General features: G+C 73.1%; 49 protein-coding genes, 2 pseudogenes and 1 riboswitch (2 of these 52 only partly in view). Of the genes and pseudogenes, 13 read left to right on the forward strand and 38 right to left on the reverse strand.

Annotated features, from left to right (window positions below):
• A protein-coding gene (locus AB0M97_RS00780) for an ABC transporter ATP-binding protein (RefSeq protein ID WP_365958693.1) crosses the window boundary here: on the forward strand, nt 1–1,237 show its 3' portion. 449 nt of this gene lie to the left of the window's left edge; 1,237 of the gene's 1,686 nt are visible here — the last part of the coding sequence; the start codon falls outside the window, past its left edge; it ends in the stop codon at nt 1,235–1,237.
• Nucleotides 1,234–3,225: an ATP-binding cassette domain-containing protein gene (locus AB0M97_RS00785; RefSeq protein WP_365958495.1), complete on the forward strand. Its 1,992-nt coding sequence runs from the start codon at nt 1,234–1,236 to the stop codon at nt 3,223–3,225. The genes AB0M97_RS00780 and AB0M97_RS00785 overlap by 4 nt, the downstream gene beginning before the upstream one ends.
• Before the next feature lie 84 nt (nt 3,226–3,309).
• Here AB0M97_RS00785 and AB0M97_RS00790 read toward each other — a convergent pair whose 3' ends face one another.
• From AB0M97_RS00790 to AB0M97_RS00805, 4 genes are all read right to left on the reverse strand, one after another.
• Nucleotides 3,310–3,906 (reverse strand): response regulator transcription factor, encoded by a 597-nt coding sequence (locus AB0M97_RS00790; protein ID WP_365958496.1) that lies wholly within the window; start codon nt 3,904–3,906, stop codon nt 3,310–3,312.
• Between the two features lie 565 nt (nt 3,907–4,471).
• A complete protein-coding gene (locus AB0M97_RS00795; protein ID WP_365958497.1) occupies nt 4,472–5,665 on the reverse strand; it encodes an MBL fold metallo-hydrolase in 1,194 nt (397 codons plus the stop codon).
• Nucleotides 5,666–6,132: 467 nt separating this feature from the next.
• The gene (locus AB0M97_RS00800; RefSeq protein ID WP_365958694.1) at nt 6,133–6,918 is read right to left on the reverse strand and encodes an SGNH/GDSL hydrolase family protein; all 786 of its coding nucleotides are present in this window, start codon (nt 6,916–6,918) and stop codon (nt 6,133–6,135) included.
• Between the two features lie 238 nt (nt 6,919–7,156).
• The gene (locus AB0M97_RS00805; RefSeq protein WP_365958498.1) at nt 7,157–8,140 is read right to left on the reverse strand and encodes a LysM peptidoglycan-binding domain-containing M23 family metallopeptidase; all 984 of its coding nucleotides are present in this window, start codon (nt 8,138–8,140) and stop codon (nt 7,157–7,159) included.
• Between the two features lie 4 nt (nt 8,141–8,144).
• Nucleotides 8,145–8,309: riboswitch (cyclic di-AMP (ydaO/yuaA leader) on the reverse strand.
• A gap of 465 nt (nt 8,310–8,774) precedes the next feature.
• Here AB0M97_RS00805 and AB0M97_RS00810 point away from each other — a divergent pair.
• Entirely contained in the window at nt 8,775–9,572 is a 798-nt protein-coding gene (locus AB0M97_RS00810; RefSeq protein WP_365958499.1) for a tyrosine-protein phosphatase, read from the forward strand.
• Between the two features lie 16 nt (nt 9,573–9,588).
• Here AB0M97_RS00810 and AB0M97_RS00815 read toward each other — a convergent pair whose 3' ends face one another.
• From AB0M97_RS00815 to AB0M97_RS00900, 18 genes and pseudogenes are all read right to left on the reverse strand, one after another.
• Nucleotides 9,589–9,708 (reverse strand): DUF6126 family protein, encoded by a 120-nt coding sequence (locus AB0M97_RS00815; protein WP_365958695.1) that lies wholly within the window; start codon nt 9,706–9,708, stop codon nt 9,589–9,591.
• A gap of 234 nt (nt 9,709–9,942) precedes the next feature.
• On the reverse strand, nt 9,943–11,364 hold the full coding sequence (locus AB0M97_RS00820; protein WP_365958501.1) for an aspartate aminotransferase family protein: 1,422 nt from the start codon (nt 11,362–11,364) through the stop codon (nt 9,943–9,945).
• Nucleotides 11,361–11,678, reverse strand: a pseudogene (locus AB0M97_RS00825) (1-deoxy-D-xylulose-5-phosphate synthase); the annotation flags it as partial. The gene AB0M97_RS00820 and the pseudogene AB0M97_RS00825, both read right to left, overlap by 4 nt.
• A gap of 119 nt (nt 11,679–11,797) precedes the next feature.
• Nucleotides 11,798–12,820 carry an adenosyl-hopene transferase HpnH gene (gene hpnH / locus AB0M97_RS00830; protein WP_365958502.1) on the reverse strand — a complete coding sequence of 341 codons (1,023 nt, stop codon included), beginning with the start codon at nt 12,818–12,820 and terminating at the stop codon, nt 11,798–11,800.
• A gap of 5 nt (nt 12,821–12,825) precedes the next feature.
• Nucleotides 12,826–13,467 carry a 1-hydroxy-2-methyl-2-butenyl 4-diphosphate reductase gene (locus tag AB0M97_RS00835; RefSeq protein ID WP_365958503.1) on the reverse strand — a complete coding sequence of 214 codons (642 nt, stop codon included), beginning with the start codon at nt 13,465–13,467 and terminating at the stop codon, nt 12,826–12,828.
• Nucleotides 13,467–15,506 (reverse strand): squalene--hopene cyclase, encoded by a 2,040-nt coding sequence (shc, locus tag AB0M97_RS00840; RefSeq protein WP_365958504.1) that lies wholly within the window; start codon nt 15,504–15,506, stop codon nt 13,467–13,469. The genes AB0M97_RS00835 and shc overlap by 1 nt, the downstream gene beginning before the upstream one ends.
• Nucleotides 15,507–15,625: 119 nt before the next feature.
• Nucleotides 15,626–16,690, reverse strand: coding sequence for a polyprenyl synthetase family protein (locus AB0M97_RS00845; protein ID WP_365958505.1), 1,065 nt, complete (start codon nt 16,688–16,690; stop codon nt 15,626–15,628).
• 62 nt (nt 16,691–16,752) lie between these two features.
• Nucleotides 16,753–18,177 (reverse strand): hydroxysqualene dehydroxylase HpnE, encoded by a 1,425-nt coding sequence (gene hpnE / locus AB0M97_RS00850; RefSeq protein ID WP_365958506.1) that lies wholly within the window; start codon nt 18,175–18,177, stop codon nt 16,753–16,755.
• Nucleotides 18,174–18,320 (reverse strand): DUF6380 family protein, encoded by a 147-nt coding sequence (locus AB0M97_RS00855; RefSeq protein WP_365958507.1) that lies wholly within the window; start codon nt 18,318–18,320, stop codon nt 18,174–18,176. Before AB0M97_RS00855 ends, hpnE begins: the two co-directional genes overlap by 4 nt.
• The gene (gene hpnD, locus AB0M97_RS00860; RefSeq protein ID WP_365958508.1) at nt 18,320–19,270 is read right to left on the reverse strand and encodes a presqualene diphosphate synthase HpnD; all 951 of its coding nucleotides are present in this window, start codon (nt 19,268–19,270) and stop codon (nt 18,320–18,322) included. Before hpnD ends, AB0M97_RS00855 begins: the two co-directional genes overlap by 1 nt.
• Nucleotides 19,267–20,169 carry a squalene synthase HpnC gene (hpnC, locus tag AB0M97_RS00865; protein WP_365958696.1) on the reverse strand — a complete coding sequence of 301 codons (903 nt, stop codon included), beginning with the start codon at nt 20,167–20,169 and terminating at the stop codon, nt 19,267–19,269. The genes hpnD and hpnC overlap by 4 nt, the downstream gene beginning before the upstream one ends.
• A gap of 357 nt (nt 20,170–20,526) precedes the next feature.
• Complete coding sequence (locus AB0M97_RS00870) at nt 20,527–21,315, reverse strand: ABC transporter ATP-binding protein (protein WP_365958509.1); 789 nt, start codon at nt 21,313–21,315, stop codon at nt 20,527–20,529.
• Entirely contained in the window at nt 21,308–22,243 is a 936-nt protein-coding gene (locus AB0M97_RS00875; protein ID WP_365958510.1) for an ABC transporter permease, read from the reverse strand. Before AB0M97_RS00875 ends, AB0M97_RS00870 begins: the two co-directional genes overlap by 8 nt.
• 96 nt (nt 22,244–22,339) lie before the next feature.
• Complete coding sequence (locus AB0M97_RS00880; RefSeq protein ID WP_365958697.1) at nt 22,340–23,212, reverse strand: glycosyltransferase; 873 nt, start codon at nt 23,210–23,212, stop codon at nt 22,340–22,342.
• A 5-nt stretch (nt 23,213–23,217) separates the two neighbouring features.
• Nucleotides 23,218–23,961: a CDP-alcohol phosphatidyltransferase family protein gene (locus AB0M97_RS00885; RefSeq protein ID WP_365958511.1), complete on the reverse strand. Its 744-nt coding sequence runs from the start codon at nt 23,959–23,961 to the stop codon at nt 23,218–23,220.
• Between the two features lie 13 nt (nt 23,962–23,974).
• Nucleotides 23,975–25,036, reverse strand: a complete 1,062-nt coding sequence (locus AB0M97_RS00890) for an iron-containing alcohol dehydrogenase family protein (RefSeq protein WP_365958512.1) — start codon at nt 25,034–25,036, stop codon at nt 23,975–23,977.
• Nucleotides 25,024–25,776, reverse strand: a complete 753-nt coding sequence (locus AB0M97_RS00895) for a phosphocholine cytidylyltransferase family protein (RefSeq protein WP_365958513.1) — start codon at nt 25,774–25,776, stop codon at nt 25,024–25,026. Before AB0M97_RS00895 ends, AB0M97_RS00890 begins: the two co-directional genes overlap by 13 nt.
• Nucleotides 25,773–27,587, reverse strand: a complete 1,815-nt coding sequence (locus AB0M97_RS00900) for a DUF5941 domain-containing protein (RefSeq protein ID WP_365958514.1) — start codon at nt 27,585–27,587, stop codon at nt 25,773–25,775. Before AB0M97_RS00900 ends, AB0M97_RS00895 begins: the two co-directional genes overlap by 4 nt.
• 429 nt (nt 27,588–28,016) lie before the next feature.
• On the opposite strand from AB0M97_RS00900, the gene AB0M97_RS00905 reads away from it, so the two are divergent.
• Nucleotides 28,017–28,955 carry a cation diffusion facilitator family transporter gene (locus tag AB0M97_RS00905; RefSeq protein ID WP_365958515.1) on the forward strand — a complete coding sequence of 313 codons (939 nt, stop codon included), beginning with the start codon at nt 28,017–28,019 and terminating at the stop codon, nt 28,953–28,955.
• A gap of 208 nt (nt 28,956–29,163) precedes the next feature.
• Nucleotides 29,164–29,757: an isopentenyl-diphosphate Delta-isomerase gene (idi, locus tag AB0M97_RS00910; RefSeq protein WP_365958516.1), complete on the forward strand. Its 594-nt coding sequence runs from the start codon at nt 29,164–29,166 to the stop codon at nt 29,755–29,757.
• A 6-nt stretch (nt 29,758–29,763) separates the two neighbouring features.
• Here the strand turns inward: idi and AB0M97_RS00915 are convergent, their stop codons facing one another.
• Together AB0M97_RS00915 and AB0M97_RS00920 are read right to left on the reverse strand one after the other, a co-directional pair.
• A complete protein-coding gene (locus AB0M97_RS00915) occupies nt 29,764–30,285 on the reverse strand; it encodes an ATP-binding protein (RefSeq protein WP_365958698.1) in 522 nt (173 codons plus the stop codon).
• Nucleotides 30,286–30,459: 174 nt separating this feature from the next.
• Nucleotides 30,460–31,119 carry an HdeD family acid-resistance protein gene (locus AB0M97_RS00920; RefSeq protein WP_365958517.1) on the reverse strand — a complete coding sequence of 220 codons (660 nt, stop codon included), beginning with the start codon at nt 31,117–31,119 and terminating at the stop codon, nt 30,460–30,462.
• Between the two features lie 126 nt (nt 31,120–31,245).
• On the opposite strand from AB0M97_RS00920, the gene AB0M97_RS00925 reads away from it, so the two are divergent.
• Nucleotides 31,246–31,992 carry an enoyl-CoA hydratase/isomerase family protein gene (locus AB0M97_RS00925; RefSeq protein ID WP_365958518.1) on the forward strand — a complete coding sequence of 249 codons (747 nt, stop codon included), beginning with the start codon at nt 31,246–31,248 and terminating at the stop codon, nt 31,990–31,992.
• A 29-nt stretch (nt 31,993–32,021) separates the two neighbouring features.
• Here AB0M97_RS00925 and AB0M97_RS00930 read toward each other — a convergent pair whose 3' ends face one another.
• Nucleotides 32,022–32,657: a DJ-1/PfpI family protein gene (locus AB0M97_RS00930; protein WP_365958519.1), complete on the reverse strand. Its 636-nt coding sequence runs from the start codon at nt 32,655–32,657 to the stop codon at nt 32,022–32,024.
• 24 nt (nt 32,658–32,681) lie between these two features.
• Nucleotides 32,682–33,641, reverse strand: coding sequence for a GlxA family transcriptional regulator (locus tag AB0M97_RS00935; RefSeq protein WP_365958520.1), 960 nt, complete (start codon nt 33,639–33,641; stop codon nt 32,682–32,684).
• A gap of 133 nt (nt 33,642–33,774) precedes the next feature.
• Here AB0M97_RS00935 and AB0M97_RS00940 point away from each other — a divergent pair, with 133 nt between their 5' ends.
• From AB0M97_RS00940 to AB0M97_RS00950, 3 genes are all read left to right on the forward strand, one after another.
• On the forward strand, nt 33,775–34,641 hold the full coding sequence (locus AB0M97_RS00940) for a hypothetical protein (RefSeq protein ID WP_365958521.1): 867 nt from the start codon (nt 33,775–33,777) through the stop codon (nt 34,639–34,641).
• A gap of 51 nt (nt 34,642–34,692) precedes the next feature.
• Nucleotides 34,693–34,824: an LPFR motif small protein gene (locus AB0M97_RS00945; protein ID WP_252100478.1), complete on the forward strand. Its 132-nt coding sequence runs from the start codon at nt 34,693–34,695 to the stop codon at nt 34,822–34,824.
• Between the two features lie 99 nt (nt 34,825–34,923).
• Nucleotides 34,924–37,305, forward strand: a complete 2,382-nt coding sequence (locus tag AB0M97_RS00950) for a Tex family protein (RefSeq protein ID WP_365958522.1) — start codon at nt 34,924–34,926, stop codon at nt 37,303–37,305.
• Nucleotides 37,306–37,366: 61 nt separating this feature from the next.
• On the opposite strand, the gene AB0M97_RS00955 is transcribed toward AB0M97_RS00950, so the two are convergent.
• On the reverse strand, nt 37,367–39,007 hold the full coding sequence (locus AB0M97_RS00955) for an ABC-F family ATP-binding cassette domain-containing protein (RefSeq protein WP_365958523.1): 1,641 nt from the start codon (nt 39,005–39,007) through the stop codon (nt 37,367–37,369).
• 13 nt (nt 39,008–39,020) lie between these two features.
• Nucleotides 39,021–40,091: an oxidoreductase gene (locus tag AB0M97_RS00960; protein ID WP_365958524.1), complete on the reverse strand. Its 1,071-nt coding sequence runs from the start codon at nt 40,089–40,091 to the stop codon at nt 39,021–39,023.
• A gap of 65 nt (nt 40,092–40,156) precedes the next feature.
• On the opposite strand from AB0M97_RS00960, the gene AB0M97_RS00965 reads away from it, so the two are divergent.
• On the forward strand, nt 40,157–41,110 hold the full coding sequence (locus AB0M97_RS00965) for an FAD-dependent oxidoreductase (RefSeq protein WP_365958525.1): 954 nt from the start codon (nt 40,157–40,159) through the stop codon (nt 41,108–41,110).
• Nucleotides 41,111–41,166: 56 nt separating this feature from the next.
• Here the strand turns inward: AB0M97_RS00965 and AB0M97_RS00970 are convergent, their stop codons facing one another.
• From AB0M97_RS00970 to AB0M97_RS00985, 4 genes and pseudogenes are all read right to left on the reverse strand, one after another.
• Entirely contained in the window at nt 41,167–42,891 is a 1,725-nt protein-coding gene (locus AB0M97_RS00970; protein ID WP_365958526.1) for a BCCT family transporter, read from the reverse strand.
• Between the two features lie 102 nt (nt 42,892–42,993).
• Nucleotides 42,994–44,264, reverse strand: a pseudogene (locus AB0M97_RS00975) (M14 family metallocarboxypeptidase).
• Nucleotides 44,261–46,219: a Xaa-Pro dipeptidyl-peptidase gene (locus tag AB0M97_RS00980; RefSeq protein ID WP_365958527.1), complete on the reverse strand. Its 1,959-nt coding sequence runs from the start codon at nt 46,217–46,219 to the stop codon at nt 44,261–44,263. Before AB0M97_RS00980 ends, AB0M97_RS00975 begins: the two are co-directional and overlap by 4 nt.
• Before the next feature lie 117 nt (nt 46,220–46,336).
• Entirely contained in the window at nt 46,337–47,809 is a 1,473-nt protein-coding gene (locus tag AB0M97_RS00985; protein ID WP_365958528.1) for an amino acid permease, read from the reverse strand.
• Between the two features lie 268 nt (nt 47,810–48,077).
• Between AB0M97_RS00985 and AB0M97_RS00990 the strand changes: the two genes are divergently transcribed.
• Nucleotides 48,078–48,770, forward strand: coding sequence for a MerR family transcriptional regulator (locus tag AB0M97_RS00990; protein WP_365958529.1), 693 nt, complete (start codon nt 48,078–48,080; stop codon nt 48,768–48,770).
• 135 nt (nt 48,771–48,905) lie between these two features.
• Here the strand turns inward: AB0M97_RS00990 and AB0M97_RS00995 are convergent, their stop codons facing one another.
• The 3 genes from AB0M97_RS00995 to AB0M97_RS01005 are packed head-to-tail and all read right to left on the reverse strand — an operon-like array spanning nt 48,906 to nt 53,615.
• A complete protein-coding gene (locus tag AB0M97_RS00995) occupies nt 48,906–51,083 on the reverse strand; it encodes a 3-hydroxyacyl-CoA dehydrogenase NAD-binding domain-containing protein (protein WP_365958530.1) in 2,178 nt (725 codons plus the stop codon).
• Nucleotides 51,084–51,132: 49 nt separating this feature from the next.
• A complete protein-coding gene (locus AB0M97_RS01000) occupies nt 51,133–52,347 on the reverse strand; it encodes an acetyl-CoA C-acetyltransferase (protein ID WP_365958531.1) in 1,215 nt (404 codons plus the stop codon).
• A 35-nt stretch (nt 52,348–52,382) separates the two neighbouring features.
• Nucleotides 52,383–53,615 (reverse strand): CaiB/BaiF CoA-transferase family protein, encoded by a 1,233-nt coding sequence (locus AB0M97_RS01005; RefSeq protein WP_365958532.1) that lies wholly within the window; start codon nt 53,613–53,615, stop codon nt 52,383–52,385.
• 243 nt (nt 53,616–53,858) lie between these two features.
• On the opposite strand from AB0M97_RS01005, the gene AB0M97_RS01010 reads away from it, so the two are divergent.
• Entirely contained in the window at nt 53,859–55,037 is a 1,179-nt protein-coding gene (locus tag AB0M97_RS01010) for a saccharopine dehydrogenase NADP-binding domain-containing protein (protein ID WP_365958533.1), read from the forward strand.
• Nucleotides 55,038–55,071: 34 nt separating this feature from the next.
• On the opposite strand, the gene AB0M97_RS01015 is transcribed toward AB0M97_RS01010, so the two are convergent.
• Nucleotides 55,072–55,212 carry a hypothetical protein gene (locus tag AB0M97_RS01015; RefSeq protein WP_365958534.1) on the reverse strand — a complete coding sequence of 47 codons (141 nt, stop codon included), beginning with the start codon at nt 55,210–55,212 and terminating at the stop codon, nt 55,072–55,074.
• Nucleotides 55,213–55,284: 72 nt separating this feature from the next.
• A complete protein-coding gene (locus AB0M97_RS01020) occupies nt 55,285–55,977 on the reverse strand; it encodes an endonuclease V (protein WP_365958535.1) in 693 nt (230 codons plus the stop codon).
• A gap of 206 nt (nt 55,978–56,183) precedes the next feature.
• Here AB0M97_RS01020 and AB0M97_RS01025 point away from each other — a divergent pair, with 206 nt between their 5' ends.
• Nucleotides 56,184–56,600, forward strand: a complete 417-nt coding sequence (locus AB0M97_RS01025; protein WP_365958536.1) for an SsgA family sporulation/cell division regulator — start codon at nt 56,184–56,186, stop codon at nt 56,598–56,600.
• A gap of 115 nt (nt 56,601–56,715) precedes the next feature.
• On the opposite strand, the gene AB0M97_RS01030 is transcribed toward AB0M97_RS01025, so the two are convergent.
• Nucleotides 56,716–57,245, reverse strand: the 3' portion of a protein-coding gene (locus AB0M97_RS01030) for a GPP34 family phosphoprotein (protein WP_365958537.1). 112 nt of this gene lie beyond the right edge of the window; the window shows 530 of its 642 coding nt (coding positions 113–642); the start codon falls outside the window, past its right edge — the gene reads right to left on this strand; it ends in the stop codon at nt 56,716–56,718.

A 57,245-nucleotide genomic window follows, 5' to 3' on the forward strand; every position in this document is an offset into this window, starting at 1 on the left:
GGCCTTCGCCCGCGACACGGGTGCGTCGGTGGCCGCCTACCAGCACACCCAGTCAGAGATCGCGTCCCGGCTGCTGGAGGCCCTGGACGGCACGGCGACGATCGCCGCCGCGGGGACCGGCGACCGGGAACGGGCGCGCGTACTGGCGCCGTTGACGGAACTCGCCGCGCTCGGCCGGCGCATGTGGGCGCTGCACGGCCGCGCGCTGGCCAGGAGCGGGGTGCTGGTCCCGCTGCTGACCCTGGCCGCCACCGCCGTCGGCGGACTGCGGCTGGCGTCGGGCGCCCTGACCGTGGGCGGCCTGCTCGCCGCCTGCCGGTACGCCCAGCTCACGGCCGGCGTGGGCAGCGCCGCTTCCCTGCTGGGCGCGATCGTACGGGGCCGGCAGGCACGGGAGCGGACCCTGGCCCTGGAGCGGATGCCCGCCCTGGAGTACGGGACACGGAGCCTGCCACCGGACGGCCCCGGCGACCTCGAACTGCGCGGCGTGCGGGTGGTGCGCGACGGCAGGGACGTGTTGCGCGCCGACGGAGTGCGGGTGCCGGGCGGGAGCACCGCCGCCGTGGTCGGCCGCAGCGGCGCGGGCAAGTCCGTCCTGGCGGCGGTGGCGGGGCGGCTGATCGACCCCGACGAGGGGCAGGTGCTGCTGGACGGCGTCCGCCTCGACCGGTTGACGCGGGAGGCGCTGCGCGTCGAGGTCGCCTTCGCCTTCGAGCGCCCGGTACTGGGCGAGGGCTCGGTCGCCGAGGCCGTCGCCGCCGGTCCCCGGCAGGTGTCGCGCGCCCAGGTACGGGAGGCGGCCCGGGCCGCGGGCGCCGACGGCTTCGTACGGCGCCTGCCGCACGGATACGACACCCCCCTGGCGGCGGCTCCGCTCTCGGGAGGCGAGCACCAGCGACTCGGCCTGGCGCGGGCCTTCGCACACGCGGGCCGACTTCTGATCATGGACGACGCGACATCCAGCCTGGACACCGCCACCGAGCACGAGGTGGACCGGGCGCTGCGCCGCTCGGTGCGGCCCGGCACCCGGCTGATCGTCGCGCACCGCCCCTCGGTGGCGGACCGCGCGGACCTGGTGATCTGGCTGGAGGACGGACACGTACGGGCCGTCGGACCGCATCGCGCACTGTGGCGGGAGCCCGGCTACCGGGCGGTGTTCGGCGCCACCGGTGCCGATGCGGCGGAGCCGGGCGAGCGGGCCGCGCGGCTGCCCGAACCCGAAGAGGTACGGCCGTGACGGCTGCCGGGGACGGCCGCGTCCGCGCGCCGGACGACGGGTCCGGGGCGCTGCGCCGGATCGCGCCGCCCGCCCGCCGCTTCCTCGCCCGCCGCAAGGGCGTGCTGGCCCGGCTCGCGCTCTGGTCACTGGCCGAGTCGGGCCAGGCCTTCGCGGTGGGCTACTGCGTCGCCCACGCCGTCGACCAGGGGTTCCTCTCCGGTGACACGCGCCGGGGGCTGCTGTGGCTCGGCTCCGCGCTGGTCGCCGTGCTGCTCGGCGCTCCGGTGATCCGGGGGGTGTTCGCCGAGCTGGCCGGGCTCACGGAGCCGCTGCGGGACGCCCTGGTGCGGCGGGCGGTCGACCGGTCCATGGCCCACGGTCTGTCCGGGGCCGGCGGGACGGACCGCGCGGCCGTCTCCCGGCTGACGAATCAGGTCGAGATCGCCCGCGACAGCTTCGCCGGACTCGTGCTCACCCTCCGCTCGTTCGTCTTCACCTCCGCCGGAGCGCTGCTGGGACTGTTCTCCCTGCACCCCGCCCTGCTCGTGGTGGTCCTGCCGCCGCTGCTGGGCGGTCTGGCGCTGTTCCTCGTGACGCTGCGCCCCATGGCGGCGGCCCAGCGGCGTGCCCTGGCAGCCGACGAGGCGCTGGGCGACCACGCGGCCCGCACCCGGGCGGCGCTGCGTGACCTGACGGCCTGCGGGACCGGCCCGGAGACCGCGCGGTACGGCGCGGAACTGGTCGCCGGTGCCGCCGCCGCGTCCCGTGCCCTGGCGGGCTGGACGGCGGTACGGACGGCCGCGCTCGGCGTCTCGGGCCAATTGCCCGTCCTGGCCCTGCTGTTGGCGGTGCCGTGGCTGCGCGGCCGAGGCGTGACGACGGGCGCTCTGCTGGGCGCCTTCACCTACCTCGCCCAGTCCCTCCTTCCCGCCCTGCACACCCTGATGACGGCGCTCGGCGCGGCGGGCGCCCGCCTGCTGGTCGTCCTGGACCGCATCCTGGGCCCGGCCCCACAGCCGACGGCCGGTGATCCGGTACGGCCACTGAGCGTGGCTGGGCCCGAAGCGGCCGCGGCGCGACCGAGGCCCGCGTCACCGGCCGACGATCATCCGGCCCGGGGAACGCCCGTGTCCCTGGACGACACCGACCTCCTGCGGCCGAAACCCGCGTCACCGGCCGACAGCGACCCGGCACAGCCGAAGCCCGCGTCCCCGGCCGAACCACCCCTGGCCCCAGCCGCCCCCACTCCCGCCGCGCGCCCGCGCCCCCCGGCGTACGACGGCCCGCCCCCGGCGGTCGAGTTGCGGTCCGTGACCCTCTCCTACGGCGTCCGCGCCGAGCCGGTCATCGACGCGCTCGACCTGCGTGTCGCCCCGGGCGAACACCTCGCGGTCGTCGGACCGAGCGGTATCGGCAAGTCGACGCTCACCCGGCTGATCGCGGGCAGGCTCGCGCCGAGCGGCGGTGAGGTGCGGGTGGCCGGGCGGGCGGTCACCGGGCGCGCCGCCGCCGAACTCGCCGCGGTGCGCGTACTGGTCCCCCAGGAGGCGTACGTCTTCTCCGGCACGGTCGGCGACAACCTCGCCTATCTGCGTCCGGACGCGGATCGGGCGGACCTCGACGCCGTGGTCCGGCTCCTCGGCCTGCACCCGCTCGTCGGGCGGCTCGGCGGTCTCGACGGACCGGTCCGGCCCGACGAACTGTCCCTCGCCGAGCGGCAGTTCATCGCGCTGGCGCGCGCGTATCTGTCGCCCGCGCCCCTGCTGCTGCTGGACGAGGCCACCTGCCATCTGGACCCGGCGTCCGAGGCACACGCGGAGGAGGCGCTCGCGCGGCGCCCGGGCACCCTGGTGGTGGTCGCGCACCGCCTGTCGTCGGCCGTCCGGGCCGACCGGGTGCTGTTGCTGGACGGCGTGCGGGCGGTGTGCGGCACGCACGACGAGGTGCTGGCCCGTTCCCCCCTCTACCGTGACCTCACGGGCCACTGGAACGCCACCGTGACCTGACGGGCCACCGGAACAGTGCCCCGTGGCGGAAGAGGTGACCACACCGGTGCGCACAGGGCCGCGGTCACCTCGCCGCCGCCCCGGTCAGGTCCAGCCGGCGCTCTGGACGATGCGGATCGCGTCCACGCGATTGCGGGCCCCCACCTTGCGAATCGCGGTGGCCATGTAATTGCGGACGGTCCCCCGGGACAGGTGCAGCCGGGCCGCGATCTCGGCCATCGGCGCGCCCTGGGCGGCCAGCGACAGCACGCTCAGCTCGCGGGTGGTCAGCGGCATCTCCGCGCCCTCCAACAGGGCCACGGTGAGCGTCTCGTCGAGGAAGCGCTCACCCGCGGCGACGGTGTGCACCGCCGTGATCAGCCGCTGGGCCGGGGCGTTCTTGCCGACCAGCCCGAGCGCGCCGGCCTCGAACGCCCGGTGCAGGACCCCCGGCCGGTCGGGCGTCGTCAGGACGACGAGCCGGTCCTCGCACCCCGCCTGGAAGCAGCCGTCCCGTTCGTCCCCCGGCCCCTGCAGGCAGTCCCCGTCGACGACGCACACATCCCTGGGCAGCACGTCGTGATCCGGCATGTCGGCGCGGGGAGACATCGACGTGACCTCCAACGCGTCGTCGGATCTGAGCAGTTGCACCAGTGCCGACCGAAGCAGCGCCTCGTCGTGCACCACGAGAACCCTCAACATTCTCCCCCACCCCTTGTCAGCGGCTGTTTCATCGGGCAGCCGACTGCCCTCCTTCCACGCAACCCGCCATGTGCCCTCATCCGCCCCGCAGGAACACGGCGCGCCGAGCCTGTGAAAACCCACCGGAGTCAATCCGCCGTTGACGGAGCCTTGTTCGAGGCGTAAACCCGCTGTCCGTCGGGGCGAAAACGGGCACATGGGCACCCGGCAGACGCCCGACGGACCGGAACACGCGACCGGATGACCGGCCGCCGCGCCCCCGCCACCGGGGCCGGTGCCCTGGCCACGGCGACGTACGGCCCTCGCGTCGGCCGCGAGGGGCCGGGCGGGGGTGCCGAACGGGCCGCGTGCTCCACCAGGAGCGCGGCCGGAAAGCGTCGTCGCCCAATCTGGCGCGAAATGTACTGCGCCTCTCGCGGAACGCGCCGCCCCTGTACCAACGGTGCTGCCTGACTCGCCCGAGCCCGCCGGATCGGGGGTGTCCCGGCACAGAGGGGCAGTCGGGGCGGCAGACCCCTACCGGCGCCGCCTCACCGCGGCGACCGGAGACCGCCCGTCGCCGGTGTCACCGGTCCCCGGCGAGGTCGACGTCCGTCGGGCCGGCCTCCAAAGTGGCCGGTGTGGCCGCGGGGCGGCTCCAGGGGCGTTCGAGGGGTGCCGACACGGCTCGCCACCAGGCCTCGGTGGGGAGGACGCCCGCCGGTTCGAAGGGCTCGCCGGGCCGGGGCAGCGCCACCGCCTGCCCGGCCGCCTCCCCGGCGTGCTTCGTCCACTCCCCCGGCTCCGCCCAGGGGTGCGGGGCGAGGTTGAAGGTGCCCCAGTGGATGGGCAGCAGCACACCGGCCGGGCTGCCGCCCTGGAGGTCGAGGTGGGAGCGGACGCCCTCGTCCGGGGTCATGTGGATGTCCGGCCAGAACGGGCTGTACGCGCCGATCTGGATCATCGTCGCGTCGAACGGCCCGTGCGCAGCGCCGATGTCCCTGAAGCCGTCGAAGTAACCGGTGTCGCCGCTGTGGTAGATCCGGTGCCGCTCACCGGCGACGACCCAGGACGCCCACAGCGTGTGCTGGGTGTTGGCGATGCCCCGTCCGCAGAAGTGACGGGCCGGGGTGGCCGTCAGGGTCAGCCCGCCGACCCGCGTCGACTCCTGCCAGTCCAGCTCGCGCAGCCGCTCCGCGGACACGCCCCAGCACTCCAGATGGGCGCCGACGCCCAGCGGCGCGGCGAACAGGGTGTCCGTGCCGGCCAGCGCCTTGATCGTGGGCATGTCCAGGTGGTCGTAGTGGTCGTGGGAGATCACGACGACGTCGACCGGGCCGAGCGCGGCCAGCGGCAGGGGCACGGGGTGCAGCCGCCGGGGCCCGGCGAAGGGGAACGGGGAGCAGCGCTCGCCCCACACCGGGTCGAACAGCACCCGGTGTCCGTCGATCTCCGCGAGCACGCTGGAGTGGCCGATCCACGTCAGCCGCAGGCCGGTCGGCGGTGCCTCGGCGAGGTCGGCGGCCGTCGTGGCGTGCAGTGGTACCGCGCCCTGGGGGGAGCGGTGGGGGCGGGCCTCCTTGTCGAAGTAGACCTTGGCGAACGCGCGTGCCGAGCCGGACGGGCGAGTCCGGGCGACGCCCCCGGGGTTCTGGAAGACACCGTCCTTGAAGTGCGGCGATCTGCGGATGCGCGCCATGCGCTCGCCGCTCGGGTCCGCGCCGAACGCCGCGGGCCGCAGCGCGCGGAGCCCGGAGCCCGGGAAACGGAAACCGGCCACGGTACCTCCAGGTGGAGTCGTCAGGCATCCATTATGGGCGGCCCCACTGACACCGCCGGGCCCTAGCGTCCCCATTCCGGCCCCGGGCCGTCCCCCGGACCCGCGGAATCCGCCCCGGCGGTGGTGCCCGAAAGCGCGCGTTCACGCGAGGATCCGCGCTGCGCTACGACCTCGATGCGCGGCACGTCCCGCTCTGCGGCGCCAAGGGCGGCAACGACCGCGACCCGCGTGGATCGACGGCGACCGCCGCGCAACACCCCGGCCCCGACGACCCGGGTTGAGGCGGAACAACTCACTCCGCCCCGCCCCTCACACTCCGAAGCGAACCGCACCCCGATGTCGTCCGTCTCGCGCCCCGAAGCGAACCGCACCCCGAAGCCGTCCCCCTCACGCCCCCGAAGCGAACCGCACTCCGAAGCCGTCCCCCTCACACCCCCGAAGCGAACCGTGCTCTCCCCTCGGCCCCCTCACGCCACCGCGGCAATCCGCATCCTGATGTCGTCCGGCGACAGCGCGCCCTTGGGCGTTACATGGTCCCCCGAGGACTCGCCGCGCAGCCGGCGTCCGATCCACGGCACCAGGTGCTCGCGCGCCCACTGCACGTCGTCGCGCCGGATTTCGAACGTGCCGCGCGGCGGCAGCGGCGGCCAGGGCTGTTCCGGGTCGGCGGGGACCTCCAGGCCGAGGACCTGGCCCGCGCGCAGCGCCACACGCGTGTGCCCCTCCGGGGAGAGGTGCAGCCGGTCGGCGTCCCACGCCCTGCGGTCCTGGATGCTCTTCAGCGACCACAGATCGAGCACCGGACAGCCGTACCGGTCGGCGACGGCCCGGACGTGACCGTTGTAGGTGGCGATCTTCCCGCGCAGATGCCGGAGCAGGGGCACGGTCCTGGTGTCGAAGCCGGTCGTCACCATCACGGTGCCCGCGGCGGCCGTCAGCGCGGCGACGGCCCGCTCGAACCGCTCGGCCACCTCGTCGGGGTCGCTGCCGGGCCTGAGGATGTCATTGCCCCCGGCGCAGAACGAGACCAGGTCCGGGGCGAGTTCGACCACCCGGGGAAGCTGGTCCGCGACGATCTGGTCGAGCAGTTTCCCGCGCACGGCGAGGTTGGTGTAGTGGAAGTCGCCCTCGGGCCGCCGGTCCGCGAGCAGTACCGCGAACCGGTCGGCCCAGCCGACGAACGCCCCGTCGGGGCCGGGGTCGCCCACGCCCTCGGTGAAGCTGTCCCCCACCGCCACGTACGACCCGATCACTGATCTGCTGTCATTCTTCGAATCGTCTGCCACATCCCACATGATTCACCGCCGAATGTGACTTACGCGACCGTAGGCAGGTGTTGACGGGCGGTGAGATGAACCACGTCTCAAGTGGTTGTCGAGTCCTTGGTGAGCAGGGGCCGGTGCGGGCCGGAATCCGAGTACGCCGAAGGCCGGACCCGGGGATCGGGGTCCGGCCTTCGGCAGTGCGCCGGGCGAATGGTCGCGCGAAGCGTCAGGCCCCGGAGGCCCCGTGCGAGCGCAGGTACGCCATCGGGTCCACGTCGGAGCCGTAGTCCGGCGTGGTGCGGATCTCGAAGTGCAGGTGCGGCCCGGTCGAGTTGCCGGTCGAGCCGGAGAGGCCGACCTGCTGGCCCACGGTCACGCTCTGCCCGGCGGAGACGGACAGCGAGGACAGGTGGGCGTACTGGGCGTAGTAGCCGTCGCTGAGCCTGATGACGACCTGGTTGCCGTACGCGCCGGCCCAGCCCGCGGAGACGACGGTGCCGGCGCCGACGGCCTTGAGCGACGTGCCGGTCGGGACGGCGAAGTCGACGCCGGTGTGGTAGCCGCTGGACCACATGGAACCGGCGACCTTGTAGGCGGTGCCCACACCGGAGCCGGACACGGGCAGGGTGAAACCGGAGCCGGCGGACTGCGCGGCAGCCGCCTCGGTGTTCTCCGACGACGAAGACGACTCAGAGGACGAAGAAGACGAGGACGACGACGTGGAAGTGGAGGACTCCGACGCGGAGGACTCCGACGCGGACGACTTCGAGGACGTACCGGACGAGCTGGACGGAGCCGACCCGGTCGACGGCTTGGCGGTGCCCGTCGCGGCCTTCTTGCCGAGGGAGAGCTTCTGACCGGGGAAGATCAGCGACGGGTCGCTGCCGACGGTCTCGCGGTTGTCCTCGTACAGCTTCTTCCAGCCGCCGCTGACATTCTGCTCGTCGGCGATCTTCGCAAGGTAGTCGCCGCCCTTCACGGTGTAGATCCGCGGGGCCGACTTCTTCGCGGCGCTCTTCTCGGCGGCCTTGTTCTGCGCCGCAGGAAGGGACTGGACGGCCTTTTCGGGAACCGACTGCGCGGGGGCGGCGGCGGCGCCGGTGGCCCCGAGAAGCGGAAGGGCGAGTGCGGCGCCGCCGGTTCCGGCGACGGCGATCGATCGGGTGAAACGCTGGGACTTCGAACGGCGGTGCTTACCCTTCGCGGGCATGGTGAATTCCTCTCCGGCGCCTACGAGGTGAGCTGTCGGGTTCGGGCTGGAGATGCCCGGCCGCGTCGGGACGCGGCTTCACCCCGAGCCAGTTCCGGAGACCGGAACAGGCGGTTGTACCTGTGGGTCCCCCGCTCCTGCCGTACACGGGTCAGAGTGTGCGGGCTTCCGGGCGGCGGCAGGATTAGGCGTCCGTCCGGATCGGAGGTGAACGTAAGCGAGCAGGCGTCGAAGGGACAAGCCGCGGATTGCCGGGGAACGCGTTTTTGGCGCGCGTTCGGACCTTTTACGGTCACCGAGAGTGGAGGAAGGATCTTTCGCCCTTCCGCAATCCCCTGTAAATACGCCTGGATTACGTGAACATGGCGACAGCGGATCGTCACGATTATGACGCTGCTCACGCGCCGCACCCCATCTCCCGCGCTATCGGGGCGCGTTATACCTAAACGCTCGATTCGGACTAAAGTCCCAAGGTGCGACATAGGACCCGTCAAGGAATTGGCGTCCGATTTCATCCTGTTTGCCGCCGACCGGGGGGATGCGTCCCTCTCATATCGGCTGGCAGGCGTGTCGTATCGTCAATCGTGTGCCCGTCGGTGAGCCGCGCCGACGGGGCCGAGTGGGAGGAGCCCTCGTGACGCAGCAGGTCCCGTCGACCGAGCCCGAGCTGGCCGGAGTGCGCAACTTCCGTGACGTCGGTGGACTGCCGACCGTGGACGGCCGCCGGGTGCGGCACGGCGTGCTGTTCCGCAGCGGCCACCTCGCGCACGCGACGCAGGAGGACGCCGCCTTCCTCGCCTCCCTCGGCCTGCACACGATCTTCGACTTCCGCAACGCGGCCGACCAGAAGCTCGAGGGTCCGGACGTCGAGCTGCCGGGCGTGCGGAATGTGAACCTGCCGCTGAGCGACCCGGCCGACGGCGCCGAATTCTGGAAGATGGTGCGCGACGGCGACCTGGACCAGCTGCGCGTGATCCTGGCGGACGGCAACGGCGCGGCCCGGATGATCGCCTCGTACCGGATGATCATTACGCAGCGCACCGCCGAGCACTCCCAGGTGCTGCGCTCGCTCGCCGAGGACAGTGTCCCGGCGCTGATGCACTGCGCGGCGGGCAAGGACCGCGCGGGCCTGTCCATCGCGGTGACGCTGCTGGCCCTGGGCGTCGAGCGGGACGCGATCGTCGAGGACTACCTGAAGTCGAACGCCAAGCACCGCCGGTACAAGGTGCACCGCAGCACCACGTCCGCCTCGGCCTACTCCCCCGAGGTCATGGAACTGCTCGACCCGCTGTTCGACGCGCGCGCCGAGTACCTGACGGCGGCCTTCGAGACGATCGAGCAGACCTGGGGCGGCGTGGACGCGTACCTGGCGCAGGGCCTCGGGATCACGCCCGAGGTCCAGGAGCGGCTGCGCGAACGCCTCCTCGACTGAGGCCCCGGCCCCTGGCCTACTCGGCGCCCACCTCGAAGAGCAGCCGGACGAACGCAGCGAAGACGTGCCCGACGGCGATGTAGACGATCAGCCGCACCCACAGCCACAGGGCGGCGGCGCGGGCCGCGGCCTCCAGGGTGAGGCCCGCACGGCGGCGCAGGGCGCGCAGCTGGGGCGCGACGAGCGGCCCCGCCTCGGCGGCCTCGGCGGACGGGTCGGACTCGGGCCGGCTCATACGTCCGTTCACCCGTCCCTTGGCCCCGAGCCGTGCCTCATGGGCACCTTTCCTGCCTCCGAGGCAAAGCCGAGCGACGCGAACGGTCAGACCCCGCAGCGACGCGAAGGGTGAGGCCCGGCGCGACGCCGGCCGTCAGCGGTGGGCGATCGCCTGCTTCACCAGCGTCCTGCCGAAGTCCCAGATCAGCCCGCCGCCGCTGTGCGCGTCGTCCATCACGGCCGTGAAGGCGGTCACGAACCGGTCCACCTCCCGCTCGCCGATGATCAGCGGCGGGATGAGTTTGATGACCTCCATGTGGTCGCCGGAGACCTGGGTGAGGATGCGGTGGCGCTGGAGCAGCGGCACGACCACCATCTGCGCGAACAGTCCCTTGCGGGCCGCCTGCAGCATGGCCCACCGGCTGCGCAGCTTCAGCGACTGCGGTCTGCCGAACTCGATGCCGATCATCAGGCCCCGGCCGCGGACGTCGGCGAGCAGCTCGTACCGGTCGACCAGCGCGGCCAGCCGGGATCTGAGCAGCTCCCCCGTGGTGCGCACGCCCGCCACGATCTGTTCGTTCTCCAGCACGGACAGCACCGCCAGGCCCGCCGCCATGGCCTGCGCGTTGGATCCGAAGCTCGCCGAGTGGACCAGCACGCGGTCCATCGAGGAGTAGACCTTCTTGAAGATCCAGTCTCTGCCGAGGGTGGCGCCGACCGGCACATAGCCGCCGGACAGCGCCTTCGCCACGCACACCAGGTCCGGTTCGACACCCTCCTCGTGCTGGTAGGCGTAGAAGTCCCCGGTCCGGCCGAGGCCGGTCTGCACCTCGTCGGCGATGAGGAGCGCCTTGTGCCGGTGCAGCAGTTCCTGAGCGGCGCGCAGATGGCCGGGCGGCGCCTCGTGCACGCCCTTGCCCTGGATCGGCTCGACGACCAGCGCGGCGACGTCGCCCTTGCGCAGCTCCCGTTCCAGGGCGTCGAGGTCGCCGAGGGGTACGGCGGTGTCGGGCAGCAGCGGGGCGAAGCCGTCCCGGAAGCCGGCCTCGCCGTTCACGGAGAGGGAGCCGGTGGTCAGGCCGTGGAAGGCGTGCTCGCAGTACAGGACGCGGGGCCTGCCGGTGGCGTAGCGGGCGAACTTCAGCGCGCCCTCGACGGCCTCCGTGCCGCTGTTGCCGAAGAACACCCGGTCCAGGTGCGGGCTGTGCGCGAGCAGCCGCTCGGCCAGCAGTCCGGGCAGCGGCTGGCAGTCGAAGCGGGTGAGGTCGGCGAGGTCCAGGTCGAGGACGTCGTGCAGGGCCTTGCGGACCACGGGGTGGTGGCGGCCCAGGCCCATCACCCCGAACCCGGCGAGCATGTCCAGGTAGTCGTTGCCGTCGGCGTCCCAGAAGTAGGCGCCCTCGGCACGCTCGTAGACCTTGTCGAAGCCGATGGTGTGCAGCATGCGCGGGAGCTGGTGGTTGAGGTACCTGCTGTGCAGCTCGTAGCGCTCGGCTGCGCGTTCGGCCAGCAGCGCGCCGAGGTCGAAGCCCCCGGCCTGCGGGGACGACGGCGACGCGGATTCCGCGGTTGTCATTGCGGTCGCTCCTTGGGCGGTTCTTGCTCGACGGCGGGGCTCGCGTCTTCCCTGACGGCGAGGCTCGCGCTGTTCCGGCCCGCGATCTCGACGGGCGTGAGTCCGATGCCGGCGAGCACCTCGGCACGTTCGGCGTGCGCGAGGAGCTGCTTCTGGATGCCGAACGGCCGTACGGGCACGTCGACTTCGGCGTCGCCCAGGGCCGGCGCCGCGCACACCCCGGCCGCGCGGCGGTTGTCCTCCACCGCGTGCACCAGGGACTGCCTGCTCTCGTCGGACAGCGCGCCGAGGTCCGGCTCGGGCAGCGCCTTCAGGTCGTGTGGTCCCCGGATGTTCTCCGGAATCGTCACGCTCGGGCCCCCTTCGGTCCGTGCTGTTCAGCTCAGGGTGACGGCCGGCTCCCCCGCCGCGGCGCCGTCCCGCTCCGGCCGGTTCACCCGCCGTTCGGTGCGACGGTCTCGCGCATGGCCCGCAGGGACTCCTTCAGGGAGCCCATGGTGGCGAGGACGGCGGTCGGCTCGTAGCCGCAGTGCGCCATGCAGTTGGCGCAGCGCGGGTCCTTGCCGCGGCCGTACTTGTCCCAGTCGGTCTCCTCGATCAGCTCCCGGTACGTCGGCACGTACCCGTCGCTCATCAGGTAGCAGGGTCGCTGCCAGCCGAACAGCGAGTAGTTCGGGATCGCCCAGGCCGTGCAGGGGAAGTCGACCCTGCCCTCCAGGAAGTCGAGGAACAGCGGGGAGTGGTTCAGCCGCCAGCGGCGCCGGTTGCCTCCCGAGAAGGCCTTCCTGAACAGCTCGCGCGTCTGCTCGACGCCCAGGAAGTGCTCCTGGTCGGGTGCCTTCTCGTAGGCGTAGGCGGGCGAGATCATCATCTCGTCCACCTTGAGGTCGTCGTTGAGGTAGTCGAGCACCTCGATGACCGTCTGCGGGGTGTCGGTGTTGAAGAAGGTCGAGTTGGTGGTGACCCGGAAGCCGCGCCGCTTGGCCTCCTTGATGGCCGCCACCGCCTCGTCGAAGACGCCCTCCTTCGCCACCGACTCGTCGTGCCGCTCGCGCAGCCCGTCGATGTGCACGGCGAACGCGAAATACGGCGAGGGCGTGAACCTGTCCATCTTCTTGCGCAGCAGCATGGCGTTGGTGCACAGGAAGACGTACTTCTTCTTCGCCACCAGCTGCCGCACGATCTCGTCGATCTGCGGGTGCATCAGGGGTTCGCCGCCGGCGATGGACACCATCGGCGCACCGGACTCCAGCACCGCGCCCACGGCCTGGGCGACCGGCATGCGCTGCTTGAGCACCCCGGCCGGGTGCTGGATCTTGCCGCAGCCCTCACATTTCAGATTGCAGGCGAAAAGCGGTTCCAGTTCCACGATCAGCGGAAACTTGTCCCGTCTGCGGAGCTTCTGTTCGGCCAAATAAGTAGCGACCTTGATGGACTGGCGCAGCGGCATGGCCATCTGGCTCACCTCCGGGGGAGCAGCAAAGAACGGTGCCATTCGAAAAAGGCGGGAAGCACGGAACGGAGAACGCGGAAAGCCGATATTCCACCGCGCACTGTGCCGATCCTGACGAGTTCGTGTTCCGGGGCGTCCACGACCACTCGTACGGCCGCAACCGGACGCGCTCCGGTGCGCACGGCGCTGCGCAGGGTGGCCGCCGACTCCATGTCCACCGCGATGGCGCCGGTGGCGAGCAGTTCGGCGCGTTCGGCGCCGCGGACGACGTGGGCGGAGCCGGTCAGCGGCCCGGTGTGGACGGCCCGGCCGGGCACCGCCCGCGCCAGCTCCTCGACCAGCAGGTCCGTGCCGGTGCACGGGGTGGCGCCGCGCGGGTCCCGGGTCTCCTCGGCGACGACCAGGTCGCCGGGGTGCATGCCGGGCTCCAGCCCGGCGCAGAAGCCGGTGGCGAGCACGGCGGCGCCGCCGAGCGCCGGGTCGGCGAGCACCCGGGTGACGGACCGCTCGGCCGCCGCCGGCCCCATGCCCGTGCGGAGCACGGTGACCGGCCCGCCGGCCCCGCCGCGGTCGCCCGTGCGCAGCGCGAGGTGCTCGATGCCGAGCGCGCAGGCGATCAGCAGCGGGGCCGGGGCGGGCTGCGGGCTCATCAGCTCCCCTCGGCCGCGGCGTGGGCTCTTCCGGCCGAGCCCGCCCGGTCCTTCGCGGCGAAGGGCTCGCCGTGCACGTACCGGCCGAGCGCGGTGAGCGGGAAGACGTGCCGGTAGAGGTGGTAGTTGATGGAGAAGTCCCAGGGGAAGCCGGTGCCGGTGAAGTACGGCTCGTCCCAGGTGCCGTCCTCCCGCTGGGTCGCGGCGAGCCAGGCGATGCCGCGCTCGACGGCCCGTGACTCCCGCTCCCCCGCCGCCAGCAGCGCCATCAGCGCCCAGGCGGTCTGCGAGGCGGTGGAGGCGCCGCGTCCGCTCCACTCCTTGACGTACTTGTAGGAGCGCAGGTCCTCGCCCCAGCCGCCGTCGTCGTTCTGCACGGACTCCAGCCAGGTCACGGCCCGCCGGATCGCCGGGTGCGCGGTGGGCAGGCCGGCGGCGGTCAGGGCGGGGACGACGGAGCCGGTGCCGTAGATGTAGTTGACGCCCCAGCGCCCGAACCACGGGCCGTCCGGCTCCTGTTCGGCGAGCAGCCACTCGATGCCGCGCCGGGTGCGCGGATCGTGGGTGAGCCCCTCCACGGCGAGCATCTCCACGACGTGCGCGGTGACGTCGGCGGACGGCGGGTCGATGACCTCGCCGAAGTCGCAGAACGGCAGCCGGTTCGGGAACGGGCTGGTGTTGTCGACGTCGAAGGCGGCCCACGCGCCGTTCCTCGACTGCATGCCGAGGCACCAGCGCACCCCGCGCGCGATGGCCCGCTCCACGCGCTCGGGGTCGTGGTGGGCGACGCGGCGCAGCGCGAGGACCACCTCGGCGGTGTCGTCGATGTCGGGGTAGTTGTCGTTGTGGAACTCGAACGCCCAGCCGCCCGGCGGCAGCCCGGGGCGCCGTACGGACCAGTCGCCGGGCCGTACGACCTGTTCGCCGAGCATCCAGTCGGCGGCCCTGACGAGCTGCGGGTGGTCCGCGGGCACGCCCGCGTCGGCGAGCGCGATGGTCGCGAGGCAGGTGTCCCACACCGGGGACTGGCAGGCCTCGATCATCCGGGCGCCGTCCTCGCGCCACACCGCGAACCGGTCGAGGGACTCGAGGCCGGCGCGCATCACGGGGTGCTTCAGGTCGTAGCCCAGCAGGTGCAGGGCGATGATCGAGTACACCGCGGGCGGCTGGATGCCGCCCCAGCAGCCGTCGTTCTCCTGCCGCTCGATGATCCAGCGGGCCGCGGTGTTCATGGCCGCCCTGCGCAGCCGGCGCGGCACCACGCGGCGCAGGACGTGAAGGCCCTTGTCGAGCCGCTGGAAGGCGCCGTCCCAACTGGCCGTGCGCGCCAGGGGCTTGGCGGGGTAGGGGTTGGCGGGGTCGGTGTGCAGTTCGTCGAGCGGGAAGGGAGCGGGACGCACCGGGCGCTTCGCGGAGACGATCGTCAGGGGCACTATGGTCTGCCGGGCCCAGCAGCCGAAGTCGTAGATGTTGAGCGGGACCCACGAGGGGAAGTAGATGAGCTCCGGCGGGAGTTCGGGCAGGTCCTCCCACTTCCACCAGCCGAACAGGGCGAGCCAGATCCGGGTGAACACGCGGGCCGCGGCGATGCCGCCCTGCGCGCGGACCCAGGCCGACGCCCTGGCCATGTGCGGCGCGTCGGGCGCGTCGCCGGCCAGCCGCAGCGCGACGTACGCCTCGATGGTGGTGGAGAGATCGCCGGGCCCGCCGTGGAAGGTGGCCCAGGTGCCGTCCGGGCGCTGTTCGCCGCGGACGAAGAGGGCGGCGGCGCGGGTGGTGTCCTCGTCGCGGATGCCCAGGAACTGGCGCAGGAGCAGGTCCTCGGCGTCCATCGTGACGTTCGTCTCGAGGTCGCCCTTCCACCATCCCTCGGCGTCCTGCCGGGAGAGCAGGAAGTCCGTGGCGCGCCGCATCGCACGGGTGGCGGCTTGGGATACCCCGGCCGCCTCGGGGATGCGGATGTCGATGTCGGTTTCGCTGGCCGCGGCAGCGCGGGCCGGCAGAGCGGCCCCAGTGCTTCCGTCGGTCGTCGCTGTCATGGCTTCCCCTTCGTGCAGTGCTGCAAGCGGTGCGTCTGCTGTGGGTCCGCCGTCGGCCGGTGTTCCTCTCCTCGCCACACCGGCCGGCGACTACGCGAGGGTTATTCGACCGATAGTGATCATCTCTTTCGTACGACGACGAAGTCGGCGAGCGCCGTGAACTGCTCCCGGACCCGGTCGGGCATGGCCACGGCGTCCAGCGCTTCGATGGCGACGGTGTGCTGACGACGGGCTTCGGCGGCCGTCCACTCACGGCCGCCGGCCTGTTCGATGAGGTCGGCGCGGGCCGCGAACTCCTCCTCGGAGAAGTGCGCGAACTCGCTGCTCTTGGCGTCGGCGGCGAGCATCTCGCCGAGCCGCTCGGCGGCGGCGCCCTCCGCCGCGAGCGCGGCGACCACCGGCAGGGACTTCTTGCGCTGGCGCAGGTCGCTCCAGGTCTGCTTGCCGGTGGCGACCGGGTCGCCCCAGATGCCGAGCAGGTCGTCCACGGCCTGGAAGGCGAGACCGAGGTGGTAGCCGTACTTCTCCAGCGCGTCGGCGGTGCGGTCGTCGGCGCCGCCGAGCACGGCGCCGACGGAGCTGGCGCAGGCCAGCAGGGCGCCGGTCTTGTTGCCCTCCATCTCCAGGCACTCCTCGACGCTGACCCGGTCGCGGTGCTCGTAGGAGATGTCCTGCGCCTGGCCGTCGATCAGGGCGCGGGTGGCGGATGCCAGGCGCCGGGCGGCGCGGCCGGCCTCGACGGTGGCGACCTCCAGCAGCACCTCGTTGGCCAGGGCGAACAGGGCGTCGCCGACCAGGATGGCCTGGGCGGGGCCGTGCACCTTCCACACGGTGTCGCGGTGCCGGCGCTGTTCGTCGCCGTCCATCAGGTCGTCGTGCAGCAGCGAGAAGTTGTGGACCAGCTCCACGGCGACGGCGCCGGGCACGCCCGTCTCGGGCGGCGCGCCGGTGACCTCGGCGGACAGCAACGCGAGGGCGGGGCGTACGGCCTTGCCGCCGTCCCCGTCCGCGGGCCTGCCCTGGGCGTCGATCCAGCCGAAGTGATAGGCCGCGACCGTGTCCATGGGAGGCGCCAGCCGGTCGACGGCGGCCCGCAGCACCGGTGTGGCCAGGGTCCGGCCGCGCTCCAGGAGCGCGGTCACGTCCACCGTTGTCCGTGGGGCGGCCGGGGGTGCTGTGGGCACTGTCTCTCCTCTTGTCGCGGTACCGGGGGTGCGGGGGCCCGCCGCGCCGCGCCGACGGGGCGTCACGCCGCCTCCTCGAGGGCGAACAGACGGCGGGGGCGGGGCCGTCCCAGGGCGTGCAGCGCGGCGTCCGCCGCGCCCACTCCGCTGCGGACCGCACTCTCCATGGTCGCGGGCCACCCGGTGGCGGTCCACGCTCCGGCCAGGTACAGGCCGGGTGCCTTGGTGCGGGCGCCGGGCCGCAGGCGCCCGACGCCGGGGGTGGGAGCGAAGGTGGCGGTGCGCTCCCGGGTGACGAAGAAGTCCTGCACGCGGGCGCCGCGCGCGAGCGGGAGCAGCCGCTCCAGCTCGGGCAGGTAGCGCTCCCGCAGCACCGCCACGGGAAGGTCGATCTCGTCCTGCGCGGCGGACTGGGACACCGCCAGATACTGGCCCTGCTTCAGTCCGGAGGTGTCGGTGCGGTCGAAGACCCACTGCACGGGGGTGCCGAGCGCCGCGAAGAACGGGCGGGTGAGCACCTGCCGGTCGTACACGACGTGGACGTTGAGGATCGGCGCGGTGCCGATGTCCAGCAGCCGCTCGGGGGCGTCGAGCGCGCCCGCGGGCAGCAGGTCGTACGCTTCGCGCTGCGGTACGGCGAGGACCACGGCGTCCGCCTCGACGCTCCCGCCGGGCACCTGGACGTGCCAGCCGCCGTCCCCGCCGGCACGGACGGAGGTGACGCGGGTGCGGATTTCGGTGCGTACGCCCGCGGAGTCGAGCGCCCGGCGGGCCAGCCGGTCGTGCAGTTCGCCCAGCGGGACGCGCGCCCAGCCGATGTCGGCGGCGCCCGGGTCGGACAGCAGGCCGGTCTTGAACACCATCGCGGCGAGCCCCAGCGAGGCGTCGCCCGCGACCGCGTTGAGGGTGGCGACCCCCACCAGGTCCCACAGGGCCTCGACGGCGCGCGGCGACTGGCCGTGCGCGGCGAGCCAGCTGCCGAAGTCCTGCTCGTCGAGGGCGGGATCGGCGAGGTCGAGACGCTTGAGCGCGAGCGCGGCGCGGCCCACGCGGGCGCGGTCGGCGAGCGACAGGTGCGGGTAGGTGGTGAGGCTGCGCCCCAGGTGGAGCGGGACGGGCAGCGCGTCGCGGCGCAGCCTGCCGAGCCGCCGTCCCTCGCGCCCGGTGGCGTCGAGGACGGGCACGTCGAGGCGGTCCTGGAGCGGGGCGAGGGCCGCCGCGCCGATCCGGTCGAGGAACCAGCGGTAGGCGGTGCAGCAGCGCAGGTAGACGTGCTGGCCGTTGTCGACGGTCAGCTCTCCGCGTCGGAAGGAGAAGGCGAGCCCGCCCAGGCGCGGCCTGCCCTCCAGCAGGGTGACGCGCATGCCCGCGTCGGCGAGCGCGAGCGCGGCGGTGACGCCGGCGAGCCCGCCGCCGGCCACGACGGCGTGGCCCCCGGCGCGGGCCGGGGGCTGGGCGTGCGGCCCGTGAGGCCGGGTGCCGGTCATCGTGCAGCCTCCCCTGCGCGGCGGCCGTGTGCGAGCGGTGCACGACCGACCGTCTCAGTCAGGGACGCGGACCGCCACCGGAGGGTTGCCCGCCGCTCGGGGCCGGTGGGATCCGCGGTGACCGGCTGCTCCGCTGCGCGCATCAGGCGCGCCTCCTGACGGTCTGCCGGGACACGTGCCGGGCGTCCAGCCCGGACAGCCCGCGCACGGCGACGTACGCCTTCTCGCGTCCGGGCAGCGACACCCGGCCGCGCAGCACGGCCTCCGGGTCGCGCTCGATGCGGTCCAGCAGCCGGCGGTAGATGCCGGCCATGGCGGCGACGCAGGCGCCGCTGCGCCGGTCGAGCATGGGCAGCAGCCGGTAGCCCTCGGCGAAGAGGGCGCGGGCCCGCCGCACCTCGAAGTGGACGAGGCCCGCGAAGTCGGAGTCCTCCGGCGGCGTCGCACCGCTGAACCCGTTCGCGCAGCCGAACTTGGCGAGGTCGTCGGCGGGCAGGTAGGTGCGCCCGCCCGCGGCGTCCTCCCGCACGTCCCGGAGGATGTTGGTGAGCTGCAGGGCGAGGCCGAGCGTGTCGGCGTACTCGGGGGCGCGCTCGGCGCCGCGCGCGCCGCGTTCGGTGCCGAACACGCCGAGCGAGAGGCGCCCGATGGCGCCGGCCACGCAGCGGCAGTAGGCCTTCAGGTCGTCCCAGGTCTCGTAGGTCTCGCCGCGGACGTCCATCAGGACGCCGTCGATGAGTTCGTCCAGGCCGCCGAGCGGGATCGGGAAGTGCTCGGCCGCGTGGGTGAGGGCGACCGCGACCGGGTCGGTGTCGTCCTCGTCGATCCTGCCGTCGCGGACCCGGGTGAGCAGTGCCCGGGTGTCCTCGAGCCGGGCGATCTTGACGTCGTCGCCGAGCGCGCCGTCACCGATGTCGTCCACCCGGCGGGAGAACGCGTACAGCGCGGACATCGCGCGGCGCTTGGGCGCCGGCAGGAGCCGGATGCCGTAGGCGAAGTTGCGGGCCTGCTGTCCGGTGACGGCCTCGCAGTAGCTGTAGGCGGCGAGTACCGGTGCGGACAGGGGCGGTGGTGCCTGCACGGTCCGGATCACCCCTCTCCTCGCAGGGTCAGGCCCACCTCGCGCAGCAACCGGAGCTTGCCGGACTTGGGCGGGCCGGGAAGTACGTCGTACTCGGCGGCGGCGATCGCGTCCAGGGCCGCCCGGCCTCCCGCCACGAATCCGGCGAGCAGCAGCCGGAGCCTGCCGTGGACGCTGCTCACCAGGGGCATGCCGTCGTCCAGGAGGGCGCGGGCGCGTGCTGCCTCGTGGGCGACCAGGGCGCGCACCGACGCGCCCGCGGTTCTCGCGGCGAGGTCGGCCTCCTGGACGTGGAAGCGCTTCATGTCCGCGGCGGGCAGGTAGACGCGGTCGCGGCGGAGGTCCTCGGCGACGTCCTGGAGGTGCTCCACGATCTGCAGGGCGGTGCAGATCGCGTCGGAGCGGCGGATCCGCTCGGGGGTCGCGGTGCCGGTGACGGCGAGGACGAGGCGGCCGACGGGGTTGGCCGACAGTTCGCAGTAGGCGAGGAGGTCGTCGTAGGTCTCGTAGCGCCCGACGAGCTGGTCCTGGCGGTTGGCGGCGATCAGGCCGAGGAACGGCTCGGGCGTCAGCGAGCAGCGGCGGACCGTCGGCTGAAGGCGGCGCAGCAGCGGGTGACGGGGCGTCGACGCGAACACCCGGTGCAGGTCGGCCTCGAAGGCGTCGAGCAGCAGCAGCCGGTCCCCGGCCCGCTCGGGGTCCACGCCGAGCAGGCGGGCGTCGGCGCCGCCGGGGTCGAGGTCGCCGTCGCCGATGTCGTCCACGAGGCGGGCGAATCCGTAGACCGCCATGAGGTCGGTGCGCCAGGCCCGGGGCAGGAAGAAGGGGGCGACGGGGAAGTTCTCACCCGCGGCCTTGTCGAGCGTGCCGCGCTCCGGGTCGGGGACGCGCGCCGTACCGGTCACCGTCACCGCCAAGGGCCCTGGGCACGGACGGCGCATGCGCCCCGGAGCTGGGGAGTTTCCGTAACCATTGCCGTCACATCTCCCGTTCTACACTGCCGACCTGATGCACACTATTTCGGACACGCCGCCCAGATCCCCACACGGCACCCTTAAGGGCGGTTTCGGGCGCTTTCACCCCACTTGCCGCGTTTGGGGGACCGGTACAGCTTACGTTGTACAGCGCACAAGGGCCCGCGGGGGTGTCCGGCGCATCACAACAACACACCGATTGGCCCCAAGCTTCCTCGGGGCGACCGGAGTTGACGCTTCCTTTGCAGACGCGGGGCCCCGCCGGAAGGTTCCGTCAGGGCCCCCGTGGACCGGTTACTTGCCGGTGAACTTCTCGTACTCCTTGAGGACCTCGTCCGTCGGGCCGTCCATGCGCAGTTCACCGCGCTCCAGCCACAGGACGCGGTTGCAGGTGTCGCGGATCGACTTGTTGTTGTGGCTGACGAGAAACACCGTGCCGGCTTCCTTGCGCAGCTCGCGGATGCGGTCCTCGGAGCGCTTCTGGAACTTGCGGTCACCGGTGGCCAGCGCCTCGTCGATCATCAGGACGTCGTGGTCCTTCGCGGCGGCGATGGAGAAGCGGAGCCGGGCCGCCATGCCGGAGGAGTAGGTGCGCATCGGCAGCGTGATGAAGTCGCCCTTCTCATTGATGCCCGAGAAGTCGACGATCTCCTGGTAGCGCTCCTTGATCTCCTCGCGGGTCATGCCCATGGCGAGCCCGCCCAATATGACGTTGCGCTCGCCGGTCAGGTCGTTCATCAGGGCCGCGTTCACACCGAGCAGCGAGGGCTGGCCGTCGGTGTAGACCTTGCCCTCCTCGGCGGGCAGCAGGCCGGCGATGGCGCGCAGCAGCGTCGACTTGCCGGAGCCGTTGGAGCCGATCAGGCCGATGGCCTCGCCCCGGTAGGCGACGAAGGAGACGCCCCGCACCGCGTGCACCGTGCGCACGCCCCGCGCCGAGTCGTCGGAGCCGCGCCGCAGCATGCGGCTGAGGGCGGCGGTGGCGCTGCCCCTGCCGGACCTCGCGCCGTTGACGCGGTAGACGATGTGCAGGTCGTCCGTGATGACGGTCGGGACCCGCGCCTCGGTGTGCTGGTCAGCCACGGCCGTACCTCTCCTCCGCCTTCCAGAAGTACACGAAGCCGAAGACGCCGGCCAGCAGCGCCCAGCCCGCCGCGAACGCCCACACGTGCGGCGGCAGGTACGAGGAGCCGTAGCCGTCGATCATCGCGAAGCGGACCAGGTCCATGTAGATCGCGGCCGGGTTCCACTGCAGGACGTCGGAGACCCAGCCCGGCACGTCCTTGTCGGCGAGCATCGCCGGGATGCTGAACATGACGCCCGAGGCGTACATCCAGGTGCGCAGCACGAACGGCATCAGCTGGGCCAGGTCGGGCGTCTTGCTGCCCATCCGCGCGAACAGCAGCGCGAGCCCGGTGTTGAAGACGAACTGCAGCAGCAGCGCGGGGACCACCAGCAGCCACGACAGGTCGGGGAAGCTGCCGAACGCCATCATGATCACGACGAGCACGATCATCGAGAAGAGCAGCTGCTGGAGCTGCTGCAGCGCGAACGAGATGGGCAGCGAGGCCCGCGGGAAGTGCAGGGCCCGCACCAGCCCCAGGTTGCCGGAGATGGCGCGCACGCCCGCGAGGACCGAGCTCTGCGTGAAGGTGAACACGAACACGCCCGTCACCAGGAACGGGACGTAGACGTCGTGCGGGATGCCCCTGCGGGCGCCCAGCAGCAGACCGAAGATGAAGAAGTACACGGCCGCGTTCAGCAGCGGCGTCGCCACCTGCCAGAGCTGGCCGAGCCTGGCCTGGCTGTACTGGGCGGTCAGCTTCGCCTGGGAGAACGCGAGGATGAAGTGCCGCCGCCCCCAGAGCTGGCGGACGTATTCGCGCAGGGACGGCCGGGCGCCGCTCACGGTCAGCCCGTACTTCGCGGCGAGCTGCGCCGCCGGAAGTCCCTCGTCGGGCGACGAGGGCGCGCTCACCGCGATGTCGCCGTCGTGCGTTGTCTCACTCACTAGTGGAAACTTTCGTCTTCGAGATGCGCAGCCTGTGCGGGCCCGGCATGGCTCCGGGACCTCGGTGCGGCCCGGATGCCCTCAGGAACGAGCTTGTCAGATCACCGGAGGCCGGCCCAGTCGGGTCAGCCGCCACACCGTACGCCACTTCATGGGACGGCGGGGTCCGCAGGGGGTCGACCAGCCTTCCCGGAATCCGCCGAACCAGGCCCTCAGGGCCGGGCGCGACGGCCGGCGCAGCAGGGTGAGCAGCAGCCACGCGCCGAGGTAGACCGGGACGAGGAGGGCGGGGAGGTTCCGCCGGGCCAGCCACACGCGGTTGCGGGCGACCATGCGGTGATAGACCGCGTGCCGGGAGGGCGCGGTCGTCGGGTGGTACAGCACCATGTCGGACCGGTAGTCGATCATCCAGCCCGCGTCGAGGGCCCGCCATGCCAGATCGGTTTCCTCGTGCGCGTAGAAAAATGCGTCCGGCAGGGCACCGACCTCGGCGAACACCCGGGTGCGGACCGCGTTGGCGCCGCCGAGGAAGGTGGTCACGCGCGAGGAGCGCATCGGGTCGGAGGCGCGCAGCCGCGGCACGTGGCGGCGCTGGGTGACGCCGGTGTCCGGGTCGGCGATGCGGAAGCTGATGATGCCGAGTCCGGGGTCGGCGGCGAACGCCTCGCGGCACAGCTCGGCGGTGTCGGTCCTGGCGAGCAGGCCGTCGTCGTCCAGGAAGAGCAGGATGTCGACGTCCCGGCCGGCGGGGCCGAAGGCCTCGATGCCGACGTTGCGGCCGCCGGGGATGCCGAGGTTCTCCGGCAGTTCGACCGTGCGGACGTGCTCGGGGACGTCGGGCACCGGGGAGCCGTTGCCGACCACGACGACCTCGACCGGGTCGCCGTCCTGCTTGGCGACCGAGTCGAGCAGGGCACGGAGTTCGTCGGGGCGGTTGCCCATGGTGATGATGACCGCGCCGACCTTCATGGCGCTCACTTCAGCCTGCTCGACGCGAGGATGGAGATCAGGTGCAGCAGGGTCTGCAGCAGCGCGATGCCGGCCAGTACGGCGACGCCGAGCCGGGTGAAGTACAGGTCGCCGCGGGCCTGGTCGGCGATGGCCAGGACCAGGATCAGCAGGGACGCCTCGATGCCGAGGATCAGCCGGTGGAACTTGAGCGCGGCGGCGGCCCGGCGGGCCAGCGCCATGCCGGAGGAGCGCATCTCGGCGGCGGCCTCCTTGACCGGCGGAAGGCCGCCCTGGTGCCGGGCGACGCCGACGAGGTCGGTCTCGGCCTTGATCAGGATCGCGCCGAGGGCGGCCAGGGTGCCGAGGAACGCCCACAGCCAGTCGATGCGGCCGGTCCCCCACACGTCGGCGGCGCGCAGGCCGAAGCCGACCAGGACCGCGGCGTCGGTGAGGTAGGCGCCGACCCGGTCGAGATAGACGCCGTTGAGGGAGTACTGCTTCTTCCAGCGCGCGACCTCGCCGTCGACGCAGTCCAGCAGCAGGTACAGCTGGACGCAGATCACGCCGAGGACGGCGCCCGCGATCCCCGGCACCAGCAGGGCCGGGGCCGCGAGCACGCCGAAGACGGTCATCAGGTACGTGAGCTGGTTGGGCGTGACCCTGGTGTTCACCAGGTAGCGGTCGACCCGCAGGGACACCTCGCGCATGTAGAGGCGCCCCATCCAGTGCTCACCGCTGCGCCGGTCCTTCACCCCCGCGGGGTGCACGACCGGACGGAGTTCAGCTACCGATGGCCTTGACATAGTCGGCGTAGATGTCCTTGATCTGGTCGGTTTTCAGGTCGAGGTGTTCGAGGATGGTGAAGCGGCCGGGCCGGGTCTGCGGGGCGAACTCCACGACCTCGACGAACTCGTCCCTCGTGAAGCCGATCTCGTCCGGCAGCACGGGCAGCCCGTGCCGGCGCAGTACCTCGGCCATGTACGCCGACTCCTCGTGCGCCCCCCGCAGGTACATCGCGAAGGCCGCGCCCAGTCCGCACTGCTCGCCGTGGGCGGCGGCGCGCTGCGGGTACAGCAGGTCGAAGGCGTGGTTGATCTCGTGGCAGGCCCCGGAGGACGGGCGGGAGTCGCCCGACACGGACATGGCGATGCCGCTGAGCACCAGCGCCTCGGCCAGCACCTGGAGGAAGTCGTTGTCCCCGATGCCGCCGGGGTGCCGCAGCACCGCCTCGCCGGCCTGGCGGGCCATGGCGGCGGCGAGGCCGTCGATCTTCTCGCCGTTGACGCGGTGGGCCAGCTCCCAGTCCGCGATGGCGGAGATGTTGGAGACGGCGTCGCCGATGCCGGCGCGCACGTAGCGGACCGGGGCCTCGCGGATGACGTCGAGGTCGATGACGACCGCGATCGGGTTCGGCACGCCGTACGAGCCGCGGCCCGCGTCGTTGTCGAGGGTGGCGACCGGGGAGCACAGGCCGTCGTGCGCGAGGTTCGTCGGCACGGCGACCAGTGGCAGGCCCACGCGGGCCGCGGCGAACTTGGCGCAGTCGATGATCTTGCCGCCGCCGAGGCCGACGACCGCGTCGTAGTGACCGGCCCGCATGGCGCCGGCCAGCCGGATCGCGTCGTCCAGGGTGCCGCCGCCGACCTCGTACCAGGTGGCGCCGGGCAGCAGCGGGGCGATCCGCTCGCGCAGCCGGGCGCCCGAGCCGCCGCTGACGGCCACGGCGAGCTTGCCGGAGTGCGAGACGCGTTCGTCGGCCAGCACGCAGCCGAGGTCGTCCAGGGCGCCCGGGCGGACGTCGACCACGACCGGGGCGGGGATGAGCCGGGTCAGTAGAGGCACGCGATGTCCCGTCCCTTGGCGAGGTCGTCGTGGTTGTCGATCTCGACCCACTGGACGTCGCCGATCGGCGCCACGTCGATGCGGAAGCCGCGGTTGACCAGCTCCTGGTAGCCGTGCTCGTAGAACTGCTGGGGGTCGGTCTCCCAGACCGTCTTCAGCGCGTCGGCGAGCTCGGGGGCCGCGTCGCCCTCGATGAGGGTGACGCCGATGTACTCCCCGGTGGCCTCGGCCGGGTCCATCAGCTTGGTGATCTTCGTCATGCCCTTCGCGGGGTCGACGACGACCTTCATCTCCTCGTCGGCCAGCGGCTTCACCGTGTCCAGGGCGAGGATGATCCTCTTGCCGTCGCCGCGGGCGGCGAGCAGCGTCTTCTCCACGGAGACCGGGTGGACGGTGTCGCCGTTGGCGAGGATCACGCCGTCCTTGAGGGCGTCACGGCCGCACCACAGGGAGTAGGCGTTGTTCCACTCCTCGGCCTTGTCGTTGTCGATGAGGGTGAGTGCGAGGCCGTACTTCCGCTCCAGGGCCTCCTTGCGGGCGTACACCGCTTCCTTGCGGTAGCCGACGATGATCGCGGCCTCGGTCAGGCCGATCTCGGCGAAGTTGCCGAGGGTCAGGTCCAGGACCGTCGGTTCGCCCTCTATGCCCGCGGGCCCGACCGGCACCAGCGCCTTGGGAAGGCTGTCGGTGTAGGGGCGCAGACGCCGTCCGGCGCCGGCTGCCAGCACGAGGCCGATCATGCGGGTTCTCCTTCGTCGTGTACGGCGGGTGCGCCCCCGAGATGCGAGGCGACCCAGAAGCGGATGCTCTCGACGAGCACCACCAGGGCCACGGCCACGGCGAGCACCGTGAGCGCGACCGTGAACTGCGGGGCCGTGAGCACGGCCGCCAGGACGGCGACGGCCAGTGTGCGGCCCTCGTGCCCCCCGATGACCCGCACCAGCAGGCGCGGAGGTGCCCCCGCGTCGCCGCGGATGCGGTACACCGTGTCGTAGTGATGGTAGGCGACAGCCGCCACCAGCCCGAAAGCCGCAGGAAGGGCTCCGTTCACCTCCGCCTTCGCGGCGAGCGCGAGCACGGTGCCGTACTCGGCGGCGCGCAGGACGGGCGGGACGAGCCAGTCGAGGGCGCCCTTGAGCGGGCGGGCGACGGCCAGCCCCGAGGCGACGGCGTGGACCAGGGCCCCGACGACCGGCCACGGGCCGCCGAAGCCGGTGAACAGGGCCGTGGCGACCACCGCGAGGGCGCCGACCAGGGCCCACATCGGGGCCGCGGGGCCGGGCAGCCGGGCGGCGGCGCCGCGCAGCGCGCCCGCGACGGCCTCGCCGAGCGGCCCGGTGTCCGCGAGGTCGGCCAGTGCCCGCGCGGCGCGATCGGTCCGGCGGGCCCGGCGGGTCACGGACCGCAGCAGGCGGCCCGCCGTGGTGTACGTCGCCGCGAAGGCGCAGCCGGCGAGCAGCACCCAGAAGGTGACGCGCGGGGTGGTGACCGCGGTGAGGACGGCGATCAGCGCCCAGCGCTCGCCGATGGGCAGCACGATCATGCGGCGCACCCAGACCGTCCAGCCGACGCTGTCGAGTCTGCCGGAGAGGGCGGCCGTGGGGCTGGTGTTGGCGGTGGCGTCGTGGTTGGCCTCGTTGAAGGCGAAGTCCACGACGTGCCGGCAGGTCTGCAGGACCATGGCGCCGAGCGCGAGCGCCCACACGTCGTCGCCGCCGCGGGCAGCGCCGAGGGCGAGGCCCGCGTAGTAGGCGTACTCCTTGGCGCGGTCGAAGGTGGCGTCGAGCCAGGCGCCGAGCGTCGAGTACTGCAGGGAGTAGCGGGCGAGCTGTCCGTCGGTGCAGTCCAGGACGAACGAGGCGATGAGCAGCACGCCGGCCGCGACGAACCCGCCGCGGGTGCCGGTCGCCGCGCAGGCCGCCGCGATCAGCGCGGTGAGCAGCGAGGCGGTGGTGACCTGGTTGGGGGTCAGCCCGCGGCGCGCGCACCAACGGGCGAGGTAGCGGGAGTACGGGCTGACGCAGAAGGTGGTGAAGAAGCCGTCCCGGGCCTTGACGGCCGACTTCAGGCGTACGGCCTCCTCGTCGACGGCGGCGACGGCCTGCCGGGTCTCCGCGCGGGCCTGCGGGTCGGCCGGGACGGCGGCGACGAGGCTGCCGAGCTCGGGACGGTGCACGGCGGCGCCGTCCGCCTCGAGCGCGGCGGCGACGCGGTCGGCGAGGCTGCCGACGAGGGTGGTGCCGCCGTCCGCGGAGTTCTCCCGGGCCATCGCGCGGGTCAGCTCCAGGCGGCCGGCCGGCTGCGCGGTGACGGCGCCGGGGATCGCGGCGAGCGGGAAGCGGGGGTCGGTCAGGCCGAGGCGCAGCGCGTGCGGGTGGCCTATGAAGCGGGCGTCGACCACGGCGACGCGTTCGTCCCCGGGCACCTGGGCGAGCAGGGTCTCGGCGGTCGCGGCGTCGGCGGCGGTCCGGACGTCGAAGCCGAGGGACCGCAGGTCGGTCTCGACGGACGACCCGGGTACCGGCTGACCGGTGAGGATGGCGGTCGGCAACCGTTGCTCACTCCCTGGATGCGGCACGTCCGCGCCGGTGGTGTGCGTGATGGGGGACGCCCGTGCCGGTGGCTCCCGGGCGGCATGTCGGCAGAGGTTATCGGATGGCCGGAAGCCCGTGTTCACCGCCCGTTAACGGTCCGGTCGGCACGGTCTGCTCGCCTCCGCGGCGATCATCATCGGGGATGCGGCGCCCGGCCCACAAACCACGGGTCCCAGACCCGGGCATCGGGGACATTGCGCAGCGGTGGGGTGGCGAACGGCCCGGCACCCGCGCCGTCGCCGGCCGACGGCCGTCCGCAGCGATCTGACCTGCGTACCGTTTCCCCAGGTCAGGGCACATGACAACGGTGTTCAGTGCCGCGTTGCCGGATGCCGCCCGGCCGTTGTTCACTGTGATCCCTGGCCGACTACAGGAGGGCTGCCGCCATGGGGGCTGGGCACGATCACGGGCACGCGCACGGGGCGCCGGCGGGTGCCACGGCCGCCGCGGCGTACCGCGGCAGGCTGCGCGTCGCGCTGGCGATCACGCTCGGCGTCATGGTGGTGGAGATCGTCGGCGGTGTGCTGGCCGACTCGCTCGCCCTCGTCGCGGACGCGGCCCACATGGCGACGGACGCCGTGGGCCTGGGCATGGCGCTGCTGGCGGTGCACTTCGCGAACCGGCCGCCGGCCGGCAACCGCACCTTCGGGTACGCGCGTGCCGAGATCCTCGCCGCGCTCGCCAACTGCCTGCTGCTGCTCGGCGTCGGTGGTTACGTCCTGTACGAGGCGATCGAGCGGTTCGTCACGCCGGCCGGCACCGAGGGCGGGCTGACCGTGGTGTTCGGCCTGATCGGCCTGGCGGCGAACTCGGTGTCGCTGGCGCTGCTGATGCGGGGTCAGAAGGAGAGCCTGAACGTGCGCGGCGCCTTCCTGGAGGTGGCGGCGGACGCGCTGGGTTCGGTCGCGGTGGTCGTCTCGGCACTGGTGATCCTCACCACGGGCTGGCAGGCCGCCGACCCGATCGCCTCGCTGGTGATCGGGCTGATGATCGTGCCGCGCGCCTGGAAGCTGCTGCGGGAGACCGTGGACGTGCTGCTGGAGGCGGCGCCGAAGGGTGTCGACATGGCGGAGGTGCGGGCCCACATCCTGGCGCTGGACGGCGTGGAGGACGTCCACGACCTGCACGCCTGGACGATCACCTCGGGGATGCCGGTGCTGTCCGCGCACGTGGTGGTGCGCGGGGACGTCCTGACCGCGCTGGGCCACGAGAAGATGCTGCACGAGCTGCAGGGCTGCCTGGGCGACCACTTCGACGTGGAGCACTGCACCTTCCAGCTGGAGCCCGGCGGGCACGCGGAGCATGAGGCGCGGCTCTGCCACTGAGGGGTGCGGCCCCCGGCGCCTCCAGGGGGCGCGTCCGGCTCGCGTGCGGGCCGGTCCTCCCGCGCCTCCGGGTGCGTACGCATTCCCGCCGGGCGGCCCGGGCATGATCGCCGACTGGCGCGCGGGACTCGCGGGCGCCGTGAGGAAGTGCCGGGAGTGCGGGAGGCGTACGGCACACTGGGCGCGACGACCGATGTGAAGGATGGGTATGCCGACCACACCTGCCACCGCGACGCACAGCGCGTCGGACGGCACCGCTGACGCGATTCTGCTGGAACTGGTCGACGAGAACGGTGTGACGACCGGCACCGCGGAGAAGCTCGACGCGCATCGGGCACCGGGCCTGCTGCACCGCGCGTTCTCGGTGTTCCTGTTCGACGAGCGCGGCCGGCTTCTGCTCCAGCAGCGGGCGCGGGGCAAGTACCACTCCCCCGGCGTGTGGTCGAACACCTGCTGCGGTCACCCCTACCCGGGCGAGGCCCCCTTCGCGGCGGCGGCGCGGCGCACCTTCGAGGAGCTGGGCGTCACCCCGTCGCTGCTCGCGGAGGCCGGCACGGTCCGCTACAACCACCCGGACCCGGCCTCGGGCCTGGTGGAGCAGGAGTACAACCACCTGTTCGTCGGTCTGGTGCAGGCTCCGCCGCACCCGGACCCGCGGGAGATCGGCGACACCGCCTTCGTCACCCCGGCCGAGCTGACGGAGCGGCACGCGAAGGACACGTTCTCCGCGTGGTTCATGACGGTGCTGGACGCGGCCCGCCCCGCGATCAGGGAGCTGACCGGCCCGTCCACCGGCTGGTGAGCCCCGCTACGGCAGCTGCTCGGGCTTGAGCGGCAGGGCGGCCCAGATCACCTTGCCGCCGCTCGCCGTGTGCTCGACGTCGCAGACCCCGCCCGCCTCCCTGGTGATCTCCCGCACCAGCAGCAGCCCGCGTCCGCCCGTGCGGCCGTGGTCGGCCTCCAGGGCCGTCGGACGGTAGGGGTGGTTGTCCTCCACGGACACCCTGATCCACTCCGCGCCGACGGCGACCTCCACGGCGAGCGTCGGCGACAGCAGCGCCGCGTGCCTGACGGCGTTCGTGACCAGCTCCGAGACGATCAGCAGCAGCCCCTGCACCACCTCGTCCGCGACGGGCACGCCCTGCCGCTGGAGCAGGTCGCGCACGGCGTGCCGGGCCTGCGGGACCGAGGCGTCGACGGCCGGAGCGGTGAACCGCCAGACCCCTTCGTACGGCAGTGGTCCGGGAGGTCTGCGGTCGGCGGGTCTTCCCTCGACGGGTACGCCTGTGCCCTCTGGGCGTGGACCGGGCCCGCGCCCGTGGTTCTCCATCGTCCGGTCGCCACCCTCGCGCTCGATTGTCACCACATGTCGAGTGTTGGGAACGACTCGCTCCACCCCCTAGAGCTGACCAGAAGTCAGCAACTATCGAATACTTCCGACCGCCTCTGCCCGACCGGGCCGGGCCGATGACTGATCCCGTCCCGGTTGTGCTGTGTTGGCGAACTATTCGGGTTGTACGGGTTTGGCGGTGGACCCCCCTGTTTCGTCCCGTACCCCGGCGCCTCCCTCATGGGCGTTCTCCTCGTCGGCCAGCCGGCCGGAGACCATGCCCACGATCCGGCGCCCGCCGAAGCCGGTGGCGATCAGGCCGAGGCCGTCGAAGAGCAGGGCGAGGGAGAAGAACGTGCCGATGACGTACTGGCTGCTGCTCGGCCAGGCGATCAGCACCAGGATGCCCAGCAGCAGGCCGAAGGCGCCCTGCACGAGCGTCCAGCCGAACTGCGGGCCGCGCACCACCAGGCTGCCGACCAGCCGGAACACGCCGCCGGTGAGGAACAGCAGCGCCGCGAACATGGTCAGCGCCTCGACCGCCGCCTCCGGCCTGCGGATGATCACCACGCCGGCCGCGAGGTTGAGGGCGGCGACCACGACGCCGAGCCAGAAGAAGTTGCTGCCGCGCGCCTGCACCGCGTGCAGCAGGCCGACGGCCCCGCCGATCAGCAGCAGCCAGCCGAACAGCAGCATCGACGTCAAGGTGGCGACGCCGGTGTAGACGAGGCCGACGAGGCCCGCGAGGACCAGGATCACCCCGAGTGCGGCGAGCCAGCCGAAGTCCCGGCTGAGCTTCGCCGCCTCGCCCGTGGGCTTGGTGGACCGCACCATCTGCGCCTCCTCGGTTCCGTCCCCCGTCGACCCCCTACGGCCTTTAGTCCCCTTTGCCCGGGGAGGCGTAACCCACGCTCCCCCTCCTTGACCGGCCGTTCGGGCAGGCCGGATAGCATCCGGCGCATGGAGCCGCAGGTGCAGCACAGCGTCACCGACTCGGTCGCCACGGTCGTCATCGCGCACCCGGCGAAGCGGAACGCCATGACGGCCGCGATGTGGCGGGCGCTGCCGCCGCTGCTCGACATGCTCGCGGCCGACCCGGCGGTCAGGGCGCTGGTGCTCACGGGCGAGGGCGGCACGTTCTGCGCGGGCGCCGACATCTCCACGCTGCGCGGCTCGCCGCGGGAGGCGCAGGGGCTCGCCGTGCGGGCCGAGGAGGCGCTCGCCGCGTTCCCGAAGCCGACGCTGGCCGCGATCCGCGGGCACTGCGTGGGCGGCGGGGCCCAGCTGGCGGCGGCCTGCGATCTGCGGTTCGCCGCGGAAGGCGCGCTGTTCGGGGTGACGCCGGCCAAGCTGGGGATCGTGTACCCGGCGTCCTCCACCCGGCGTCTGGTGTCCCTGGTGGGCCCGGCGACGGCGAAGTACCTGCTGTTCTCGGGCGAGTTGATCGGCGCGGAGCGGGCACTGCGCACGGGCCTGGTGGACGAGGTGCTGCCGGACGGGGGACTCGACGCCCGGGTGGGCGACTTCACCCGGATCCTGGCCTCGCGCTCCCAGCTGACGCAGTCCGCGGCGAAGGAGTTCGCGGACGGCCGCACCGACCGGGACGCCCACTGGGCGGAGCAGGCGCGCGCCGGCAAGGACACCGCGGAGGGGGTCGCCGCGTTCCTGGAGCGCAGGCAGCCGGAGTTCACGTGGACGGTTTCCTGACGGCCGCGCGGCCCGGCTGCCGGAGGCGGCTAGTCGAGCATGAGCCCCGGGTTCGCGCGGAACATTTCCACCAGGTGCGCGGGCGCCTTCCCCGGTGAGCCGGCGTCGTGCGGCGGCTGCGGGTCGTACTCGACGGCCAGCTGGACGGCCTTGGCGTAGTCGTCGCCCGCCATGCGGCCCAGCAGGGCGAGCCCCATGTCGATGCCGGAGGAGACGCCCGCCGCGGTGACGTACTTGCCGTCGAAGACGACCCGCTCCCCCGTGGCCTCGGCACCGAACGGGCCCAGCTGCCCGGTGACCAGCCAGTGGGAGGTGGCGCGGCGGCCCCGCAGCAGCCCGGCGGCGGCCAGCAGCAGCGAGCCGGTGCACACGGAAGCCGTCCAGGTGCTGGTGGCGTCCGCGGCGCGCAGCCAGTCCAGCAGCACCTCGTTCTCCATCTGGACCTGCTGGCCCGGACCGCCCGGGACCACGACGACGTCGGGGCGCGGCACCTCGGCGAGGCTCTTGTCGGCGGTGAGGGCGAGACTCCCCATGTCGGTGCGGACCGGGCCGGGCCGCTCGGCGACGAAGACGGTCTCGGCGTCCATCAGGCGGCCGAGGGTCTCGTAGGGGCCGACGGCGTCGAGGGCGGTGAAGCGGTCGTAGAGGACGACGGCGATCTGCACGGCGTTTCCTTTCGCGGGGGCGGGTCAGTGCGTGGACGCGGGGCGGAAGCGCCGCCGGTACTCGGCGGGGGCCGTCCCGAGGGTGCGGACGAAGGCGCGGCGCATGGCCTCCGGGGTGCCGTAGCCGGCCGCGCGGGAGATCTCCTCGACGCCGTCGGCGGTGTCCTCCAGCAGGCGGCGGGCATGTTCGAGCCTGACCCGGTCGACGTAGCGGCCGGGGGTCATGCCGGTCTCGGCCTGGAAGGCGCGGGCGAAGTGGCGCGGCGAGAGCCGGGCGCGGGCGGCGAGCGCCTCGACGCCCAGGTCGGCGTCCGGGTGCTCGGTGATCCACTGCTGGACCTCGCGCAGCGGCTCGCGCTGTGCCGTCTGGGCGGCGAGCTGGGCGCTGAACTGGGCCTGGTTGCCCGGCCGGCGCAGGAAGACCACCAGGTGCCGGGCGATGGTGAGGGCGGCCTCGCGGCCGAGGTCCTCCTCGACGAGGGCGAGCGCCAGGTCGATGCCCGCGGTGACGCCGGCGGAGGTGGAGATCCGGCCGTCGCGCACGTACACGGGGTCGGGGTCGACGTCGATCTCCGGGTGGTCGCGGGCGAGCTTGTCGCAGTAGGCCCAGTGGGTCGTCGCCCGGCGCCCGTCCAGCAGCCCGGCGCGGGCCAGCAGGATCGCCCCGGTGCAGACCGACACCAGGCGCGTCGCGCGCGGGCCGTGCTCGCGCAGCCAGTCCGTCAGGCGCGGATTCGGGCTGCGGGTGCCCCGGCCGCCGGGGACGACGAGGGTGTGCGGGTCGTCCGCCTCCGCGAGGGCCTGGTCAGGTACGAGGGTCAGGTCGGCCGAGGTGCGCACGGGGCCGCCGTCCAGGGACGCCGTACGGATGCGGTAGGTGCCCGGGACGCCCTTCTCGGCGCCCGCGAAGACCTCGAGCGGGCCGGTGACGTCGAGGCTCTGCACGTCGTCGAAGAGGAGGAAGAGAACGGTTCGCTGGGCCATGGCACCGATTGTTTGCGGGTTCGCGGATGCCCGCAATGACGAGTTCCCCACCCTTTCTGCCATCGTGGGCGGAGCCCGATTCCCGGTCGGCCAACCCTTCTCCCACGTACCAACCAGTCGGTAACGTGCGGTCATGACCTCCTCTCTGCCGCCCCGCGCGGGACGCCGCTGCCACAACGTCCTCAACCCGCTGCACTCCGCCCACTACTTCTCGCCCGACCTCGACACGGAACTCTCCGCGATCGGCGTGAGCGACCCGCGTGCCGCGTACCTCGCGGTGCGGGCGGCGGCGATGGGGGCCGTGGGCGCCGGGACGGTGACGGCGGCGTTCCACAGCTTCAGCCACGAACTCGTCGCCCGGCACGTGCCCGGGGTGTGGCGCATCGCGTCCCCCGAGGCCGTGCTCGCCGCACGCACGCGTGCCGTCGACGCGACGCTGCGCCGGCTGCTCGGCGACGAGGTACTCGGCTCCAAGGACGTGGCGGAGGCCGCCGAACTCGCCCTGCGGGCCACCGAGGCGTGCGAGCGGCCCGCGCGCCCGCTGTACGCCGCGCACGCCGACCTGCCGGTGCCCGACGAACCGCACCTCGCCCTGTGGCACGCGGCGACGCTGCTGCGCGAGCACCGCGGCGACGGCCACCTCGCGGTACTGCTCGACGCCGGACTCGACCCGCTGGAGGCACTGGTCAGCCACACCGCCACCGGCAAGGGCATGGCGCCCAAGTGGGCGCTGGGCACGCGCGGCTGGCGCCGCGAGGACTGGACGGCCGCCTGCGACCGGCTGCGCGGGCGCGGGCTGCTGACCGCCGACGGCGAGCTGACCGAGGCGGGCACCGCGCTGCGCCGGGACATCGAGGAGCGGACCGACCGGCTCGACCGGGCGCCCTACGAGCACCTGGGCGCCGCGGGCGTGGCGCGGCTGACGGAACTCGCGGCCGGGCTGGCGACGACGGCGCTCGCCGCGGGCGCCTTCCCGGAAGGCATGTTCGGCAAGGGGTGAGGTACCCGGTCCCTCCCGGCCGCGGCGGCCGGGAGAGGAAAGGGGAAACTCGTGTTCCGAGCCATAGCGGACGTCCTGCGTCAGATCGGCGGCGCCATCGCCACCGTCGTGACCCTGCCCTTCCGGGCCCTGGCCCGGCTGTTCGGCGGCGCCTCCTCCTCGACGCGCAGCCGCAGGGCCTGACGCCCGCGCCCGCCTCGCCGGGTGCCGCCCTGATCCCCGGTTGTCGGTGCCGCCTGCCACAATTGCCGCGCAACCTCAGTGAGAAGGCGGTACGGGATCGTGACGACACCCGCGTCCATGGCGGCAGGGTCCATCGAAGGCAGGATCGCCGAGGAACTCGGCGTACGGGAGCGGCAGGTCAAGGCCGCCGTCGGGCTGCTCGACGGCGGTTCGACGGTGCCCTTCATCGCCCGCTACCGCAAGGAAGCGACCGAGATGCTCGACGACGCGCAGCTGCGCGCGATCGAGGAGCGGCTGCGTTACCTGCGGGAGCTGGAGGAGCGCCGGACGGCGATCCTGGAGTCGGTGCGCGAGCAGGGCAAGCTCACCGAGGAGCTCGAGGCCCGCATCCGGGGCGCGGAGACCAAAGCGCGCCTGGAGGACATCTACCTGCCGTTCAAGCCCAAGCGGCGGACCAAGGCGCAGATCGCCCGCGAGGCCGGACTGGAACCGCTCGCCGAGGGCCTGCTGGCCGACCCGACGGTCGACCCGCAGGCCGCGGCGGCGGCGTTCGTCGACGCGGACAAGGGCGTCGCGGACGCCCAGGCCGCGCTCGACGGGGCCCGCGCGATCCTCACGGAGAAGTTCTCCGAGGACGCCGACCTGATCGGTGAGCTGCGCGAGCGGATGTGGGTGCGCGGGCGGCTGGCCTCCAGGGTGCGGGAGGGCAAGGAGGAGGCGGGCGCGAAGTTCGCCGACTACTTCGACTTCGCCGAGCCGTTCACCGACCTGCCCTCGCACCGGATCCTGGCCATGCTGCGCGGCGAGAAGGAAGAGGTCCTCGACCTCGTCCTGGAGCCCGAGGAGCCGGTCGACGGCCCGTCCTCGTACGAGGGGATGATCGCGCACCGCTTCGGGATCGCCGACCGCGGCCGGCCGGCCGACAAGTGGCTCACGGACACGGTCCGCTGGGCCTGGCGCACCCGTATTTTGGTGCACCTCGGCATCGACCTGCGGATGCGGTTGCGCACCGCCGCCGAGGACGAGGCGGTGAACGTGTTCGCGGCGAACCTGCGCGACCTGCTGCTCGCCGCCCCGGCCGGTACGCGCGCGACGCTCGGCCTGGACCCGGGCTTCCGTACGGGCGTGAAGGTCGCCGTGGTCGACGCGACCGGCAAGGTCGTGGCGACGGACGTGATCCACCCGCACGTGCCCGCCAACAAGTGGGACGAGGCGATCGCCCGGCTGGCCCGCCTCGCCAAGGACCACGCGGTCGAGCTGATCGCCATCGGCAACGGCACCGCGTCCCGCGAGACGGACAGACTCGCCGGCGAACTCATCGCCAGGCACCCGGAGTTGAACCTCACCAAGGTGATGGTGTCCGAGGCCGGCGCGTCGGTGTACTCGGCGTCCGCGTTCGCCTCGCAGGAACTGCCCGACCTGGACGTGTCGCTGCGCGGCGCCGTGTCGATCGCCCGGCGCCTGCAGGACCCGCTGGCCGAGCTGGTGAAGATCGACCCGAAGTCCATCGGCGTCGGCCAGTACCAGCACGACCTGTCCGAGGTGAAGCTGTCGCGTTCGCTGGACGCGGTGGTGGAGGACTGTGTGAACGGCGTCGGCGTGGACGTCAACACGGCGTCGGCGCCGCTGCTCGCACGCGTCTCCGGCATCACCTCCGGCCTCGCCGAGAACATCGTGGCGCACCGCGACGCCAACGGCCCGTTCAGGTCCCGCTCCGAGCTGAAGAAGGTGCCCCGGCTCGGCCCCAAGGCGTACGAGCAGTGCGCGGGCTTCCTCCGCATCCGCGGCGGCAGCGACCCGCTGGACGCGTCCAGCGTGCACCCCGAGGCGTACCCGGTGGTGCGGCGCATGGTGAAGACCAGCGGGCAGGGGGTCGCCGCGCTCATCGGCAACACCGCGGCCCTGCGCTCGCTGCGCCCGCAGGAGTTCGTGGACGACACGTTCGGTCTGCCGACGGTCACCGACATCCTCAAGGAGCTGGAGAAGCCGGGCCGCGATCCGCGTCCGGCGTTCAGGACGGCCACCTTCAAGGAGGGCGTCGAGAAGATCTCCGACCTGTCCGCCGGGATGATCCTGGAGGGCGTCGTGACGAACGTGGCGGCCTTCGGCGCGTTCGTGGACGTCGGTGTCCACCAGGACGGTCTGGTGCACGTCTCCGCGATGTCGAAGACGTTCGTGAAGGACCCCCGGGACGTCGTGAAGCCCGGTGACATCGTCAAGGTGAAGGTCCTCGACGTGGACATCCCGCGCAAGCGGATCTCGCTGACGCTGCGCCTGGACGACGAGGCCGCGCCGCAGGAGCGGCAGGGCGGCGGGAGCGGGCGCCCGCAGCAGCGGGGCGGCAGGCCGCCGCAGCAGCGTCAGGCCCGCGGTGGCGGTGGGGGCGGCGGTGCGCGTCAGGCGCCGCCGCCCGCCAACAGCGCGATGGCGGACGCGCTGCGCCGGGCGGGCCTGCTGGACCGGGGCAACGGCAAGCGCTGACCGGCCGGGCCCGGACCCCCTCGGCATCGCCGCGGGGGTCCGGACCCGTCGCGCACGGGGATCAGCGCTCGGTCACCTTGCCGTCCGTGACCTCCAGGCGGCGGCTCACGTGGACCGCGTCGAGCATGCGGCGGTCGTGGGTGACCAGCAGCAGCGTGCCCTCGTACGCGTCCAGGGCCGACTCCAGCTGCTCGATGGCGGGCAGGTCGAGGTGGTTCGTGGGCTCATCCAGGACCAGCAGGTTGACGCCGCGGCCCTGGAGGAGGGCGAGGGCGGCGCGGGTGCGTTCGCCGGGTGAGAGGGTCGCCGCGGGCCGCAGGACGTGGTCCGTCTTCAGGCCGAACTTGGCGAGCAGCGTACGGACCTCCACCGGTTCGGTGTCCGGGACGGCCGCCCGGAACGTGTCGAGCAGCGACTCGGTGCCGTGGAACAGCTTGCGGGCCTGGTCGACCTCGCCGACCAGGACTCCGGAGCCGAGCGCGGCGTGCCCGGCGTCCAGCGGTACACGGCCGAGCAGCGCGGCCAGCAGGGTCGACTTGCCGGCGCCGTTCGCCCCGGTGACGGCCACCCGGTCCGCCCAGTCGATCTGCAGGGTCACCGGGCCGAGGGTGAACGGGCCGCGCCGCACCTCGGCGTCGCGCAGGGTGGCCACGACGGCGCCGGAGCGGGGGGCCGCCAGGATCTCCATGCGCAGCTCCCACTCCTTGCGGGGTTCCTCCACCACGTCGAGGCGTTCGATCATGCGCTGGGTCTGGCGGGCCTTCGCGGCCTGCTTCTCGCTGGCCTCGCTGCGGAACTTGCGGCCGATCTTGTCGTTGTCGTTGCCCGCCTTGCGGCGGGCGTTCTTCACGCCCTTGTCCATCCAGGAGCGCTGCATCTGTGCCCGGTCCTGGAGCGCCGACTTCTTGTCGGCGTACTCCTCGAACTCCTCCCGGGCGTGCCGGCGGGCCACCTCCCGCTCCTCCAGGTAGGCCTCGTAGCCGCCGCCGTAGAGCGTGATCTGCTGCTGGGCGAGGTCGAGTTCGAGGACCTTGGTGGTGGTGCGGGCGAGGAACTCGCGGTCGTGGCTGACGACGACGGTGCCCGCGCGCAGGCCGCTGACGAAGCGCTCCAGGCGTTCCAGGCCGTCCAGGTCGAGATCGTTGGTGGGTTCGTCCAGCAGGAAGACGTCGTAGCGGGACAGCAGCAGGGACGCGAGGGAGGCGCGGGCGGCCTGGCCACCGGACAGGGACGTCATCGGCTGGTCCAGGTCGACGGCCAGGCCGAGGGAGCCGGCGACCTCCTCGGCGCGTTCGTCGAGGTCGGCGCCGCCGAGCGCGAGCCAGCGCTCCAAGGCGTCGGCGTAGGCGTCATCGGCGCCGGGTGCCCCGTCGACCAGGGCCTGTGTGGCCTCGTCCATGGTGTGCTGGGCCTCGGCGACGCCGGTGCGGCGGGCCAGGAACGCCCGGACGGTCTCGCCGGGCCTGCGCTCCGGCTCCTGCGGCAGGTGCCCGACGCTCGCGGCGGGCGGGGAGAGACGCAGCTCGCCCTGTTCGGGTGCGATGAGCCCGGCGAGCATCCTGAGCAGGGTGGACTTGCCCGCGCCGTTGGCCCCGACGAGTCCGATGACGTCGCCGGGTGCGACGACGAGGTCGAGGCCGGTGAACAGGGAGCGGTCGCCGTGGCCGGCGGCGAGGTTCTTCGCGACGAGGGTGGCAGTCATTAGGGAGCAGATCCTAGCCGCCGGAACGCGCGCCCCGCCTCCCCGTTCTCCCGCCCCGCCTTCCCGGCGTCGCCGCCTCCACCAGCACGGTTCCCGTCGCGCGCGCCACGACGAAGGCCTCCCCCTTCACCGCCTTCGGGTCCAGGGGGACGGTGTGCCGGCCGGTCTGCAGGACGTCGTCGAAGACCTCGTGGGTGTGGCTGCGGTACAGGCGGTCGAGGCGGTACGCGGTGAGCGTGACCCGGCAGGGCGCGGCGACCTCGACGGCCGCCTCGCCGCCGGTGACGGCCAGCCCGGTCAGACGGCGCCCCTCGGCCGGGCCGGCGGTCAGCGCCTGCTCGATCTGGTCGACCAGCAGCGGCACGATCGGGGCGAGTCCGTCGACGTACGCCACGTCGGCCCCGGCCTCTTCGAAGGCGCGGTACACGGCGGCGCGGTCCTGCTCGCCGATCGCGCGCCCGAAGGCGACGGCGCCGTAGGACCGCAGGTTCCCGTCCGGGATGCCGGTCGCGTCGTGGGCGATGTCGGCGTCGAGGTCGATGGTGCGCAGCGCGGCGGCGAGTCGGCGCAGGACGGAGGCGCGGGCGCCGATCAGCAGCACGCGGCGCCGGGGCGGGACGGTGGTGCCCTCCAGCAGGGCGGTGAGCGCCGCACGGTACTCGGCGCCGCGGAAGCGGAACGGGCCTGTGCCGTGATGGCCGTCGCGCTCCGGGTCGGCCCGCTCGGAGGTCTGCCAGGCGATGTCGCGCCACATGTAGTCGTCGCCGTCGGCCTCGATGACGGCGGTGGCGGCGCCGCACTCCAGGCCAGGGCACTCGGGGCAGCCGTAGAGGATGTGGCGGCCGTCCGGCAGCGGCGGGTCCTCCTCCAGCAGCAAGCTGCGCACCACGGCGGTGAGGCCGTCGGGCGGCAGGTCGGAGGTGAACGGGGAGACGGCGTCGAGGTCGCGGAACCGAAGCAGCAGCGGACGTCCGTCGACGACGAAGTCCATGAAGTCCCGGTGGACCTGGCACTCGCCGCCCGCGCGGATCCCGCCGGCCCGCGTCGCCGGCGCCACGGCGAAGGTGGCGTACGCGTCTGACATGCGGTGAGTATCCCGGGCCCGGGCCGATGGGCGCACGGCAGGGGCCGTTCCGCTACCGTCCCCGCGTGGCGTACGAACAGCATGGCGATGTCGTCGTGGTCGGCGGCGGGGTGATCGGGCTGACGACGGCCGTGGCCCTCGCCGAGCGCGGCAGGCGGGTACGGGTGTGGACGCGGGAGCCGGCCGAGCGGACCACCTCGGCGGTCGCGGGCGCCCTGTGGTGGCCCTACCGGATCGAGCCGCTCGCGCGGGCCCGCGCGTGGGCGCTGGGTTCCCTGGACGTGTACGAGGACCTGGCGGCGGATCCGGAAGCGACCGGCGTACGGATGGCCGAGGGGGTGCTCGGCGAGACCGGCTTGGAGGAGGTCGGCGCGTGGGCGGCGGCGCGGCTGCCGGGGCTGCGGGCCGCGACGGCCGAGGAGTACGGCGGGGCGGGGCTGTGGGCACGGCTGCCGCTTGTCGACATGTCGGTTCATCTCCGCTGGCTGCATGAACGGTTGAGCGCGGCGGGCGGGGTCGTGGAGGAGCGCGCGGTGGCGGACCTCGCGGAGGCCGACGCGCCGGTCGTGGTCAACTGCACCGGGCTCGGCGCCCGGGAGCTGGTGCCGGACCCGTCCGTACGTCCGGTGCGCGGGCAGCTGGTCGTGGTGGAGAACCCCGGCATCCGCACCTGGCTGGTGTCCACCGGCCCGGACGGCGCGATGGCGTACTTCTTCCCGCAGCCGGGCCGGCTGGTGCTGGGCGGCACGGCCGAGGAGGACGCCTGGTCCCGGGAGCCCGACCCGGCGGTGGCCGAGGCGATCGTGCGGCGGTGTGCCGCGCTGCGGCCCGAGATCGCGGGCGCGCGGGTGCTGGAGCACCGGGTGGGGCTCCGCCCGGCCCGGGACGCGGTCCGGCTGGAACGCGCCGCGCTGCCGGACGGGCGGGTGCTGGTGCACAACTACGGCCACGGCGGCGCGGGCGTCACCGTGGCCTGGGGCTGTGCGCGGGAGGCGGCGGAGCTGGCCGCCCCCCGCTGAACGGCAGTGGGCGGCACCGACCACTGCCCGCTGAACGGCGTCGGCGCGCCGGGCGGTCAGTGCTTGCCGATCGGGTCGCCCTCCACGTCCGTGCCGGGGCCGGGGCCGACCCGGATCTGGAACTCGCCGTCGTACTTCCTGTGGCCCTCGACGACCGCCATCTCGACGGCCTCCTCCGCCATCTCGCCGCGCACGACGAGGGGGTCGGCGCGCAGGTCCCGCATGAGCGCGACGCACATCAGGAGCATCACGACGACGAACGGCGCCGCCGCGAGGATGGTCAGGTTCTGCAGGCCCTGCAGCGCGTCGCCCTGGCCGCTGCCGACCAGCAGCATGATCGCCGCCACGGCACCGGTGACGACGCCCCAGAACACCACGACGACACGGCCCGGTTCGAGCGCGCCCTTCTGCGACAGGCTGCCCATCACGATGGACGCGGCGTCGGCGCCCGAGACGAAGAAGATGCCGACCAGGACCATCACCAGCAGGCTGGTGACGGTGGCCGCGGGGTAGTCGCGCAGCACGGCGAACAGCTGCCCCTCGGGGGTGGCCTCCTCACCGAGCCCGCCCTGCTCCTGGAGCCTCATCGCCGAGCCGCCGAACACCGCGAACCACACCAGGCTGACCGTGCTCGGCACGAGGATGACACCGCCGATGAACTGCCGAATCGTACGGCCCCGGCTGATGCGGGCGATGAACATGCCGACGAAGGGCGTCCAGGAGATCCACCACGCCCAGTAGAAGACCGTCCAGCCGCTCAGCCAGTCGGCGACCCCCTCGCCGCCGCTGGCCTCGGTGCGCCCGGCGAGGTCCGGCAGGTCGCCGAGGTAGGCGAAGACGGACGACGGCAGCAGGTCGAGGACGAGGACGGTCGGACCCGCCACGAACACGAACAGGGCGAGGACCAGCGCCAGCACCATGTTGGTGTTGGACAGCCACTGGATGCCCTTCTCCACGCCGGACACCGCGGACGCCACGAACGCCAGGGTCAGCACCGCGATGATGGTGACGAGCAGCCCGGTGCCGACCTTGTCCAGCCAGTTCAGCTCCTGCACGCCGGAGCCGATCTGGAGGGTGCCGAGGCCCAGTGAGGCCGCCGAGCCGAAGACGGTGGCGACGATCGCGAGGATGTCGACGACCCGGCCGCCGACGCCGCCCGCGTGCCGCTCGCCGATGAGCGGGGTGAACACGGCGCTGATGGTCTGGCGGCGCCGCCTGCGGAAGGTGCTGTAGGCGATGGCGAGACCGACCACCGCGTAGATCGCCCACGGGTGCAGCGTCCAGTGGAACAGGGTGGTGGCCATGGCCACCTCCATGCGGTCACCGGAGTCGGCCGGGTCGGTGCCCGGCGGCGGGGTCGTGTAGTGCGACAGCGGTTCGCTCACGCCGTAGAACATCAGGCCGATGCCCATGCCGGCGCTGAACATCATCGCCACCCACGAGACGGTGCGGAACTCGGGCTTCTCGCCCTCGGCGCCGAGGTGGATACGGCCGTAGCGGCTCGCCGCGAGCCACAGGGCGAAGACGACGAACCCGGAGGCGGCCAGCATGAACGCCCAGCCGCCGTTGTGCATCAGGCCGCCGAGCATGCGGCTGGAGACGTCCTGGAGGGAGTCGGTCGCCACGGCGCCCCAGGTCACGAACGCGAGGGTGAGCACGGCGGTGACGCCGAACACGACCCGGTCGGTCCGTGGCCGGTCCCGGCCGGGCAGGCCCGCTTCCGATCCGGGCAGCGAGCCTCCCGCATGTCGTTCCTTGTCGCTTGCCTGGTCGTGCGTCACAGGCGGCACCTTTCACCGAGTCGGCAGGACGGGGGGTGGCGGAAGCAAATCCGCCGGGTCCCTCGCAACGCTGCTACCACATGCGGCGCCGTTCTCACCTCCTCAGCAGTTCGTGTCCGGTTCACCCTCCGTCAAGCGGTACGCCGCCCGCCCGTCCAGCAGCAGGGGGACGAGCGCGCGCAGCTGCTGGCGCAGGGGCACGCGGGCGCCGTCGCCGTCCGGCGTGACGCGCACGCCGTGGAGTGCCAGCTCGTCGCCGAATTCCGCGTACTGGGCGGCGTCCAGGCGGTAGCGCAGGGCGGGTCCTGGATCATCTCGGCGGGTTCGGCGGGGTCGTTGTCGGCGCCGCCGAGGTACACCGGCCCGGTGTCGGCGAGGCCCGCCGCCCGGGCCGCGCGGGTGGCGGCCTCGACCCGGCCGCGCCGGTCGTTCGCAAACCCGAACAGGCCGTCCAGGGCGGCGAGCTGGGAGGTGACGCGGCGCCGGTTGTTGAGCGCCTCGTCGGCCTTCTCGGCGTCGGTGAGGGCGTCGACGCGGCTCTCGATGAGCAGGCCCACCGCATGCTTGATGCCGGACATGTTGCGCAATATGCGTTCCTGTCCGTCCCCGGCGACCTGCCGGATCGGGTCGCCCGTGGCGGGGTCGGTCCAGATGCCGTAGGTGCCGGTCGAGTGGCCGGCGGCCCCGGCCGCGGGGCGCACGTACGCCCCGGACAGGGTGGTGGCCTCGTCGTGGACGTCCGGGTCCGTGTTGAGGTTGCGCGGCCACAGGTCGAAGAGGTCCTTGTCGTAGTACGGCGGTGTGGCGCCGTACTCGTGCAGGTCGTAGACGATGTCGGGTCTGTGGTCGCGGACGAGGGCGGCCAGCGTCCGGCCCTCGGCGGTCCTCAGGGCGACGTGGTCGCGGTTGACGTCCACGCCGTCGCTGTTGCCGCGCGTGCCGGCGGCCCGGCCGTCGGGGTTGGCGGTGGGGACGACGAGCACGGTGGTGCGGTCCAGGAAGCGGCGGGTCGCCGTGTCCCGCGCGAACGCCAGGTCGCGGACGGTGGTCAGGCACGCCTCGCGGCCGGAGGGCTCGTCGCCGTGCTGGCTGCACACGAGCAGCACGGTGTTCGGCGTGGGACCGCTGCCGATTCGGACGAGCTGGAGCGGGCGGCCCTGCTTGGTCGTGCCGACGCGGTCGACGGACACGCGGGGGCTCGCCCGGTCGACGGCCGCGAGGAAGTGCCACTCCTCGGCCTGGGTCGTCCAGCGGGCGCCGTCCGTCTGCTCGAAGTCGGTGCGCGGCGGGGTGTCGTGCGCGGAAGCGGGCGTCGCCACCAGGGACGCGGCGACCGCCGCGGTGATCAGGGTCAGGGCGCGGAAACGGTTCACCGGGCTGCCTCCGGGACGCGGTGGGTGGTGCGGGGCTCCCCCACGCCGTGCAGGGCGGTGGGCGTGGGTACGGCGGCGGTCTGTCCGGCGGTGGCGCGGGCGAAGGCCGCCGTACCTCCGGTGAACGGGACGTGTGCCGAGGTACGGGACAGGTCCACGGTCAGCGTCGGGGTGTCGGCGGGCGGGTCGATGAGGCCCTGGTCCGTGCCGGCGACGATCAGCGCGAGGCGGTGGCCCTTGGGGACGACGTGGTCGGTGGCGGCCAGGTCGAGGGTGATCGTGCAGGCGCGGCCCGGGGTGAGCGGGGCGCCCAGGCCGGAAGCGTGGTTGCCGAGGTCGGCCCAGCCGCGGCTGACGACGGTGTGGGCCACGTCGGCGGTCCGCGCCCGGGTCTCCTTGAAGCAGGCGCTGTCGCCGGTGGTGCTCGCGCCCCAGCAGGTGCGGTCGGTGAGCGTGGTGATGCCCTCGCCGGGGGCGGTGTAGTCGCGGATGGTGTCGGGGCCGAGGTCCACGAGGACGGCCGACAGGTGGGCCGTGGGCGTCGTCGGGGTGACGGTGACGGTGAGCCGGGAGGAGCCCGCGATGCGCAGGTCGCGGGCGAGCGGCACGGTGGTAAAGCCGGCCTTGTCGGGCGTGGGCCGGTCGATGTGCGTGGCCCAGTCGCTCTCGCCGCGCCCCGGGTCTTCGGTGAAGGTCTCGGTGCCGGTGGAGCGGGTGAGGCCGAGGGTGCCGACGCCGGGGTGGTCACCCGCCGCGGGGCGCAGGGTCACGGCGTCGGTGCCGCGCGGCGGCCACACCGGGGAGGTGACCCACTGGTCGGGGCGGCGTTCGATGTCGGCCATCGGTTCGCGGTCGATGCCGTTGTCGTAGCCGAGGAGTTCGTGGTCGAACCAGCGGTGCAGGGTGTCGACCCAGGCGGCGCGGCGGAAGTCGAACGGGTCGACGTGGCCGGTCTGGGAGAGCCAGATCTTGCGCTCGACGCCGTGCCGGGCGAGGGCGTCCCACCACTGGCCGACGTGCTGCATACGGACGTTGAGGTCCTGCATGCCGTGGACGAGGAACACGCTGGCCCTCACCTTGCTCGCGGCCCGCACGTAGTCGCGTTCGGTCCACAGCGGGGTCCAGTCGCCGGTGCGGGGCGCGCCCTCCACGAGTTCGCGCTGCACGGCGGCGCACCGGGCGCGCGCGTCGGGGCTGTTGACGTAGTGGGACAGCCAGTCGGGGCCGGAGTCGTACAGCGGGGCGCCCTTGGCGAAGTAGTAGTCGTACCAGGAGGAGATCGCGCCGATCGGGACGACGGTCTCCAGGCCCTCGACGCCGGTCGCGGCGACGCCGTTGGCGATCGTGCCGTCCCAGCTCTTGCCGATCATGCCGGTGCGGCCGTTGCTCCAGGTGGCCTTGGCGCGTTCGGTGCCGGTGCGGGTCGTGTACGCCTTGGCGCGGCCGTTCAGCCAGTCGACGACGGCCTTCGCGGACTGGATGTCGGACCGGCCGCCGACGTCGACGCAGCCGTCGGAGCGGTTGGTGCCGGCCAGGTCGACGCCGACGAAGGCGTAGCCGCGCGGCACGAAGTAGTTGTCGTAGTACAGCGGCATCTGCACGACACGGCCGTCCGCGTCGTACGTCTTCTTCTGGCTCTCGTTGCCGCGCCCGCAGCAGGAGTAGTACGGGCTGGCGTCCATGACGACGGGAATCCTGCGGCCCTGCCGGGCGGGCTCCCGGGGGCGGACGACGTCGACGGCGACCCGGTCGCGGCGTCCGTCGCCGTCCCCGTCGAGGCCGGTGTCCACCCAGACGGACTCGCGGACGGCGTTGTCGTACGAGTACACGGGGCGGCTCTCCCGCGCGGTGCCGGGGTCGGCGGCGGCGGGGGTGGTCGGGGCGGTGGCCAGCAGGGCGGCCGTGGCCGCCGTCGCGAGCGGTCTCCAGGTCGTGAAGCGCGTGCGTATCGGCATGCGCGGACGGTACATCGGCCAACTGGCGTGCAGAAGGGGGCCGTTCGGGGCGGGTGTGCCCGCGGCGGCCCACCCGGGGCGGGCGCGGGCGGCGGGGCCCGCGCCCTTGAGGGTGCGTCAGGTGGACTTCGTCAGCTCCGTCAGTTCGCGGTCCGCGTTCCGGTTCACCCGGCGGCGCACCCCGTACCAGCCCGCCACCAGCATCGCCGCGATCACGGGGACGAGGAGCAGGGTCTTGCGGCCGACCCCGGGGTCGTTCCCCATCAGGCCGAGGACCGCCACGAGGAAGGCGATCGTGGTGATTTCCGTGACCGGGCTGCCGGGGAGGCGGAAGGCGGGGCGGGTGAGGGTGCCCGCCCTGGCGCGGCGGACGAAGACCAGGTGGCAGATCATGATGATCACCCAGGTGCTGATGATGCCGAGGGAGGCGACGTTCAGCACGATCTCGAAGGCCTGGCTCGGCACGAGGTAGTTGAGGCCGACGCCGAGCACGCACACCGCGCAGGTGAGCAGGATGCCGCCGTAGGGGACCTGGCTGCGGTTCATCACGGCGGTGAACTTCGGGGCCGAGCCCGCCGCGGCCATGGAGCGCAGGATGCGGCCGGTGGAGTACAAACCGGAGTTGAGCGAGGACATCGCGGCCGTGAGGACCACCAGGTTCATGATGTCGCCGGCCGCCGGAACGCCGATCTTGGACAGGACCGTCACGAAGGGACTCTGGTCCGCCGAGTAGGCCGAACCCGGCAGCAGCAGTGCGAGGAGGACGACCGAGCCCACGTAGAAGAGGCCCACGCGCCACATGATCGAGTTCACCGCGCGCGGGACGACCTTCTCCGGCTCGGCCGTCTCGCCCGCCGCCACGCCGACCAGCTCCAGCGCGGCGTACGCGAAGATCACGCCCTGCATGACGAGGACGACCGGCAGCACGCCGTGCGGGAAGACACCGCCGTTGTCGGTGATCACGCTCGGGCCGGGTGTCCCGCCGCCCACCCCGTGCCGTGTCGCCAGCAGGAAGACGCCGATCAGCATGAAGGCGACGAGCGTGGCCACCTTGATGATCGCGAACCAGAACTCCAGCTCGCCGAAGATCTTCACCGAGATCAGGTTCACGGCGAGGACGACCGCGAGGGCGGCCAGCGCCAGCGCCCACTGCGGGATGTCGGTGAACAGGCTCCAGTAGTGCGTGTAGAGCGCGATGGCGGTGATGTCGGCGATACCGGTCGTCGACCAGTTCAGGAAGTACATCCAGCCGGCGACGTACGCGCCCTTCTCGCCGAGGAACTCGCGCGCGTACGACACGAAGGAGCCGGAGGACGGCCGGTACAGGACCAGCTCGCCCAGGGCGCGGACGACGAAGAACGCGAAGACGCCGCACACGAGGTACGCCAGCGCGAGCGCCGGGCCCGCGGAATGGAGGCGTCCTCCGGCGCCGAGGAAGAGTCCGGTGCCGATCGCGCCGCCGATGGCGATCATGTTGACGTGGCGGGCCTTGAGGTCCTTGCTGTAACCGGCGTCGCCCGCGTCCGCGGGCGTCCGGGCCGCCTTGGTGCGGGGCTCGGCCTGTGCCGTGTGCACGGCGTCCTTGCTCACGGGTGGTTCCACTCTCTGGTGCCGCCCGGGCGGGTCGCGCCCGGGTGTCCGGATGTGCCATGGTCGGCGCTCCGTGGTGCGGGCACAGACCACGGGGCCACCTTCCCCGAGGAACGCCCTGGCAGGCGGTGGGGTACGTCACAGAGCGGGACATCTCACAGGGTCTGCCACGGGGGTGGCTCGCACGGCATGTCACGGGGGCGGCGGGGGCGGGGCGGAGGCCGCCGGAGGGTTTCACACTTCTGGTGAGACAGTGATACTGCTGCGCATGACGACCGACACCGAGCAGCCGACCCTCACGATCGACGAGCTGGCCGCACGGTCCGGCGTCACGGTCCGCACGGTCCGCTTCTACGGCACCCGGGGCCTGCTGCCGCCGCCGGCACTCGGGCCGCGCCGCGTGGGCCGCTACGGCCGGGAGCACCTGGCCCGCCTCGCGCTCATCGAGGAGCTGCAGCGGCAGGGCATGACGCTGGCCGGCATCGAACGCTATCTGGAGCAGTTGCCCGCGGACCTGAGCGCCGACGACCTCGCCATCCACCGGGCCGTGGTGGCCTCCTGGGCGCCCGACTCCGTGGCGCTCGTGTCCCTGGAGGAGCTGCGGCGGCGGGCCGGGCGGGCGCTGGACGACGGTGACGTGGAGCGGCTGGTGGCGATGGACGTCGTCACGCGCGAGGGCAAGGACTTCCGCGTGGACTCCGGGCTGCTGCGGCTCGGCGTGCAACTGCTGGACGTGCCGCTGTCGCAGGAGGCGATCCGCGCCGCGCGGACCGTCCTCACCGAGCACGCGCGTGCCGCCGCGCACGAGTTGTCGCAGTTGCTGCGCGGCGAGACGTCGGAGCGGGACGCCGAGGACGTGCGGTCGCTGTCGGCGCACATGCAGCCCATCGTGGTGCAGGCGCTGCTGACGGCGTTCCAGCGGTCGCTGCGGGAGGAGCTGCGGGCGTGGGTGGACCGGTGACGGGCCGCGCCGGGTGACGATCCGGATGGAGGTGGCCGGCCGCACGTGGAACCCGGTCGTCCCGCTGGTACGGCCGCACGACCGGTGGGTCCGGCGCTGAGCCCGGCCCTCCGGTCGTGCGGTGCGCGAGAGAGGTCAGGCGGCGTCCGTGAAGGTCTCGCCCTTCTCCGCCTTCTCCACCAGCAGCGCGGGCGGCGTGAACCGCTCGCCGTAGCGTTCGGCGAGTTCACGCGCGCGTGCCACGAAACCCGGCAGTCCGCCCGCGTAGCCGTTGATGTACTGCAGGACGCCGCCGGTCCAGCCGGGGAAGCCGATGCCGAAGACGGAGCCGATGTTGGCGTCGGCGACGGACGTCAGCACGCCCTCCTCCAGCAGCCGTACGGTGTCCAGCGCCTCGGAGAACAGCATGCGTTCCTGCATGTCCTCGAACGGGATCCGGTACCCCGGCCTGGTGAAGTGCTCACGCAGGCCGGGCCACAGGTTCGTGCGCCTGCCGCTGTCGTCGTAGTCGTAGAACCCGGCGCCGCCGCTGCGGCCGGTGCGGCCGAACTCGTCGACCATGCGGTCCACGACCGCCTCCGCGGGGTGTGCCGACCAGGTGCCGCCCGCCTCCTCGACGGCCCGCCGGGACTCGGCGCGGATCTTGCGGGGCAGGGTGAGCGTCAGTTCGTCCATGAGGGAGAGCACCTTGGCGGGGTAGCCGGCCTGCGCGGCGGCCTGCTCCACGGACGCGGGCTCGATGCCCTCGCCGACCATGGCGACGCCCTCGTTGATGAAGTGCCCGATGACGCGGGAGGTGAAGAAGCCGCGCGAGTCGTTGACGACGATCGGCGTCTTGTTGATCTGCCGGACCAGGTCGAAGGCGCGGGCGAGGGCCTCGTCGCCGGTGCGTTCGCCCTTGACGATCTCCACCAGCGGCATCTTGTCGACCGGTGAGAAGAAGTGCAGCCCGATGAAGTCGCCCTGCCGCTCGACGCCCTCGGCGAGGACCGTGATGGGCAGCGTGGAGGTGTTGGAGCACAGCAGCGCGTCGGGGGCGACGACGTGCTGGATCTCCTGGAACACCTTGTGCTTGAGGGCGGTGTCCTCGAAGACGGCCTCGATGACCGCGTCGCAGCCGGCGAGGTCCTGCGGGTCGGCGGTGGGCGTGATGCGGGCGAGCAGCGCGTCGGCCTTCTCCTGCGTGGTGCGGCCCTTGGCGACGGCCTTGGCGCACAGCTTCTCCGAGTAGCCCTTGCCCTTGGCGGCGGCCTGCGCGGAGACGTCCTTGAGGACGACGTCGATGCCGGCGCGGGCACACGAGTAGGCGATGCCGGCGCCCATCATGCCCGCGCCGAGGACGGCGACCCTGGTGACCGTGCGGGGCTCGATGCCCTGGGGGCGGTTGGCGCCCGAGTTGACGGCCTGGAGGTCGAAGAAGAACGCCTGGATCATGTTCTTCGCGGTCTGCCCGGCGGCGAGTTCCACGAAGTAGCGGGCCTCGACGACCTGGGCGGTCTCGAAGTCGACCTGGGCGCCCTCGACGGCGGCGGCCATGATGTTGCGCGGCGCCGGGTAGGGCGCGCCGTTCGTCTGCTTGCGCAGGTTAGCCGGGAACGCGGGCAGGTTGGCGGCGAACTTGGGGTGCGACGGCGTACCGCCCGGGATGCGGTAGCCGGGCCGGTCCCAGGGCTGCTGCGACTCGGGGTGGGCGTCGATGAACGCGCGGGCCTTGGCGAGGAGTTCCTCGCGCGTCTCGGCGATGTCGTCCACCAGGCCGTTGTCGAGGGCGCGGCGCGGGCTGTACTGGGTGCCCTGCAGGAGCACCTTCAGCAGGGCGTCGGTGATGCCGAGCATGCGCACGGTGCGGACGACGCCGCCGCCTCCGGGCAGCAGGCCGAGGGTGACCTCGGGGCAGCCGATCTTGGAGCCGGGCGCGTCGAGGGCGATCCGGTGGTGGCAGGCGAGGGCGATCTCGTAGCCGCCGCCGAGGGCCGCGCCGTTGAGGGCGGCGACGACGGGCTTGCCGAGGGTTTCGATGCGGCGCAGGTTGCGCTTGATGGCCATGCCGCCGTCGAAGAGGTCCTGGGCGGTGTCCGGGGTGACGCGGATCAGGTCGCGCAGGTCGCCGCCGGCGAAGAAGGTCTTCTTGGCCGAGGTGACGATGATGCCCCGGATGCTGTCCTGTTCGGCCTCCAGCCGGTCGGTGATCGCGGCGAGCGACTCCCGGAACGCCCGGTTCATGGTGTTCGCCGACTGGTGGGGGTCGTCGAGGACGAGGGTGACGACGCCGGTGTCGTCCTGTTCCCAGCGGATCGTGGTGCTCTCGGTCATGACAGGGGGTCTCCGTAAGAGTCTCGGAAGTCTCGTGGTCCGCGGGGGGTCAGACGCGCTCGACGACGGTGGCGATGCCCATGCCACCGCCGACGCACAGCGTGGCCAGGCCGTACCGCTTGTCCTGGCGCTCCAGTTCGTCCACGAGCGTGCCGAGGATCATGGCGCCGGTCGCGCCGAGCGGGTGACCGAGGGCGATGGCGCCGCCGTTGACGTTGACCTTGTCCAGGGACAGGCCCATGTCCTTCACGAAACGCAGCACGACCGCGGCGAACGCCTCGTTGATCTCGACCAGGTCGATGTCGTCGATGGTCAGGCCGGCCTTGGCGAGCGCCTTGCGGGTGGCGGGCGCGGGTCCGGTGAGCATGATGGTGGGCTCCGAGCCGGAGACGGCGGCGGAGACGATCCGGGCGCGCGGGGTCAGGCCGTTGCGCTCGCCGGCCTCCTTGGAGCCGATGGCGACGAGGGCGGCGCCGTCCACGATGCCGGAGGAGTTGCCCGCGTGGTGGACGTGGTCGATCTTCTCCACCCAGTGGTACGTCTGCAGCGCGACGGCATCGAAGCCGCCGAGTTCGCCGATGTCGGCGAAGGACGGCTTGAGCTTGGCCAGGGAGCCGGCGGTGGTGCCGGGCCGCATGTGCTCGTCGTGGTCGAGGACGACGAGGCCGCTGCGGTCCCTCACCGGGACGACGGACCGCTCGAAGCGGTTCTCCTTCCAGGCGGTGGCCGCGCGCTCCTGGGACAGGGCCGCGTACTCGTCCACGTCGCGCCGGGAGAAGCCCTCGATGGTGGCGATGAGGTCGGCGCCGATGCCCTGCGGCACGAAGTTGGTGGCGAGGTTCGTCATCGGATCGTTGAACCAGGCGCCGCCGTCCGAGGCCATCGGCACCCGCGACATCGACTCGACGCCGCCCGCGAGGACGAGGTCCTCCCAGCCCGAACGGACCTTGGCGGCGGCCATGTTGACGGCTTCCAGGCCCGACGCGCAGAAGCGGTTCTCCTGCACGCCGGCGACCGTGTCGGGCAGTCCGGCGGCGATCGCGGCGATGCGGGCGATGTCGGAGCCCTGGTCGCCGACCGGGCCGACGACACCGAGGACGACGTCGTCGATCGCGGCCGGGTCCAGGTCCGGGAAGCGGGCGCGGATCTCGTGCATGAGGCCGACGACCAGGTCGACGGGCTTCGTGCCGTGCAGGGCGCCGTTCGCCTTGCCGCGACCGCGCGGGGTGCGGATCGCGTCGTACACGTACGCTTCGGTGCTCACAGGTACGCCTTTCCAGGAGGGTTCGGCCGAGCGGGTCAGGGGCGGTCCGGGCCGGTGACCGGGGTGTGCGGGGTGTCCTTGGTGGTGCCGGTCTCCGTGGTGGTCCGGGTGTCCGTGGTGCCGGGGACGTGCGGGGCGTCGTCGGGCAGGAGGGCGGGCACGTCCCACTCGCGGGCCACGTCCGCCGCGCCGTCGCCGGGCCGGGCCGGGCCGGTGCGGACGGCGGTGGGGGTCGCGGAGAAGCGGGGCGCGGGGGCGGGCTGGGTGATGCCGCCGTGCTCGGTGAAGGTGCCGCGGGCCGCCAGGTGCGGGTGGTGCGGGGCCTCGGACAGCGCCAGCACCGGCGCCACGCACGCGTCGGAGCCCTCGAACACGGCCGTCCACTCGTCGCGGGTACGGCTCTTGAAGCGGGCCGCGACCGCCTCGCGCAGTTCGCCCCAGCGGGCGGCGTCCGCGCGGTCCGGGACGGTGTCGGGCAGGCCGAGCAGCTCGGTGAACTCGCCGTAGAACCGCTCCTCCAGGGCGCCGACCGCCATGTACTGCCCGTCGGCCGTCTCGTACGTGCCGTAGAAGGGCGCGCCGCCGTCGAGGAGGTTCGCGGCGCGGCGGTCCTGCCAGGCTCCCGCGGCGAGCATGCCGTGGATCATCGTGGACAGGTGGGCGGTGCCGTCCACGACGGCGGCGTCCACGACCTGCCCGGTGCCGCTCGCGCGCGCGTGGTGGAGGGCGGCGAGGACGCCGACGACGAGGTAGAGGGCGCCGCCCGCGTAGTCCCCGAGCAGGTTGGCCGGGGCGGGCGGCGGGGTGCCCGGGGCGCCGGTCATGCCGAGGGCGCCGGTCAGCGCGATGTACCCGATGTCGTGCCCGGCGCGCTGCGCGAGGGGGCCGTGCTGCCCCCAGCCGGTCATCCGGCCGTAGACCAGCGCCGGGTTGCGGGCGTGGCAGTCGGCGGGGCCGACACCGAGGCGTTCGGCGACGCCGGGGCGGTAGCCCTCGATGAGGATGTCGGCGCGTGCGGCGAGGTCGAGGACGCGGGCCGGACCGTCGGGCGTCTTCAGGTCCAGGACGACCGAGCGCTTGTTGCGGTTGGTGACGTCGTGATCCGGGTCGAGGGCGAGTGAGGGCCCGCCGGGGCGGTCCACGCGGACGACGTCGGCGCCGAGGTCGCCGAGCAGCATCGCGGCGAACGGGCCCGGGCCGATACCGGCCAGCTCGACCACGCGCACGCCGGTGAGCGGGCCGTGCGCGGGAGGTGGTGCCGCTGTCATCGGGCCCCCAGCTGGACTGTGACACAAGTGATGTAACACCGGCGATGCTATGGACGTCCGTCGGTTGGCACAAGAGGTGGGCAAGCAAGCGCTTAGCCTACCGGTGCGGGGTGCTGCTGCGGGCGTCCCGGGGGCGGTGCCCCCAGACCTCCCATCGGCGCTTCGCGCCTCGTCCTCAAGGGCCGGACGGGCGGGATGTACCCTCGGCCACCGACAACGGCGTCGTGTGGAGCGAGGGGTGTCATGAGCAGGCTGGACAGGGCGGGCCGTCCGTACGACATCGTCCTCTTCGGGGCCAGTGGCTTCGTCGGGACGCTCACCGCGGACTACCTCGCCGCGCACGCGCCCGAGGGACTGCGCTGGGCGATCGCCGGACGCAGCGAGGACAAGCTGCGGCGGTTGCGGGAGCGGCTGCCGGGCGACGCGCAGCCCGGGGTGCTGCGCGCCGACGTGTCGGACCCGGCCTCGCTGCGCCGGCTCGCGGAGCACGCGCGCGTCGTGGCGACGACCGTGGGCCCCTATGTGACGTACGGCGAGGAACTCGTCGCCGCCTGCGCGGACACCGGCACCGACTATCTGGATCTGACGGGCGAGCCGGAGTTCGTGGACCTGATGTACGTCCGGCACGACGCACGCGCGCGTGAGACCGGGGCGCGGCTGGTGCACGCCTGCGGGTTCGACGCCGTGCCGCACGACCTGGGCGTGTACTTCACGGTGCGGCAGCTGCCGCAGGGCGTGCCGCTGAGCGTGGGGGGGTTCGTGACCGTCGACGCGACCCTCTCGGGCGGGACGTTCGCCTCCGCCCTCAACCAGTTCGCGCGCGTGCGCGGCATGCGGAACGCGGCGCTGGAACGGCGCCGGCACGAGCCCCGGCTGGTGGGGCGGCGGGCGGTGGCCCCGACGGGTGTGCCGCACTTCGCCAAGGCGGTCGGAGCGTGGGCGCTGCCGCTGCCGACGATCGACCCGCAGATCGTGCGGCGCTCCGCGAAGGCCCTGGACCGCTACGGCCCCGACTTCTGCTACCGGCACTACGCGGCGGTGCGGCGCCTGCCCGTCGCGGTGGGCGGCGCGGCAGCCGTGGGCGGGCTGCTGGCGGCGGCCCAACTGCCGCCCGCCCGGCGCTGGCTGTCGGACCGGCTCAGGCCCGGCGAGGGCCCGGGGCCGGAGAAGCGCGCCAGGAGCTGGTTCTCCGTGCGCTTCGTCGGCGAGGGCGGCGGCCGGCGGGTGTACACGGAGGTCGCGGGCGGTGACCCGGGCTATGGGGAGACCGCGAAGATGTTCGCCGAGTCGGCGCTGTCCCTGGCCTTCGACGACCTGCCGGAGACTGCGGGTCAGGTCACCACGGCGGTGGCGATGGGCGACGCGCTGACCGACCGGCTGCGCGCGGCCGGGATCCGCTTCCGGGTGGTCGCCGAGCGGTGACGGCCGCCGCCGCACCGGCCACGCCCCGGCGCCGCTACCACGCCGCGACGGTGTGGATCATCCCGGCGATCCAGGCGAGTCCGGCCAGTACGGCGCACACGAGCGCGACGGTCACGGCGCGCCCGACCGGCTGGCTGGAACGGGCGGCAGGCTCGGTGGCTCGGTGCGTTGTCATGGCGTCAGCCTGCCGGGGATGCCGGTGCCCGCGGATCCGTACGGGTACTCAGGGGGCGTACCGGGGACGTACTCAGATACCGGTCGCCTGCCGCAGCGCCGCGCGGCACAGGGCGTCCGCCCTGCGGGTGGTCTCCGGGAGCCGGTAGGCCGGGGTGAGGGCCAGGGTGTGGGCGCAGGCGTTGGACAGGCTCGTGCGGTGGCCGACGGAGACGAAGACCGGCTTGACGCCGTCCTGGGTGCGCAGCGCGCTGCCGACCTCCTCGGTGCCCGCGAGCAGCGCGGACCGGCTGCCGCGCGGCGTGTCCGGCTCGTCGTAGGTGAAGGTGAAGGGGTTCTTGGCGACGCCGATGGTGGGCAGGCCGGTCAGGACGCCGAGGTGGCCGGCGAGGCCGAAGCGGCGCGGGTGGGCGAGCCCGTAGCCGTCGCAGACGACCAGGCCGGGCGGGCAGGGCAGGGCGTCGAGGGCGGCCAGCAAGGTGGGGATCTCCCGGAACGCGAGCAGGCCGGGCACGTACGGGAAGGAGATCCGGCCGACGGCGGTGGCCTCGCCGACGACCTCCAGCGTCGCCGCGTCCAGCACGACGGCCGCGGCGGCGACGACGTCCCGTCCGTCGTCGTAGGCCACGTCGACGCCGGTGACGTGGCCCGTGCCGGGCGGCGGGCCCGGCTCGTCGAGCACCACGCGCCCGCGCAGTCGGTCCTGCACGGCGCGGGCCTGTTCCTCGGTCGCGGGCCAGCCCGCGGGAATGCGTACGGTCGTCATGGTGACGCCGAGCGTACGGGCCGGGTGCCGCCGGGGCGCAACTGCCGTACGGGGCAGGCGGGAACGGAGTGCCGGGTGTCACGCATGAAGGCGGTGACAGAGGTCACTCGCCCCCCGTGTGCACGGAGTGGAGCATTCCGTCGTCTCATCCAGTGCACGGCCCGTCCGCCCCGGGAGTCCTGCCAGCCGTCACAAGGAGCAAGGCGTTGTCCATCGTCATCGAGCAGCTCGTCCAGGCCCGCCTCGTGGCCGCCGCGCCCCGCGTGCCGAGCATCCCCGCCACGCTGCACTACGACCGGCGCGACCCGTTCGCCGTCCGCATGACGTTCCCGGCCCCGGCCACCCTGGAGGGCGTCGAGGTCTGCTGGACCTTCGCCCGTGAGCTGCTCGCCGACGGGATGTCCGCGCCCGAGGGCCACGGCGACGTCCGGGTGCGTCCCTACGGGGACGACCACACGGTGCTGGAGTTCCACGCCCCCGAGGGCACCGCCGTCGTGCACGTCCGCTCGGACGACGTACGCCGGTTCCTGGACGCGACGGGCGAGGCCGTACCGGCCGGCACGGAGCACCGCCACCTCGACCTGGACCAGGACCTGGCGGAGCTGATGCGCGACGCCTGCTGAGGGCGTTCCTCTCACTGCCTTCGCTCAGCGGACCGGCGCTTGCCCGTACCGCCGCTCAGCGGACCGGTGGTTCTCCGTGTCACCGCTCAGCGGAACAGCGGCTCTCCGCCTCCGCTCAGCGGACCGACGGCACCGGCTGCGACGACAGTGCCGCGCACAGTTCGGGCAGCACGTACCCCAGGCCGGGTGCCTGTGCCGCGCGCCCGGTCAGCTCCTGGACGCGCCGTTCCAGGCGGGCGCGGTCCCCGTCCGGCACCAGCGTGCCCGGCTCGGCGGCCACGGCGAGGGCGACGAGTGCCGCGTCGGCCTCGGAGACCTCCCCGGCCGGCAGCGGGCCGTCGAGCACACGCGTGACCTGCTCGCGCAGCGCGGCCACGTTGGCGGCCCGGGCGGGCGCGTACTCCACGGACGGGAACAGCCCGAGCACCCGGTGCCGCTCCGCGCGCACGTACCCGGCCGCGACCAGCTGCTCCCGCACGGCGTCCGCGGTGATGCGGGCGTGCAGCGTCACCCAGACGCGCCAGGGGTGCGGCAGGGACTCGCGGACGAGTCCCAGCAGGCCGTCGAGGACGGCGTCCCCGGTGGCGGAGTCCAGGTCGGCCGGGGTGGCGATGCCGTCGTCGTCGACGAGCAGCCCGGTGCGGG

It is taken from the genome of Streptomyces sp. NPDC051207 (genome assembly GCF_040682395.1).
In the GTDB taxonomy this organism is placed as follows: Bacteria; Actinomycetota; Actinomycetes; order Streptomycetales; family Streptomycetaceae; genus Streptomyces.

Coding starts and splice junctions, on each gene's coding strand:
- AB0M97_RS00880 (WP_365958697.1), bottom strand. CDS start 23,212: ATGAAGGTCGGCGCGGTCATCATCACCATGGGCAACCGCCCCGACGAA.
- AB0M97_RS00990 (WP_365958529.1), top strand. CDS start 48,078: ATGACGACCGACACCGAGCAGCCGACCCTCACGATCGACGAGCTGGCC.
- AB0M97_RS00955 (WP_365958523.1), bottom strand. CDS start 39,007: ATGACTGCCACCCTCGTCGCGAAGAACCTCGCCGCCGGCCACGGCGAC.
- AB0M97_RS01015 (WP_365958534.1), bottom strand. CDS start 55,212: ATGACAACGCACCGAGCCACCGAGCCTGCCGCCCGTTCCAGCCAGCCG.
- AB0M97_RS01005 (WP_365958532.1), bottom strand. CDS start 53,615: ATGACAGCGGCACCACCTCCCGCGCACGGCCCGCTCACCGGCGTGCGC.
- idi (WP_365958516.1), top strand. CDS start 29,164: ATGCCGACCACACCTGCCACCGCGACGCACAGCGCGTCGGACGGCACC.
- AB0M97_RS00960 (WP_365958524.1), bottom strand. CDS start 40,091: ATGTCAGACGCGTACGCCACCTTCGCCGTGGCGCCGGCGACGCGGGCC.
- hpnE (WP_365958506.1), bottom strand. CDS start 18,177: ATGACCGGCACCCGGCCTCACGGGCCGCACGCCCAGCCCCCGGCCCGC.
- AB0M97_RS00855 (WP_365958507.1), bottom strand. CDS start 18,320: ATGCGCGCAGCGGAGCAGCCGGTCACCGCGGATCCCACCGGCCCCGAG.
- AB0M97_RS00895 (WP_365958513.1), bottom strand. CDS start 25,776: ATGATCGGCCTCGTGCTGGCAGCCGGCGCCGGACGGCGTCTGCGCCCC.
- AB0M97_RS00995 (WP_365958530.1), bottom strand. CDS start 51,083: ATGACCGAGAGCACCACGATCCGCTGGGAACAGGACGACACCGGCGTC.
- AB0M97_RS01020 (WP_365958535.1), bottom strand. CDS start 55,977: ATGACGACCGTACGCATTCCCGCGGGCTGGCCCGCGACCGAGGAACAG.
- AB0M97_RS00905 (WP_365958515.1), top strand. CDS start 28,017: ATGGGGGCTGGGCACGATCACGGGCACGCGCACGGGGCGCCGGCGGGT.
- AB0M97_RS00980 (WP_365958527.1), bottom strand. CDS start 46,219: ATGCCGATACGCACGCGCTTCACGACCTGGAGACCGCTCGCGACGGCG.
- shc (WP_365958504.1), bottom strand. CDS start 15,506: ATGACAGCGACGACCGACGGAAGCACTGGGGCCGCTCTGCCGGCCCGC.
- AB0M97_RS00790 (WP_365958496.1), bottom strand. CDS start 3,906: ATGTTGAGGGTTCTCGTGGTGCACGACGAGGCGCTGCTTCGGTCGGCA.
- AB0M97_RS01010 (WP_365958533.1), top strand. CDS start 53,859: ATGAGCAGGCTGGACAGGGCGGGCCGTCCGTACGACATCGTCCTCTTC.
- hpnH (WP_365958502.1), bottom strand. CDS start 12,820: ATGGCCATGCCGCTGCGCCAGTCCATCAAGGTCGCTACTTATTTGGCC.
- AB0M97_RS00920 (WP_365958517.1), bottom strand. CDS start 31,119: ATGGTGCGGTCCACCAAGCCCACGGGCGAGGCGGCGAAGCTCAGCCGG.
- AB0M97_RS00835 (WP_365958503.1), bottom strand. CDS start 13,467: ATGAGCCCGCAGCCCGCCCCGGCCCCGCTGCTGATCGCCTGCGCGCTC.
- AB0M97_RS00915 (WP_365958698.1), bottom strand. CDS start 30,285: ATGGAGAACCACGGGCGCGGGCCCGGTCCACGCCCAGAGGGCACAGGC.
- AB0M97_RS00935 (WP_365958520.1), bottom strand. CDS start 33,641: ATGGCCCAGCGAACCGTTCTCTTCCTCCTCTTCGACGACGTGCAGAGC.
- AB0M97_RS00820 (WP_365958501.1), bottom strand. CDS start 11,364: ATGACAACCGCGGAATCCGCGTCGCCGTCGTCCCCGCAGGCCGGGGGC.
- AB0M97_RS00925 (WP_365958518.1), top strand. CDS start 31,246: ATGGAGCCGCAGGTGCAGCACAGCGTCACCGACTCGGTCGCCACGGTC.
- AB0M97_RS00805 (WP_365958498.1), bottom strand. CDS start 8,140: ATGCCCGCGAAGGGTAAGCACCGCCGTTCGAAGTCCCAGCGTTTCACC.
- AB0M97_RS00940 (WP_365958521.1), top strand. CDS start 33,775: ATGACCTCCTCTCTGCCGCCCCGCGCGGGACGCCGCTGCCACAACGTC.